At 60.5% G+C, this 56,113-nt stretch carries 57 protein-coding genes and 4 tRNA genes (2 of these 61 only partly in view); 49 read left to right on the plus strand and 12 right to left on the minus strand.

Features of this window, described 5'->3' with window-relative positions; all coding sequences use genetic code 11:
* The 6 genes from F1002_RS13945 to F1002_RS13970 all read left to right on the plus strand — a co-directional run.
* A protein-coding gene (locus F1002_RS13945) for a branched-chain amino acid ABC transporter substrate-binding protein (RefSeq protein ID WP_150429668.1) crosses the window boundary here: on the plus strand, positions 1-891 show its 3' portion. It extends 516 nt beyond the left edge of the window; the window shows 891 of its 1,407 coding nt (coding positions 517-1,407); the start codon falls outside the window, past its left edge; the stop codon is at positions 889-891.
* A gap of 76 nt (positions 892-967) precedes the next feature.
* Complete coding sequence (locus F1002_RS13950) at positions 968-1,891, plus strand: branched-chain amino acid ABC transporter permease (RefSeq protein WP_150429669.1); 924 nt, start codon at positions 968-970, stop codon at positions 1,889-1,891.
* Positions 1,888-2,961: an ABC transporter ATP-binding protein gene (locus F1002_RS13955; RefSeq protein WP_150429670.1), complete on the plus strand. Its 1,074-nt coding sequence runs from the start codon at positions 1,888-1,890 to the stop codon at positions 2,959-2,961. Before F1002_RS13950 ends, F1002_RS13955 begins: the two co-directional genes overlap by 4 nt.
* Positions 2,958-3,731: an ABC transporter ATP-binding protein gene (locus F1002_RS13960; RefSeq protein ID WP_223879612.1), complete on the plus strand. Its 774-nt coding sequence runs from the start codon at positions 2,958-2,960 to the stop codon at positions 3,729-3,731. Before F1002_RS13955 ends, F1002_RS13960 begins: the two co-directional genes overlap by 4 nt.
* Positions 3,724-4,428: an ABC transporter ATP-binding protein gene (locus tag F1002_RS13965; RefSeq protein WP_150429671.1), complete on the plus strand. Its 705-nt coding sequence runs from the start codon at positions 3,724-3,726 to the stop codon at positions 4,426-4,428. The genes F1002_RS13960 and F1002_RS13965 overlap by 8 nt, the downstream gene beginning before the upstream one ends.
* An 84-nt stretch (positions 4,429-4,512) precedes the next feature.
* Positions 4,513-5,169 (plus strand): COG3650 family protein, encoded by a 657-nt coding sequence (locus tag F1002_RS13970; protein ID WP_150429672.1) that lies wholly within the window; start codon positions 4,513-4,515, stop codon positions 5,167-5,169.
* A 27-nt stretch (positions 5,170-5,196) separates the two neighbouring features.
* Here the strand turns inward: F1002_RS13970 and F1002_RS13975 are convergent, their stop codons facing one another.
* Entirely contained in the window at positions 5,197-6,210 is a 1,014-nt protein-coding gene (locus F1002_RS13975; protein ID WP_150429673.1) for a CDP-6-deoxy-delta-3,4-glucoseen reductase, read from the minus strand.
* Positions 6,211-6,243: 33 nt separating this feature from the next.
* Here F1002_RS13975 and F1002_RS13980 point away from each other — a divergent pair, with 33 nt between their 5' ends.
* The 6 genes from F1002_RS13980 (at position 6,244) to F1002_RS14005 (ending at position 11,167) form a co-directional block, all read left to right on the plus strand.
* Positions 6,244-7,134: an NAD-dependent epimerase/dehydratase family protein gene (locus F1002_RS13980; protein WP_150429674.1), complete on the plus strand. Its 891-nt coding sequence runs from the start codon at positions 6,244-6,246 to the stop codon at positions 7,132-7,134.
* Positions 7,122-7,538: a CopD family protein gene (locus tag F1002_RS13985; RefSeq protein ID WP_150429675.1), complete on the plus strand. Its 417-nt coding sequence runs from the start codon at positions 7,122-7,124 to the stop codon at positions 7,536-7,538. Before F1002_RS13980 ends, F1002_RS13985 begins: the two co-directional genes overlap by 13 nt.
* A 1-nt stretch (position 7,539) precedes the next feature.
* Positions 7,540-8,700, plus strand: a complete 1,161-nt coding sequence (locus tag F1002_RS13990; protein WP_150429676.1) for a class I SAM-dependent RNA methyltransferase — start codon at positions 7,540-7,542, stop codon at positions 8,698-8,700.
* Positions 8,701-8,840: 140 nt separating this feature from the next.
* The gene (locus F1002_RS13995) at positions 8,841-10,136 is read left to right on the plus strand and encodes an acetyl-CoA hydrolase/transferase family protein (RefSeq protein WP_150429677.1); all 1,296 of its coding nucleotides are present in this window, start codon (positions 8,841-8,843) and stop codon (positions 10,134-10,136) included.
* Between the two features lie 113 nt (positions 10,137-10,249).
* Positions 10,250-10,615: a hypothetical protein gene (locus F1002_RS14000; RefSeq protein ID WP_150429678.1), complete on the plus strand. Its 366-nt coding sequence runs from the start codon at positions 10,250-10,252 to the stop codon at positions 10,613-10,615.
* 3 nt (positions 10,616-10,618) lie between these two features.
* Positions 10,619-11,167, plus strand: a complete 549-nt coding sequence (locus F1002_RS14005; RefSeq protein ID WP_223879613.1) for a YMGG-like glycine zipper-containing protein — start codon at positions 10,619-10,621, stop codon at positions 11,165-11,167.
* A gap of 108 nt (positions 11,168-11,275) precedes the next feature.
* Here the strand turns inward: F1002_RS14005 and F1002_RS14010 are convergent, their stop codons facing one another.
* The 8 genes from F1002_RS14010 to F1002_RS14045 all read right to left on the minus strand — a co-directional run bounded on the left by F1002_RS14010 (position 11,276) and on the right by F1002_RS14045 (position 20,012).
* Positions 11,276-12,031, minus strand: a complete 756-nt coding sequence (locus tag F1002_RS14010; protein WP_150429679.1) for a PEP-CTERM sorting domain-containing protein — start codon at positions 12,029-12,031, stop codon at positions 11,276-11,278.
* A 221-nt stretch (positions 12,032-12,252) separates the two neighbouring features.
* Complete coding sequence (gene prsT / locus F1002_RS14015; RefSeq protein WP_150429680.1) at positions 12,253-15,045, minus strand: XrtA/PEP-CTERM system TPR-repeat protein PrsT; 2,793 nt, start codon at positions 15,043-15,045, stop codon at positions 12,253-12,255.
* Positions 15,046-15,172: 127 nt separating this feature from the next.
* Entirely contained in the window at positions 15,173-16,165 is a 993-nt protein-coding gene (gene lipA / locus F1002_RS14020) for a lipoyl synthase (protein ID WP_150429681.1), read from the minus strand.
* The gene (gene lipB / locus F1002_RS14025) at positions 16,158-16,775 is read right to left on the minus strand and encodes a lipoyl(octanoyl) transferase LipB (protein WP_150429682.1); all 618 of its coding nucleotides are present in this window, start codon (positions 16,773-16,775) and stop codon (positions 16,158-16,160) included. The genes lipA and lipB overlap by 8 nt, the downstream gene beginning before the upstream one ends.
* 1 nt (position 16,776) lies before the next feature.
* Positions 16,777-17,046, minus strand: a complete 270-nt coding sequence (locus F1002_RS14030; RefSeq protein WP_121458068.1) for a YbeD family protein — start codon at positions 17,044-17,046, stop codon at positions 16,777-16,779.
* 1 nt (position 17,047) lies between these two features.
* Positions 17,048-17,923, minus strand: coding sequence for a D-amino acid aminotransferase (locus F1002_RS14035; protein WP_150429683.1), 876 nt, complete (start codon positions 17,921-17,923; stop codon positions 17,048-17,050).
* A gap of 4 nt (positions 17,924-17,927) precedes the next feature.
* Entirely contained in the window at positions 17,928-19,067 is a 1,140-nt protein-coding gene (locus F1002_RS14040) for a D-alanyl-D-alanine carboxypeptidase family protein (RefSeq protein ID WP_150429684.1), read from the minus strand.
* A gap of 36 nt (positions 19,068-19,103) precedes the next feature.
* Positions 19,104-20,012, minus strand: a complete 909-nt coding sequence (locus F1002_RS14045) for a LysR family transcriptional regulator (RefSeq protein ID WP_150429685.1) — start codon at positions 20,010-20,012, stop codon at positions 19,104-19,106.
* A gap of 104 nt (positions 20,013-20,116) precedes the next feature.
* Here F1002_RS14045 and htpX point away from each other — a divergent pair, with 104 nt between their 5' ends.
* The 6 genes from htpX to F1002_RS14075 all read left to right on the plus strand — a co-directional run bounded on the left by htpX (position 20,117) and on the right by F1002_RS14075 (position 27,872).
* Entirely contained in the window at positions 20,117-20,992 is an 876-nt protein-coding gene (gene htpX, locus F1002_RS14050) for a protease HtpX (protein WP_150429686.1), read from the plus strand.
* A gap of 18 nt (positions 20,993-21,010) precedes the next feature.
* On the plus strand, positions 21,011-22,249 hold the full coding sequence (locus F1002_RS14055; RefSeq protein ID WP_150429687.1) for a TolC family protein: 1,239 nt from the start codon (positions 21,011-21,013) through the stop codon (positions 22,247-22,249).
* Positions 22,246-23,385: an efflux RND transporter periplasmic adaptor subunit gene (locus tag F1002_RS14060; RefSeq protein WP_150429688.1), complete on the plus strand. Its 1,140-nt coding sequence runs from the start codon at positions 22,246-22,248 to the stop codon at positions 23,383-23,385. Before F1002_RS14055 ends, F1002_RS14060 begins: the two co-directional genes overlap by 4 nt.
* Entirely contained in the window at positions 23,382-26,492 is a 3,111-nt protein-coding gene (locus tag F1002_RS14065) for an efflux RND transporter permease subunit (RefSeq protein WP_150429689.1), read from the plus strand. The genes F1002_RS14060 and F1002_RS14065 overlap by 4 nt, the downstream gene beginning before the upstream one ends.
* Positions 26,489-26,833 carry a P-II family nitrogen regulator gene (locus tag F1002_RS14070; protein ID WP_150429690.1) on the plus strand — a complete coding sequence of 115 codons (345 nt, stop codon included), beginning with the start codon at positions 26,489-26,491 and terminating at the stop codon, positions 26,831-26,833. Before F1002_RS14065 ends, F1002_RS14070 begins: the two co-directional genes overlap by 4 nt.
* Positions 26,834-26,948: 115 nt before the next feature.
* Positions 26,949-27,872 (plus strand): PAS domain S-box protein, encoded by a 924-nt coding sequence (locus tag F1002_RS14075; RefSeq protein WP_150429691.1) that lies wholly within the window; start codon positions 26,949-26,951, stop codon positions 27,870-27,872.
* On the opposite strand, the gene F1002_RS14080 is transcribed toward F1002_RS14075, so the two are convergent.
* From F1002_RS14080 to lgt, 3 genes are read right to left on the minus strand one after another with little or no spacing between them, the layout of a single operon-like run.
* A complete protein-coding gene (locus F1002_RS14080) occupies positions 27,869-28,621 on the minus strand; it encodes a hypothetical protein (RefSeq protein WP_150429692.1) in 753 nt (250 codons plus the stop codon). The two genes, F1002_RS14075 and F1002_RS14080, sit on opposite strands and share 4 nt — an antisense overlap.
* Positions 28,622-28,627: 6 nt before the next feature.
* Positions 28,628-29,104 (minus strand): VOC family protein, encoded by a 477-nt coding sequence (locus tag F1002_RS14085; protein WP_150429693.1) that lies wholly within the window; start codon positions 29,102-29,104, stop codon positions 28,628-28,630.
* 40 nt (positions 29,105-29,144) lie between these two features.
* On the minus strand, positions 29,145-29,936 hold the full coding sequence (lgt, locus tag F1002_RS14090) for a prolipoprotein diacylglyceryl transferase (RefSeq protein WP_150429694.1): 792 nt from the start codon (positions 29,934-29,936) through the stop codon (positions 29,145-29,147).
* A gap of 88 nt (positions 29,937-30,024) precedes the next feature.
* Here lgt and ilvD point away from each other — a divergent pair, with 88 nt between their 5' ends.
* The 31 genes from ilvD to rpsQ form a co-directional block, all read left to right on the plus strand.
* The gene (ilvD, locus tag F1002_RS14095; RefSeq protein ID WP_150429695.1) at positions 30,025-31,881 is read left to right on the plus strand and encodes a dihydroxy-acid dehydratase; all 1,857 of its coding nucleotides are present in this window, start codon (positions 30,025-30,027) and stop codon (positions 31,879-31,881) included.
* The gene (rhtB, locus tag F1002_RS14100) at positions 31,878-32,498 is read left to right on the plus strand and encodes a homoserine/homoserine lactone efflux protein (protein ID WP_150429696.1); all 621 of its coding nucleotides are present in this window, start codon (positions 31,878-31,880) and stop codon (positions 32,496-32,498) included. Before ilvD ends, rhtB begins: the two co-directional genes overlap by 4 nt.
* 149 nt (positions 32,499-32,647) lie before the next feature.
* Positions 32,648-32,956 carry a c-type cytochrome gene (locus F1002_RS14105; protein WP_150429697.1) on the plus strand — a complete coding sequence of 103 codons (309 nt, stop codon included), beginning with the start codon at positions 32,648-32,650 and terminating at the stop codon, positions 32,954-32,956.
* A 98-nt stretch (positions 32,957-33,054) separates the two neighbouring features.
* Positions 33,055-33,139: transfer RNA gene (locus F1002_RS14110), tRNA-Tyr, on the plus strand.
* Positions 33,140-33,181: 42 nt separating this feature from the next.
* Positions 33,182-33,255: transfer RNA gene (locus F1002_RS14115), tRNA-Gly, on the plus strand.
* A 30-nt stretch (positions 33,256-33,285) separates the two neighbouring features.
* Positions 33,286-33,360 (plus strand) — tRNA-Thr (locus F1002_RS14120).
* Positions 33,361-33,412: 52 nt separating this feature from the next.
* Complete coding sequence (tuf, locus tag F1002_RS14125) at positions 33,413-34,603, plus strand: elongation factor Tu (protein ID WP_150429698.1); 1,191 nt, start codon at positions 33,413-33,415, stop codon at positions 34,601-34,603.
* 63 nt (positions 34,604-34,666) lie between these two features.
* Positions 34,667-34,742 (plus strand) — tRNA-Trp (locus F1002_RS14130).
* 24 nt (positions 34,743-34,766) lie between these two features.
* The gene (gene secE / locus F1002_RS14135; RefSeq protein ID WP_150429699.1) at positions 34,767-35,120 is read left to right on the plus strand and encodes a preprotein translocase subunit SecE; all 354 of its coding nucleotides are present in this window, start codon (positions 34,767-34,769) and stop codon (positions 35,118-35,120) included.
* On the plus strand, positions 35,117-35,650 hold the full coding sequence (nusG, locus tag F1002_RS14140; protein ID WP_150429700.1) for a transcription termination/antitermination protein NusG: 534 nt from the start codon (positions 35,117-35,119) through the stop codon (positions 35,648-35,650). The genes secE and nusG overlap by 4 nt, the downstream gene beginning before the upstream one ends.
* Before the next feature lie 106 nt (positions 35,651-35,756).
* Entirely contained in the window at positions 35,757-36,188 is a 432-nt protein-coding gene (gene rplK / locus F1002_RS14145; RefSeq protein ID WP_150429701.1) for a 50S ribosomal protein L11, read from the plus strand.
* A gap of 2 nt (positions 36,189-36,190) precedes the next feature.
* Positions 36,191-36,886, plus strand: coding sequence for a 50S ribosomal protein L1 (gene rplA / locus F1002_RS14150; protein ID WP_150429702.1), 696 nt, complete (start codon positions 36,191-36,193; stop codon positions 36,884-36,886).
* 222 nt (positions 36,887-37,108) lie between these two features.
* Entirely contained in the window at positions 37,109-37,606 is a 498-nt protein-coding gene (rplJ, locus tag F1002_RS14155) for a 50S ribosomal protein L10 (RefSeq protein ID WP_150429703.1), read from the plus strand.
* A 37-nt stretch (positions 37,607-37,643) separates the two neighbouring features.
* Positions 37,644-38,018 (plus strand): 50S ribosomal protein L7/L12, encoded by a 375-nt coding sequence (gene rplL, locus F1002_RS14160; protein WP_150429704.1) that lies wholly within the window; start codon positions 37,644-37,646, stop codon positions 38,016-38,018.
* Positions 38,019-38,228: 210 nt separating this feature from the next.
* Positions 38,229-42,512 carry a DNA-directed RNA polymerase subunit beta gene (rpoB, locus tag F1002_RS14165; protein ID WP_150429705.1) on the plus strand — a complete coding sequence of 1,428 codons (4,284 nt, stop codon included), beginning with the start codon at positions 38,229-38,231 and terminating at the stop codon, positions 42,510-42,512.
* Between the two features lie 22 nt (positions 42,513-42,534).
* Positions 42,535-46,746, plus strand: coding sequence for a DNA-directed RNA polymerase subunit beta' (gene rpoC / locus F1002_RS14170; RefSeq protein WP_150429706.1), 4,212 nt, complete (start codon positions 42,535-42,537; stop codon positions 46,744-46,746).
* Between the two features lie 157 nt (positions 46,747-46,903).
* Entirely contained in the window at positions 46,904-47,281 is a 378-nt protein-coding gene (rpsL, locus tag F1002_RS14175) for a 30S ribosomal protein S12 (protein WP_011286083.1), read from the plus strand.
* Positions 47,282-47,391: 110 nt separating this feature from the next.
* Entirely contained in the window at positions 47,392-47,862 is a 471-nt protein-coding gene (rpsG, locus tag F1002_RS14180; RefSeq protein ID WP_150429707.1) for a 30S ribosomal protein S7, read from the plus strand.
* A gap of 18 nt (positions 47,863-47,880) precedes the next feature.
* Positions 47,881-49,974: an elongation factor G gene (fusA, locus tag F1002_RS14185; RefSeq protein WP_150429708.1), complete on the plus strand. Its 2,094-nt coding sequence runs from the start codon at positions 47,881-47,883 to the stop codon at positions 49,972-49,974.
* A 21-nt stretch (positions 49,975-49,995) separates the two neighbouring features.
* Complete coding sequence (gene tuf / locus F1002_RS14190; RefSeq protein ID WP_150429698.1) at positions 49,996-51,186, plus strand: elongation factor Tu; 1,191 nt, start codon at positions 49,996-49,998, stop codon at positions 51,184-51,186.
* A gap of 62 nt (positions 51,187-51,248) precedes the next feature.
* Complete coding sequence (rpsJ, locus tag F1002_RS14195; RefSeq protein ID WP_027456678.1) at positions 51,249-51,560, plus strand: 30S ribosomal protein S10; 312 nt, start codon at positions 51,249-51,251, stop codon at positions 51,558-51,560.
* A gap of 110 nt (positions 51,561-51,670) precedes the next feature.
* Complete coding sequence (rplC, locus tag F1002_RS14200; protein ID WP_150429709.1) at positions 51,671-52,309, plus strand: 50S ribosomal protein L3; 639 nt, start codon at positions 51,671-51,673, stop codon at positions 52,307-52,309.
* A 9-nt stretch (positions 52,310-52,318) separates the two neighbouring features.
* Positions 52,319-52,942: a 50S ribosomal protein L4 gene (rplD, locus tag F1002_RS14205; RefSeq protein WP_150429710.1), complete on the plus strand. Its 624-nt coding sequence runs from the start codon at positions 52,319-52,321 to the stop codon at positions 52,940-52,942.
* Positions 52,939-53,241, plus strand: a complete 303-nt coding sequence (rplW, locus tag F1002_RS14210) for a 50S ribosomal protein L23 (RefSeq protein ID WP_150429711.1) — start codon at positions 52,939-52,941, stop codon at positions 53,239-53,241. Before rplD ends, rplW begins: the two co-directional genes overlap by 4 nt.
* Positions 53,241-54,068, plus strand: coding sequence for a 50S ribosomal protein L2 (gene rplB, locus F1002_RS14215; RefSeq protein WP_150429712.1), 828 nt, complete (start codon positions 53,241-53,243; stop codon positions 54,066-54,068). The genes rplW and rplB overlap by 1 nt, the downstream gene beginning before the upstream one ends.
* 10 nt (positions 54,069-54,078) lie before the next feature.
* Complete coding sequence (rpsS, locus tag F1002_RS14220) at positions 54,079-54,354, plus strand: 30S ribosomal protein S19 (RefSeq protein WP_076091637.1); 276 nt, start codon at positions 54,079-54,081, stop codon at positions 54,352-54,354.
* Positions 54,355-54,363: 9 nt separating this feature from the next.
* The gene (gene rplV / locus F1002_RS14225; RefSeq protein WP_150429713.1) at positions 54,364-54,693 is read left to right on the plus strand and encodes a 50S ribosomal protein L22; all 330 of its coding nucleotides are present in this window, start codon (positions 54,364-54,366) and stop codon (positions 54,691-54,693) included.
* 9 nt (positions 54,694-54,702) lie between these two features.
* Positions 54,703-55,488 carry a 30S ribosomal protein S3 gene (gene rpsC / locus F1002_RS14230; RefSeq protein ID WP_150429714.1) on the plus strand — a complete coding sequence of 262 codons (786 nt, stop codon included), beginning with the start codon at positions 54,703-54,705 and terminating at the stop codon, positions 55,486-55,488.
* The gene (rplP, locus tag F1002_RS14235; RefSeq protein ID WP_150429715.1) at positions 55,489-55,902 is read left to right on the plus strand and encodes a 50S ribosomal protein L16; all 414 of its coding nucleotides are present in this window, start codon (positions 55,489-55,491) and stop codon (positions 55,900-55,902) included.
* 2 nt (positions 55,903-55,904) lie between these two features.
* Complete coding sequence (rpmC, locus tag F1002_RS14240; protein ID WP_027456670.1) at positions 55,905-56,099, plus strand: 50S ribosomal protein L29; 195 nt, start codon at positions 55,905-55,907, stop codon at positions 56,097-56,099.
* On the plus strand, positions 56,096-56,113 hold the 5' portion of the coding sequence (gene rpsQ / locus F1002_RS14245) for a 30S ribosomal protein S17 (RefSeq protein ID WP_150429716.1). 249 nt of this gene lie beyond the right edge of the window; 18 of the gene's 267 nt are visible here — the first part of the coding sequence; the start codon lies at positions 56,096-56,098; its stop codon lies beyond the right edge, outside the window. Before rpmC ends, rpsQ begins: the two co-directional genes overlap by 4 nt.

Raw genomic sequence — 56,113 nt, forward strand, 5'->3', positions numbered from 1 at the left:
GGCGAATTCGCAGCCAAGCAGGGCATCAAGACTGTCGCCGTCGTCGATGACCGCACCGCCTATGGCCAGGGCCTGGCCGACGAATTCAAGAAGGCGGCCGAAGCGGCCGGCCTGAAGGTCGTCGCCACCGAGTACACCAACGACAAGGCGACCGATTTCAAAGCCATCCTGACCAAGATCAAGTCTACCAAGGCCGAACTGGTCTTCTACGGCGGCATGGACGCCCAGGGCGGTCCGATGGCCAAGCAGATGAAGGAACTGGGCATCAAGGCCAAGTTCCTCGGCGGAGACGGCGTCTGTACGCCGGAATTCATGAAGCTGGGCGGCGAGGCCGCCGAAGGCAACTACTGTTCGCTGCCGGGCATGCCGTTGGAGAAGCTGGCCAAGGGTCCGGAGTTCAAGGAGCGCTTCACCAAGAAGTTCAATGCCGATATCCAGCTCTATTCCCCGTATGTGTACGACGCGGTGATGGTCATGGCCGACGCCATGAAGCGCGCCGACTCGGTCGAGTCGGCCAAGTTCCTGCCGGCCATCGGCCAGACCAAATACGACGGCGTCACCGCGCTGATCGAGTTCGATGCCCAGGGCGACCTGAAGGGCGGTGCCATTTCCATTTACCAGTACAAGGGTGGCAAGCTGGAATACGTCGAGACGCTGGGCGGTACCCCGGTTGATGTGGCCAAGGCTGAGGTCAAGGAGGCGGTTGCCGAAGTGAAGGATGCCGCCAAGGCGGTGGCCGGCGCGGCGGCGGCAGTTGGCAAGGAGGTTGCTGCTGAAGCCAAGGATGTGGCCAAGAGTGCGACGGAAGCCGGCAAGGATGCCGTAAAGGCCGGTGCGGAGGCTGTCAAGAATGCGGCCGATGCAACCAAGGCTGCCGTCGAGAAAAAGTAGTAGACTGTTGTTCCGCAAAACGGAAACGGCACCGCAAGGTGCCGTTTCCTATTATGTATTCACAGAAATAGACTAAATGGATATTTTTCTCCAGCAGATAGTCAATGGACTGGTCCAGGGCAGTATCTACGCCCTGGTCGCACTGGGCTATACGATGGTCTATGGGATCATGGGGCTGATCAACTTCGCGCACGGCGAAGTGGTGATGATCGGTACGCTGGTCACCATTACCGTGGCCGGCTCCCTGATCAATGCCGGCATGCCGGTGGCGCTGGCCGGAATGGCCGGCCTTGGCGCATCGATGCTGATTTGCATGGCACTCGGCTGGGGCCTTGAGCGCATCGCCTATCGCCCGCTGCGCAACGCTCCGCGCCTGACGCCGTTGATTACGGCCATCGGCATGTCCATCGTGCTGCAGAACCTAGCCATGATGATATGGGGGCGAAATTACCTGACCTTCCCGCCACTGTTGCCCAAGGTCAATTTTGAACTGGCCGGGGCGCATTTCACGGCGATCCAGGTCTTCATCGTGGTCGTTTCCGGGGGCACGATGGCCGGCCTGCTGGCCCTGATCTACCGCACCAAACTGGGCATGGCCATGCGCGCCACGGCGCAGAACCCGGCGGTGGCCAGCCTGATGGGCGTCAATATCAACCGCGTCATCGCCGCTGCCTTCGTCATCGGTTCGGCGCTGGGCGCACTGGCCGGGGTCATGGTCGGCACCTATTATGAAATCGCCCATTACCAGATGGGTTTCATGCTCGGCCTCAAGGCCTTTACGGCGGCCGTGCTCGGCGGTATCGGCAATCTGGCCGGCGCCATGCTCGGCGGCGTGCTGCTCGGCATCATCGAGGCGCTGGGGGCGGGCTACATCGGCGACCTGACCGGCGGCTTCCTGGGCAGCCATTACCAGGACATTTTTGCCTTCGTCGTCCTGATTGTCGTCCTGATGTTCAAGCCGTCGGGGCTGTTCGGTGAAAAGACGGGAGACCGCGCATGAGCAAGTGGCTGAATCCCCGTTCCGCCTTTGGCATCACGCTGATCGCCGTCGCCCTGCTCGGCCTGCCCTTCGTGGCGGCGATGGGCGGCCAAGCCTGGGTGCGCATCCTCGACTTTGCCATCCTCTACGTCTTCCTGGCTCTCGGTCTGAACATCGTGGTCGGCTATGCCGGCCTTCTTGACCTTGGGTACATCGCTTTCTATGCGGTCGGCGCGTACACCTGGGCCTTGCTGGCCAGCCCGCACTTCGGCCTGCATTTGCCGATTTGGGCCATCCTTCCCATCGGCGCCGCCTTGGCCTGCCTTGCCGGGGTGTTGCTCGGTTCGCCGACGCTGAAGCTGCGCGGTGACTATCTGGCGATCGTGACGCTCGGCTTCGGTGAAATCGTCCGTATCTTCATGAACAACCTGAATGCCCCGGTGAATATCACCAACGGACCGCAGGGCATTACCCTGATCGATCCGGTGGCCTTCGGCGATTTCAAGTTTTCGGGCAATACCCAGCTTTTCGGCCTGACACTGAGCGGGCCGATGAAGTATTACTACCTGCTGGTCGCGCTGGCCATCCTGGTCGTCATCATCAACTTGCGCCTGCAGAACTCGCGTATCGGCCGTGCCTGGCAGGCCATCCGCGAAGATGAAATCGCCGCCAAGGCGGTCGGCATCAATACCCGCAACATCAAGCTGCTGGCTTTCGCCATGGGGGCCAGTTTCGGCGGCATCGCGGGCGGCGTGTTCGCCGCCATGCAGGGCTTCGTGTCGCCGGAGAGTTTTTCGCTGATGGAATCGATCATGATCCTGGCCATGGTCGTTCTCGGCGGCATGGGCCACATTCCGGGCGTCATTCTCGGCGCCGTGCTGCTCAGCATCCTGCCGGAAGCCTTGCGCTACGGTGTCGGGCCGATCCAGATGGCGCTCTTCGGCAAGATGATGGTCGACCCCGAGAGTCTGCGCATGCTCGTTTTTGGCCTGGCGCTGGTCCTTGTCATGCGCTTCAAGCCGGCCGGTCTGTGGCCGTCGCCGGAACGCAAGCGGGAGCTGAGCGAGAAGCGGACGGAGGGCAAGGCATGAGTACGAATCTGCCAACGCCGCTTCTCGAAGCGAAAGCGGTCGCCAAGCACTTTGGTGGTGTCAAGGCGCTGCGCGACGTGTCGCTGACCATTCGTCACGGTGAAATCTACGGTTTGATCGGTCCCAACGGCGCCGGCAAGACCACCTTCTTCAACTGCATGACCGGGCTGTACGTACCGGACGGCGGCGGCTTCACCTTTGACGGCGCACCGCTGGTCGCCGACGCGCCCCAGCATGCGGCGGCGCGGGGCATTGCCCGCACCTTCCAGAATATCCGCCTGTTCGGCAACATGACGGCGCTGGAAAATGTGATGGTCGGTCGCCACGTGCGTACCCGGGCCGGCGTCATCGGCGCCATGCTCAATACGTCGGCGACCCGCGCCGAGGAGGCCGCCATCCGCCAGCGCGCCATCGACCTGCTGCACTATGTGCGCATTGAGGACCGTGCCGGCGATCTGGCCAAGAACCTCTCCTACGGCGACCAGCGTCGCCTGGAAATCGCCCGCGCCCTGGCTACCGAACCCAAGCTGCTCTGCCTGGACGAGCCGGCCGCCGGCATGAATGCGACCGAGACGGAGGAACTGCGCGAACTGATCGAGGGCATCCGTGACGACGGCACGACCATCCTGCTCATCGAGCATGACGTCAAGCTGGTCATGGGGCTGTGCGACCGTGTCGCGGTACTGGATTACGGCGCGCTGGTCATCGAGGATGTGCCGGCTGTCGTGCAGAAAGATCAACGCGTTATCGAGGCTTACCTAGGTGCTTGAAGTAACCGGACTCCACGTCGCCTACGGCGGCATCCAGGCGGTGCGCAGCATCACCTTTCACGTCAACAAAGGCGAGACGGTCGCCCTGATCGGCGCCAACGGCGCCGGCAAGACCAGCACGCTGAAGGCTATTTCCCGTGTGCTCAATGCGGTGGGCGGCGATGTCCATTTCTGCGGCGAGAAAATCAGCAAGATCGCGCCGCACGACGTCATCCGCAAGGGCATCGCCCTGGTTCCCGAGGGGCGCGGTGTGTTCCCGCGGCTGAGCGTGCTCGAAAACCTGCGCATGGGTGCCTTCATTCGTGACGATACCTCGGCTATCGAGCAGGATTTGCAGAAGATTTTCGAGTATTTCCCGCGCCTCAAGGAGCGGGAGAGTCAGTTGGCCGGTACCTTGTCCGGGGGCGAGCAGCAGATGCTGGCCATCGGCCGCGCCCTGATGAGCCGCCCGAAAATGCTGCTGTTGGACGAGCCGTCGATGGGTTTGGCGCCGATCATGGTGCAGAAGATTTTTGAGGTTGTCCGTGCTGTCGCGGCGACCGGGATGACCATTCTGCTCATCGAGCAGAACGCCAAGCTGGCGCTGGAAAGCAGTCAGCGCGGCTATGTCATGGAGAGCGGGGAAATCACCCTGCACGGCGAATCTGCGCAGCTGCTCGATGATCCCAAGGTCCGCGCGGCGTATCTGGGCGAATAAGCCGCGTTTTTCAACTGCATCAAAATTTTCCCTACAGGCATCGGCAACAATAGCGTCTTGTCGATCCATCGCACACGAGCAGTCATGAAACTACGCCATATCGCCTGTATTGTTTCCTGGGCCCTGTTGAGCCTGCCTACCCTGGCTGACGAGGTGAATATCGCCGATCTGCCGGCCAGCAAGCCGGCGGATACCAAGCCGCGGCTGGCCTACGGCCAGGTCCTCAAATATGGCGACAAGCTGATGTTCGCCCCGTGTCGCGACCGTAGCTTCGTGTTCTTCGAGGATGTTTCGGCCGACGGCGAGGTCGGCAAGGCGCTCGATCTGATCGGCCTGGCAGCCGGCAAGAAACTGTATGTCGAACTGCTGGGTTTCGTTGAGCACGATCGCCTGAAGGCGTCGCAAGTCAATTTTGCCCAGACGGACGGGCGTTGCCAGGTGCCCGGCACGGCCGACGAGGCCTGGCGCGCTTCCGGCAACGAACCGGGCTGGATACTCGCGGCGGGTGGTGAGCGGGTTCAGTTCAAGCGGCAGGGGCGAGAGGAAGTCGTTCTGCCCTATGCGCCTGCGGTCCCGGAAAACGGTTTGGCCAATTACCGGGTTTTCGAAGGCGGGCATACCTTGACCCTCCGTTTCGAGCAGAAGCTGTGCCGCGATCAACAGGCCAATTCGGTATTCGGCTGGACGGCGAGCGTGACGCTTGATGGTGAAACGCTACACGGTTGCGCCTGGCAACGCTGATGTTCAGCGTCGCCAGGGCGGCGGCGGTCAGTTGCTCGAAAAGCTAAAGGCGTCGGCGAAGAATTCTTCTTCCGGAAGGCCTTGCGCCATGAAGTCCCGCTTGGCAGCCTCGATCATGGCCGGTGCGCCGCAGGCGTAGATCTGGTAACCCGACAGCTCTGGGAAGTCGGCCAGCACGGCCTGGTGGACCAGGCCGGTTCGGCCGGTCCAGGCGTCGCTGCTGGCAGGTTCCGAGAGGACCGGTACGTAGCGGATGTTGGCTTGCCCGGCCGCCCATTGTTCCGGCAGGGCGTTTTGATACAGGTCTACCTTGGCCCTGGCGCCCCAGTAGATGCTCATCGGACGTTGGCAGTTTTCGGCTATTGCGTGCTCGACGATCGCCTTGATCGGCGCGAAGCCGGTGCCGCCGGCGACGAGTATCATCGGCTTGGGTGAGTCCTCTCGCAGGTAGAAGCTGCCGTGCGGGCCGTTGAAGCGCAGGATGTCGCGCACCTTCATGGTCGAAAAAACCTGATCGGTGAACAAGCCGCCCGGAACGTGGCGGATATGCAGCTGGAGCAGCGCATCGTCATGAGGGGCGTTAGCCAGCGAGAAGCTGCGCTTTTTGCCATCCTTGAGCAGGATGTCGATGTATTGGCCGGCGAGGAATTGCAAGCGCTCGCTGGCCGGCAGGCGCAGGTGCAGTTCGATGACATCCGGGGCCAGTTTTTCAAGTTTTTCGATGCGTGAGGGCAGTGTCTTGGCCGGAATCTGATTGGCCGAGGTGATCTGCCGGCATTCGATGCTCAGGTCGGATTGGGCCTTGGCGCAGCAGTAGAGCGCCATGCCGGCGGCCTTTTCCGTATCCGTCAGGGCGTGCGTTTGGGCCTTTCCGTGGTCTACGAGGCCGGACTGGACGTGTCCCTTGCAAGCGCCACAGGCGCCATCCTTGCAGCCGTAGGGCATGGTCAAGCCCTGACGCAGTGCCGCGTCGAGCAGGGTTTCATCGGCTTCCGCAGTGAATTGGCGGCCGCTCGGCTGGACGGTGACTTGATAGCGCATCGGTTCCCCTCGTTGCTCGGCTAAAATGCCGACGTGCAAAAAATACTGATCGTTGGCAGCGGGGACGTCGCCCGCCGCATCCTGTCCCAACTTGCCCCGCGTGTCCGGGCGTATGCCCTGTTGCGCAATGCAGATCGCTCGGCTGAGTGGCGAAACGCCGGTGCCACACCGGTTCTGGCCGATCTGGACGACCGGGCCAGCCTTGCCCGCCTGGCCGGTCTGGCCGACTGCGTCCTGCATCTGGCGCCACCGCCGGCAACGGGCAAACGGGATACCCGCACCCGCAACCTGTTGGTCGCACTGAGCAAAGGCAAAAGTCTACCACGCAGCCTGATTTACGTAAGCACAACAGGGGTTTACGGGGATTGTGCCGGTGCTGTCATCGATGAAACCCGCAGGCTGAAGCCGGAAAGCGACCGAGCCGGCCGCCGTGTCGATGCCGAGCGTTGCTTGCGTGGTTGGGGCGCGCGCAACGGCGTGCGAGTCTCCATTCTGCGGGCGCCTGGCATTTATGCTGCTGACCGCCTGCCGGTCGAGCGACTGCAGAAAGGAGCGCCGGCGCTGGTCGATAGTGACGATGTCTTCACCAATCACATCCACGCCGACGACCTCGCCACGGCCTGCATTGCCGCGATGAGGCTGGGGCGTGCCAATCGTGCCTACAATGCGGTCGACGACACGGACCTGAAAATGGCCGCCTATTTCGATCGCGTTGCCGAGGCTTTCGCCTTGCCCAAGGCTCCTCGCTTGGCGCGCAGCGAAGCCGAAAAGGCGCTATCGCCGGTCCAGATGTCCTTCATGCGCGAGTCGCGCCGTATCGGAAACCGGCGCCTGAAAAACGAATTGAAGCTGCGCCTCGCCTTTCCGTCGGTGGACGACGGCATTGCAGATGCACTTGCCCGGAGAAAGACATGCTCGTCGTAAAGACACTCCATATCTGGATGGTTATTTCCTGGTTTGCCGGCCTTTTCTATCTGCCGCGCATATTCGTCAACCTGGCGATGGTGCCCGCCGACAGCGTAGCCGAGCGTGACCGCCTGCTACTGATGGCAGGGAAGCTGTATCGGTTCATGACGCCGCTGGGCGTACTGGCCATCCTGCTTGGCTTGTGGCTGTGGTTCGGCTTCGGCTTCAGTGGTGGCTGGCTGCATGCCAAAACGGCCCTGGTTGCCGTTCTCGCCGCCTATCATTGGCATTGTGGTCGGGTGCTGAAGGATTTCCAGGCGGGGGGCAATGCCCGTACCCATGTCTGGTTCCGCTTCTACAATGAACTGCCCGTTCTCATCCTCCTTGCCGTTCTTTTCCTTGTCGTCCTGAAACCCTTCTGACATGAACAAATATTTTGCGATCTGCCCACGCGGGCTTGAAGAACTGTTGCTTGAGGAATTGCGCGGTATCGGCGGTGAAGACCTCAAGGCGGTGCACGGCGGGGTGTTTTTCTCGGGCGAATGGACGGTCTGCTACCGCGCCAATCTGGAGTCACGTATCGCCACGCGTATCCTGTGGCATATCGTGAAGGGGCCGTACGTCAAGGAGGAGGACATCTACCGCCTGGCCGTGCGCCAGCTGTGGCCGAATCACTTTACGGTCTCCAACACCATGCGCGTGGTGACGACGGCGATCAAATGTCCGTTGAAGTCGCTCGATTTCGTGACTCTGCGCGTCAAGGACGCGGTTTGCGACCGTTTTCGGGAGGATCTCGGAGAACGGCCGAACATCGAAACGCGCAACCCCGATGTCAGTGTCCATGTCTTCCTGACCGAGAATGAATGCACCCTGTACCTCGATACGTCGGGCCAGCCCTTGTGGCAGCGCGGTTTCCGCAAGGCCAGCGTGGATGCGCCACTGAAGGAGAACCTGGCTGCCGGGATTTTGAAACTGACCGGTTGGCAACCCGGCATGCCGTTGATCGATCCGATGTGCGGCAGCGGTACTTTCCTGCTCGAGGCGATCCAGGTGGCGCTCGACCGTGCTCCCGGTCTGGATCGCACTTTCTCTTTCGAGCGCTTGAAGAGTTTCCAGGCTTTGAACTGGGCGAACCTCCGCGCCGCTGCCGAGGCCCGTGTGAAGCCCGCGGAACCCATGGACATCCGCGGCTACGACATCGATGACCGTGCCGTGCGTGCGACCCGGCGCAACCTGCAAGAGGCCGGTTTTGGCGGCGTGGTGACGGTCGACCATGGCGACATCCTCGAAACCCAGCCGCTGACCGATCATGGAATCCTGCTCGCCAACCCGCCCTATGGCGAGCGGATTGGCGAGCAGGACGAATTGGCCGCCTTCTATCCCCAGCTCGGCACGGCCCTGAAGCGTCACTGGGCCGGCTGGAACTGCTTTTTCTTCACGGCCGACCTGCGTCTACCCAAACTGGTCGGATTGAAGCCCAGCCGCAAGACGCCGTTGTTCAACGGGCCGCTTGAGTGCCGCTTGTTCGAGATCCGCATGGTGGCCGGTAGCAACCGAAAGGGTGGTACGCCGTCGCTGGATTGAAGTTCCCGGGCGCTTCTTGGCCGTACTGTGGCGTATGTTTTTGCAGTGCGGCAAGCTTCTGGAATTGATTTATGTCACTATTTTGGTCTGACCAAAATGGGAAGATTTAACTTTCATAACAAACGTAGAGGAGAACCAGAATGTCCGTACAGGCTGAATACCAACAAAAACGCATGACGGCGGCCGATGCAATTCACGTGGTCAAGAACGGCGACACCATCGTCGTCCCGACCGGGGTCGGCGAGCCGCCCGCCCTGCTGACGGCGCTGTCCGATGTCCGTACCCGCTTTCAGGATGTCAAGGTTTCGCAAATTCTGCCGCTGCGCAAGTACGGCTATATCGATCCGGAGACCACCCAGCACGTTCGCCACGTGGCTTACTTCTTTGGCGGTGTGACCCGTCCGGGCGGTCAGCAGGGCTGGGTGGACTTCCATCCCTCCTACTTCTCCGAAATGCCGATGCTGATCAACCGCGGCCTGATGCCGGCCGATGTGGTCTTCGCCATGGCCTCGCCCATGGATGAGCACGGTTATTTCTCTTTGTCGCTCGGTCCCGACTACACCATGGCCGCTATCGCCAGGGCCCGCGCCGTGGTGCTCGAAGTCAACCCGAACGTCCCGTTCGCCAACGGCGCCTGTCATATTCACATCTCGAAGGTCACTGCGCTGATCGAAAGCAACGACCCGCTGCTCGAGGTTGGCTTGCCGAAGATCGGGCCGGTTCAGGAAGCCATCGGCAAATACGTCGCCGACATGATTCCCAATGGCGCGACCCTGCAGATCGGCTATGGCGGCATTCCCGATGCCGTGGTGATGCAGCTGACGCACAAGCACGATCTGGGCATCCATACCGAAATGATCGGCGATGGCATCATGACGCTGGTCGAGGCGGGTGTCGTCAACAACAGCAAGAAGAACGTCAACAACGGCAAGATGCTGGCTACCTTCGCGCTCGGCTCGAACAAGCTTTACCGTTTCATGCACCGTAACCCGGCTCTGGAAATGCATCCGGTGGATGTCACCAACGATCCCTATCTGGCCGGTCAGAACGACAACCTGCATTGCATCAACGCGACGATGCAGATCGATTTCATGGGTCAGTGCGGTTCCGAAAGCCTGGGCGCAGTGCCTTATTCGGGTACCGGCGGACAGTCCGACTTCGTGCGCGCCGCCAACCGCTCCAACGGTGGCAAGGCCTTCATCGTTCTGCCGGCAACGGCCAAGGACGACACCATTTCCCGCATCGTCCCGACACTTTCCGCCGGAACCCATGTGTCGACCAGCAAGAACGACATCAATTACGTGGTGACGGAATTTGGCGTGGCCCAGCTGCGTGGCAAGACAGCAAGGCAACGCTGTGAAGCCCTGATCGGCATTGCCCATCCGAATTTCCGGGGTGAGCTGCGCGAGGCGGCGAAGAAGATGAAATTGCTCTGACCGTCCCCGCTTTTTCCCGGGATCGGCGCCTTACAATTTGTAGCAATTTCCCGTGACGGCTCAGCCGATAATCCGCTAAGGTGATAGTGGGTTATCGGCTTTCTCTTTATTCCATGAAAATTCGTAATTTCCTCTCCGTTTTGCTTGCGCTGCTGATGCTGGGCATCGGTACCGATGCCTTGGCGCACCGGACACGGGTCTATATCGGTGCCTCCATTGGCGGTCCGGTGTGGGGTTCCGGCTGGGGGCCGGGGTGGGGCCCTGTATGGTATCCGCCGCCTTATTACTATCCGCCGCAGGTCGTGGTGGTTCCGCCATCTCCGCCACCGGTTTATATCGAACAGGCAGAACCGGCTGCGCCGCAGCCTGCCCAGACCCAGCAGTACTGGTACTACTGCAAGAGTTCCAAGGGCTATTACCCTTACGTCAAGGAATGTTCTGAAGGCTGGCAGAAGGTACTGCCGCAACCGGAGAGATAAAGCATGTCGTCGCAATTCACGCATTTTCCCCGCTGGGCAATGCTCGGCTCGGTTGCCCTGCTGGGCGCCTGTACGGTCATGCCGACCGGACCATCGGTCATGGTTTTGCCGGGGACGGGGCAACCATTTGAGCGCTTCCGCGCTGACGATATCGACTGTCGGCAGTATGCGCACTATCAGATCGGCGGTAAGACAGCAGGTGATGCCGCAAAGGAGTCGGCGGTGACCAGTGCAGCCGTGGGTACGGCAGTCGGTGCGCTGGCAGGCGCGGCCATCGGCGGCAACAGCAAGGGTGCAGCCATCGGTGCCGGTGCCGGCCTCCTGCTGGGTAGCGCGACTGGATCGGATTCGTCCAGGGCTTCGACGGTTGGGACGCAAAGGCAATACGACAATGCCTACATTCAGTGTATGTACGCGAAAGGTCACCGCGTTCCGGTGCCAGCCAACATGAGTTATTCGCCGCCTGTGCGTTCGTCTGTACAGAGCCAGCCACAAGATCCGACTATTCCACCACCCCCGCCGGGTGCTCCGCCTCCGCCTCCGACGCGCTGAATTCTTCCTGAACTGTCTTTTGTGAGTGATTGAAACTAAGCTCTCGGAAGGGCAGAAATAAAAACGGCGGCTCGAAGCCGCCGTTTCTCATGTTGCGATTGGCTTATCTCAGGCCGACTTGCGACGACGCGAGAAGCCAACACCCAGAAGGCCGATACCAACCAGAGCCAGAGAAACAGGCTCCGGAACTTGCAGGCTGCCTTGGCGCAACGAAGCGTAGTGGATGGTGCCGCCCATGTTCAGGACTTCGCCCCAACCGTCACCCCAGAAAGTAACTTTTGCGAAAGTGGCAACGTCGTCGAAAGCGGCGACGAAGACACCTGCGCCACGATTGGTCAGGAAGCCGTCACCAAAAACGGTAGAGTGGCCAACCCGGATCGGGGCATTGTTATCGAAGGAGATATACAGGTCGGAAACTTGGCAGCAGGTAGCCCAGTCGCCCACTTCGAAACCGATGGCGTTCACGGATTTACCCTTGGCGCCGAAGTCAAGTACCAGACCACTACCCTTGGACGACGATCCATCGCCGGTGCCGTGACCCGTACCCGTGCCTGAGGGGTCAATGCTGACCATGTAGCCGGAGGTTTGGCGGCTGGGGGAGGAGTTGTAGAGCGTGTAGATGCTCGACGACATGCTCGAATTATTTGCACGATAGACCGTGTAGTCGCCGCGATCAACGACGGTACCGCTCAGCCGGGTGCTCCATACGTCATGCGTTGCGGTACTGCCAGCATTGGCCACCGTGGTGTTGAAATTGGCCAAGCCGCCGTCGAAGTCGTTGTAGACGGTGGCGATGGTTGCGTTGGCGGAGCCGGCGGCAACAGCAAGCGAGAGCAGTGCGAAAGCTTTCTTCAAATTGGTCATGTCATTTTCCCCAGATTAAGTGCATTTCATTGCTAAAACCCAAATGGATTCAGGTTTTTGAAGCTATTTAGCATGGAGCGTGCCAGTGATTTTCTTTTGAAGTTTATTTTCAATAAATCAATGCCTTATTTCTTCGTGAAAAGGCCGTTCTTGGCGAAGTGTAAAAGAAGTGTAAGAAATTCCGACGGTGCGCCTTCTAGAATTTTCTTGACTGGACCTCTTCAGATTTTGCTTTGTTCGCGCAGACGAAGCGCTGTTTCCTGTTCGTGCTGATTCAGCTGTGGTTCCTGAATTTTTTTGAGAATGTCGCTTGCCCCATTCTTGTCGCCAGACGAAAGGAGTGCTTCCGCCAAATGGAGTTTCAGTGTCGCCGCATCGGGGGCAAGATTGCTCGCAGCTCGCAGATAGGTGACCGCCGACTTGGAATTACCAGCCTGATGTAATGCTACTCCGTAAGTATCCAGAATTGCAGGGTTGGCGGGCTGCAGGCTGGCCGCCGTTTGCGCGTTGACTAGGGCCTCTGGTTGTTTCAATTGGATTTGAGCCCACGCGAGATCATTGAGAAGTGCAGGGTTGTGAGGGGCTAATGTGGAGGCTTTTTGCAAGTATTCGACAGCTTTGGTGGTGTTTCCCTGCCGGAGTTGTCGTTGCCCGATGAAGGCTAGTAATTGGGGATGGGTAGGGAATTTGCGCAAGGCATCCGTCAGTTCCTGATCGGCCGATGACTGCCGGCTCATCACATCGAGTAGTTGTGCCGCCGATATGGCAGCCTCCGGCATGGCTCCCGCTTTTGCCGCATTGGTGAACTGTTGTAGTGCGTCGTCTTTTTTGCCTGCCAGCAGCAGAACATCTCCTTCAAGCAGCATGGCAGTGCGCCTGTTGCTCTTCTTTTCTCCCAGTTGTCGGGCAATTGAGATTGCCTCCAGCAAATTGTCCCTGGCGGTCAGCTTGGCGAGCGCTATATACGAAGCAGGTTCGTAGGGTGTGTCGGTCATCAGGCTTCGGAGGATGGTGCGTGCTTCCTGCATGCGTCCTGCACGGACATTCAATTCGGCCAGTTTCAAGCGCCAATCCGTGCGTTGGGGATAATTGGCGGCGAGCTTGCGATAGACATCCATGGCTTGTTCGGACTTGCCGAGGCGCTCATATACGTTGGCGAGAAGTCCGATCGATTCGGCGTGGGCGTTCGCGATTGAGGCGCCTGACTGGGCACTCGATAGCGCTTCGTCGTATTTCCCGGCGCGGATTAGTTCATCAACGAGCATTGCCCGGATCGCCGTGATGTTTGGATTCCCCGAAACGCCATTTTCCAGCACCTGAATAACGCTGGGATCATCTCCGTTCGAGCGGCGTAGCAGGCGTAGGTATTCGATATAAGTCTCCGGAGTACTGGGCTTGGCAGCGACCGCGAGCTCGTAGTGGCGCAGCAGGTCACTTTGTTCACCGTTCGTACGAGAGAAGCTGGCCAGCGCATTCAATGCGGGTTGATAGTCAGCCTTGATTTCGAGCGCCTTGAGCGCAGCCTGGCGCGCTGCAGGAATATCTTTCTGGGTCTCCTTGAATGCGGCAAGAGTGAGGTAGGAGCCCGGCTCTTTTGGGCGGCTCTGTAGTGCGTGATCCACCAGTTGCCGCGCAAGCTCGAGGTGGCCGGAGTTCAGGGAAAGAACAATGCTGCGGTCGCGCAGGATGGGATCGTCCTGGACATGGGGAAGTGCTTCCTTGAGATAGGCTCCCGCTTCGGTGGTATTTTTTTCCATAATACCGAGCTCGGCCAGGCGCATCAGGCTCTGACCATCCTTTGGGTTCAGAGCGAGCAGTTTTTGAAGGGTTTTCCGCGCGCCGCCAATATCTTTCCTGAGCACTGCCAGGTCGGCACTGAGGGTGAGCAGACGACGATCGTCCGGAGATATGCGAAGCCCCCGTTCTATCGTTTCGGCTGCGGAGCCTTGATTTCCATTGCGCATTTGCGCAGTCGCATACATCTGGATTGCCGCAAGATTGCGTGGTTGGTCATGCAGGACTTTGCGGAGCCGTTCCTCGGCCATCGGTGCGTTGCCATTCTGAAGTTCTGCCGAAGCGACGATCAGATTGGAGCGAAGATGGGTCGGAGCGACCGCCAGTACCTTCAGACCGGCCGCATGGCTTCCTTCGATGTCACCCTTTTCGGCAAGGATGACGGCATCGAGATAGTGAGTCCAGTAGTGGTTCGGGGCTCGTTTTCTCAGGTTGTCGCGGACGGCCGCCGCATCGGCAAACTGGTTGGTGCCGACGAGCGCATCGCCATACTCTCCGGCAATGCCAACATGCCAGGGAGCAATTTCATAGGCGGCCTTGATTGCGCCAAGTGCTTTGACGGGGTCGCCTGCCGCTGCGTAGGTGCGATACAGTGCCCGATAGGCCCACCAGATAGCGGCATCATTTTTGTCAGTCAGCTTGATCGCTGCGTCAAGGCTCTCGATGGCTTGTGCCGTTTTGCCTTGCTGTGCGAAGAATTGGCCCTGCGCCAGCTTGCTCAGCGTTGTTTCAGCTGGGAGTGCCGCCAGCAACTCGGAAGCTTGCCTTGGGTGACCGAGGGCGGTCTCGGCCATGGACAGGACAGCCTTTAGATCGCTGTTGCCGGCTGCTGTATTGAGTGTGCGCTTCGAGAATTCGCTGATGATCTTGGCGTGTTCCCCTCGATCAAGCATCATCAGCGCGATTCTGGGGATCAGTTTCTCAGCATCTCCGCCATTGTCGAGCGCCTTTCGCAGGTGTTGCTCCGCTCCCACTGAATCAGGAACGCGCTCAAGTGCATTAGCCAATGCCAAGCGGGCTTCCAGAGACTGCGGATTATCCTGGACCGCATTCTTGAATTCGATCACCGCCCCGCTGATCTCTCCCTTCCCGAGTAATTCGATTCCCGAGGTCAGCGGGTCTTTGTTGCATGCGCTAAGCGCAGCGGCAATCATCAATGCGATGGTGATCTTGCTAAAACGCAGCGAGCAGCGGAAGGTTGACGGGCTGGTCGAGAGCATTGTGGCACTCCAATGAGATGGGATGAATATGATTAACCGATAATGAAAATAACATCGGCTCCACTCATTGGGTAGTGCATTACGCCACAGTCAGTGTTTTCCTCATGAAAAGACCGGGAGCGATCAATTAGCCGGAGGCAAGTCCTGCGCTATGCGCCTGCTGGTCGGCCCAGTAGCTCGAACGCACCATCGGGGCGCAGGCGGCGCCGGAGAAGCCCATCTTGATGGCTTCTTCCTCGAACATCTTGAAGGTATCCGGATGGACGTAGCGGCTGACCGGTAGGTGGTGGCCCGAGGGGGCGAGGTACTGGCCGATGGTCAGCATCTCGACGTCGTTGGCGCGCAGGTCGCGCATGACTTCGAGTATTTCCTCGTCGGTCTCGCCGAGGCCGACCATCAGGCCGGATTTGGTCTTGACCTGCGGATAGCGGGCCTTGAACTGCTTCATCAAGGTCAGCGAGTGGGCGTAATCGGCACCCGGGCGGGCCTGCTTGTAGAGGCGAGGCACGGTTTCCATGTTGTGGTTCAGCACGTCGGGCAGGGCGGCGCCGAGGATATCGATGGCAATGTCCATGCGGCCGCGGAAGTCGGGGACCAGGGTTTCGATGGTCGTCTTCGGCGAGGCTTCGCGCACGGCGCGCACGACATCGACGAAATGCTGGGCACCGCCATCGCGCAGGTCGTCGCGGTCGACGCTGGTGATCACCACGTACTGCAGCTTCAGCGAGGACACCGAATCGGCCAGCTCGGCCGGCTCGTTCGGGTTGGGCGGCAGCGGCTGGCCGTGGCCGACGTCGCAGAAAGGACAGCGGCGGGTGCAGATGTCGCCGAGGATCATGAAGGTCGCCGTACCGCGGCCGAAACATTCGCCGATGTTCGGGCAGGCAGCTTCCTCGCAGACGGTGTGCAGCTTCTTCTCACGCAGCATGGACTTGATTTCGCCGAAGCGTCCGGCGCTGTTGCCGGCCTTGACGCGTATCCACTCCGGTTTGCGCAGTGGTTGGTCCACGGGAACGATCTTGATCGGGATGCGGGCGGTCTTCAGCTCGCCTTTTTGCTTGACGCCTTTTTGCTTGACGCCTTTTTGCTTGGTTGCGCCTTCCGGTTTGGGTTCAGCCATGTTGTCTGTCCAATTGCTGCAGCAAGTGCTGCGATAGGTGCTCGCCGGCCTCTGTTACGGAAAGCGGAATATTCAGGTTCTTGGTTTGTATAACTTTCAGCCCGGCGTAGCCGCAGGGGTTGATCGCGTCGAACGGGGAGAGATCCATGTCCACGTTGAGTGAAACCCCATGATACGAGCAGCCGTTGCGGATGCGTAGCCCGAGGGCCGCAATTTTTGCTTCGCCGACGTAGACGCCGGGGGCACCGTCGCGCCGTGCGGCGGCAACGCCATAGGCGGCGAGGAGGTCGATGACGGCCTGCTCGATGGCAGTGACCAGTTCGCGCACCTTGATCTTCAGGCGCGGCAGGTCGAGCAGCAGATAGATCACCACTTGGCCGGGGCCGTGATAGGTCACCTGGCCGCCGCGGTCGATCTTTACCAGCGGGATGCCGACATCGCGCAGGATGTGCTCCGGTTTGCCGGCCTGGCCGAGGGTGTAGACCGGCGGGTGTTCGACGATCCAGAGCTCGTCGGCTGTATCGGGTGTCCGATTGGCCGTGAAATCCTGCATGGCCTGGAAGGTGGGTTCGTAGTCGACCCGGCCCAGGCGTTTGACGACGAGATTCACGTTACAGAACGACTTTCACCAGCGGATGGGACGTCAGTTCCATGTACAGCGCGTCGAGCTGTGGCTTGGAAGTGGCGACGACCGTACAGGTCAGGCTCAGGTAGTTGCCGCCGGAACTGGCGCGCATTTCCATCGTCGCGCCATCGAAATCGGGAGCGTGCTTGGTGACGATGGTGAGCACCGCCTGGGCGAGTTCGTCGTGCGCCTTGCCCATGATTTTCAGGGGGAAGTCGCAGGGGAATTCGAGGAGGGTGTCCTTGTAGGAAGCCATGTCAGCCTTTGCGCATTACGGTGTTCTTGAAGTCCTGGTACCACTGCCACATCTGTTCGCCGTAGGGGCCGGGTTGGCCGGTGCCGACCGGCTGACCGTCGAGCCGGGTGATGGCCAGAATTTCCTTGGTCGAGGACGTCATCCAGACCTCGTCGGCAGCGCGAAGTTCCGCTTCGCTGATTTCACGCACCTCGTGAGCCTGCCGATGCGTCTCGGCCAACTCCAGGATCACGTCGTAAGTGATGCCAGGGAGCATCAGGTGGGTCTTGGGCGGGGCGATCAGCACGCCGTCCTTGACGATGAAGATGTTGGAGGCGGCACCTTCCTTCATCAGCCCGTCGCGGATCAGCAGTGCTTCGGCACAGCCTTGCTCGACGGCCTGCTGGCGGGCGAGCACGTTCGCCAGCAGCGAGACAACCTTCAAATCGCAACGCGACCAGCGGAGGTCGGGCACGGTGATGGCCGCCACCCCTTTGGCGCGGATGTCGGCCGAGGTCGTGACCAAGGGCGAAGCGAAGGCGAAGGCTGTCGGCGTGACGCTGATTGGCGGGAAGGCGTGGTCACGCTTGTCGTCGGCGCCGCGGGTGACCTGCAGGTAGATCGACTGGTCTTCCCACGGAGCGCTCTCAACGAGCTTGAGAATGACGGTTTTCCAGGCCTCGGCCGTCAGCGGATTGGCGAGCTGGATGCCGTCCAGCGTCGCCTGCAGGCGATTGAGGTGTTCGTCGATGCGGAAGGTGCGACGCGAGTAAACCGGGATGACCTCATAGACGCCGTCCCCGTACAGGAAGCCGCGGTCGAGCGGCGAGATGCCCGCTTCCGCCAGGGGCAGGAAATGGCCATTCAGGTAAACGGGGTCGGCGACGTAGGGTGTCATGCGTTTAGTTGAACCACAGGCGGATGGTGTCGATCAGTCGAACGAAGATATTGCCGAGTTCCACTTTTTCAAGGGCGGTGACCGGGTATTCGCCGTACGGCTTGTCTTCGACCGTAACCTTGACGACGCCCAGTTTCTGGCCAATCTCGATCGGCGCGATCAGGCGCGGTTCGGCGACAAATTCGGATTTCACCTTGTCGGCGTAGCCCTTCGGGACGGCGATGCCCAGATCGTTCGGGAAGCGGGCCTTGATCTCGCTCTGTGCCCCCTTCCAGACGCGCAGCTTGGCGACTTCCTGATCCTTGGCGAAGAGCGCGACGGATTCGTAGGAAATGAAGCCCCAGTTGAGCAGCTTCTGCGATTCGCTGGCGCGGGCGTTGTCGGAGGCCGTGCCGAGCATCACCGAGAGCAGGCGGCGCTTGTCGCGCAAGGCCGAGGAAATCAGGCAATAGCCGGCGGCATCGGTATGGCCGGTCTTGACACCATCGACAGTGGGGTCGATGAAAAGCAGACGGTTGCGGTTCGGCTGGGTGATGTTGTTGTAGCGGAATTCCTTCATCGAGTAGTACTTGCCGTATTCGACCGGGAAGTCGCGGATCAGCGCCGAGGCGAGCAGCGACAGGTCGCGTGCCGTGGTGTAGTGATTGGGGTCGGGCAGGCCGGTCGAATTCATGAAGTTGCTGTTCTTCATGCCCAGGCGCTGCGCTTCGCGGTTCATCATTTGCGCGAAGTTCTCCTCGCTGCCGGCGATACCTTCGGCTAGCGTGACGCAGGCGTCGTTGCCGGATTGCACGATCATGCCCTTGATCAGGTCTTCGACTGGAACCTGGGTGTCGACGCGGATGAACATCTTCGATCCGCCGGTGCGCCAGGCCTTTTCGGAGACCGGGAGCGGTTGTTCGAGCGCCAGGGTCTTCTTGTGGATGGCGGCAAACGTCAGATAGGCCGTCATCAGCTTGGTCAGCGATGCCGGTTCGAGGCGGTCATCCGGCTTTTCGGCGGTCAGGACCTGATTGGAGCCGAGGTCGAGCAGTAGCCACGATTTGGCGGCCAGTGCAGGCGGTACGGGGAGTTGTTGGGCGAAGGCCGGGGCGGCGAGGGTGATACTGAGCAGAAGGACTGCCGTCTTGCGAAACAGCGACATAATTTTTTTCTTTGGGGATGCGTTGGGGGAGATCAATTATACCCTTGGCGCGGAGGTGTCCTGAGCCGCTGCCGCGCACAGGGCTTCGACGGCGGGATGGCGAATCCGGCGCTCGCTGGAAATGGCGTAGATTTGCTCGCTGACGCCTTGCATGGCACCCAGCGGTCGGGCATCGAGCTGCTGGGCGACTTGTTCGACGAGAGCGAGCGGTGCGGGAAAAATGCCCAGCCCGCCCCGGCCGAAGGTGTTGAGCAAGGCGCTGTCCTCAAATTCGCCGACGATTTTGGGGCGAATTCCGGCGATCTCCAGCCAGCGGTCGATGCGGCCACGCAAGGCATTGTGACGGGTAGGCAACAGCATCGGTGCGCCATCGAGCGAGGCCGGAAAATCCTTGCCGTAGCGTTCAACCAGGGCCGGGGTGCCGAACAGTCCGGTGGCAAATTCACCCAGTCGGGTGCTGAATACTTTCAGGTTGCCGCCTACCGGTGCGGCGCGGTCGGTGAGTACCACGTCCAGTCGATGCAGGGCGAGGTCGGCGAGCAGCGTTTCGAATTCTCCTTCGTCGCAGATCAGACGCACATCGGCTGGCATTTCGGTTACTGTGGATAGCAATCGGTAGGCAAGAAGCTTTGGAATGCCGTCGGAAATGCCGGCACGCAGGCGAAGGGTTGATTCGCTGTCGCTATGCTGGATTGCGTCGACCAGCGCGTCGCCAAGCTGAAAAATCTGGTCGGCGTAACCCAGTGCGACGCGGCCGGCGTCGCTGAGGACGAGACCGCGTCCCTGGCTGTTGAACAGTGCCTTGCCGAGTTGTCGTTCGAGCAGCGACAGTTGCCCGGAGATGGTCTGGATGGCGACGCCTAGGCGATCGGCGGCGCGGGTGATGCTGCCTTCCTGGGCAACAACCCAGAAGTAGTGCAAGTGTTTGAAATTGATTTGGCTCATGATTTCAACAGAAAAAATCGAAGTGATAGTTCATTTTGCTCCGGTTTTATTGATTGTTGCAATGCAATACCATCGAGGCCGTTTCTCTTTGGAGGATATAGTCTATGAAACGCATCGTTCTGTTCCTGCTGACCAACCTGGCCGTGATGCTGGTACTCAGCGTCGTGACCAGCCTGCTCGGCGTCAACAAATTCCTGACCGCCAACGGCCTCAATGTCGGCATGTTGTTCGTGTTTGCCGCCGTGATCGGCTTTGGTGGCGCCTTCATTTCGCTGCTCATGTCGAAGACCATGGCCAAGTGGAGTACCGGTGCGCAGGTCATCACGCACCCGAGTACGTCGACCGAAGTCTGGCTGGTCGATTCCGTTGCCAGGCTGAGCAAGAAAGCCGGCCTGCCGATGCCGGAAGTGGCGATCTATGATGGCGAGCCGAATGCCTTTGCCACCGGGGCGAGCAAGAACAGCTCGCTGGTCGCCGTCTCCACAGGCCTGCTGCAGAGCATGAGCCGTGAAGAAGCCGAAGCCGTATTGGCTCACGAGGTCGCACACATCGCCAACGGCGACATGGTGACGCTGACCTTGATCCAGGGGGTGGTGAACACCTTCGTCGTCTTCCTGTCGCGTATTGTCGGTTATGTCGTGGATAGTTTCCTGCGCCGCAATGACGAGGAGAGCAGCGGTCCGGGCATCGGCTACATGGTGACCAGCATCGTCTGCGAAATCGTCTTCGGCATCCTGGCCAGCATCATCGTTGCCTGGTTCTCCCGCCAGCGCGAATTCCGCGCCGATGCCGGTGCGGCCGGCCTGATGGGGACGCCGGTGCCGATGCAGAATGCCCTGCGTCGCCTGGGGAACCTTCACACCGAACCGTTGCCGCAGAACATGGCGGCTTCGGGTATTGCCGGTGGCAGCAGTATGATGGCCCTGTTCGCCTCGCATCCTCCGCTTGAAGAGCGGATTGCAGCCTTGGGCGGGCGCTGAATATCTGATCGCGTATCCATGAAGAAAATACTGAAATGCTGGATGGTGGTGCTTGGCCTGGGTAGCTCGTTGGCCAGCGCACAGACGGCCTACGACTTGCCGCGCCTCGAATCGCTGGCGCTGGAAAACAACCGTGCCGTGCAGGCAATGCGCGACCAGGTCAACGCGGCACGCGCTGCGGTAACGACGGCCGGCGCCTTCCCCAACCCGGAAGTGGAGTATCAGAGCGGGACGGCGCGCTCGCGCGGCGTCGGCGGCAACAGCGGCGATGCCCGGAGCGCGACGCTGACCCAGCCGCTCGACCTGCCCTGGATTCGCTCGGCGCGTATCAACGCGGCTGAAGCCGGGCTGGTCGTGGCCAGCACGGCGGCGCTGACGTTTGACGCCGACGTGGTGGCTCGCCTGCGTCTGCGCTATTTCGACGTGCTACGGCGCGAAGCCGAGTTGCGTAATGCACGTCTCGATACCGAACTGGTCGAGGGCATGCGCTCGCGCATCGCCGCGCGTGTCGAGACTGGCGAAGCGCCGCGTTTCGAACTGATCAAGGCCGAGGCCGAATCGCTGAATGCGAGCAAGGCCGTGCAGGCCGCCGGTTTTCGCGTGATGCAGGCGCGCGCCTTGTTGCGTCAGGCGGTTGGCGATGCCCTGCCGCAGGATTTCGCGCTCGCCGGCGGCTTGCCCGATGTGCCTGAGTTGGCGTCGCTGGAAGGCAGCCGTCGCCAGATGCAGGTGTCGAGCCCCGATCTGGCGCGCAGCCGGGCCGAATTGGCACGCGCTCAGCGCATGCTCGACTTGGAGCGCCGCAAGCGCTGGCCGACAGTGGCCCTGAAAGCCTCGCGCGACCAGGACCCGGATATGAATACCTCGCGTTTCGGCCTGACCGTCAGCATCCCGCTGTGGGATCGCCGCAGCGGCCCGATTGGCGAGGCCGAGGCGCAACTGGCGCGGGCCCGCAACGAACTCGAGGCCCAGGCTTTTGCGCTGGATCAGTCGCTGGATGCCGCCTACCAGGTGTATGACATTGCCCGTACCCAGGTCGGCGCGCTCGAGTCGGGCATCGTCAAGAAAGCGGAGGCGGCGCTGAAAGTCGCCGAGTCGGCGTATCGATTCGGTGAGCGCGGCTTCCTCGATGTGGTCGATGCCCAGCGCGTCTATCGCGCGGCACGGAGCGAATTGATTACGGCGCGCCACGAATTGGCCGCCGCCTGGGTGGAAATTGAACGACTGCGGGCTTTGCCCGGAGGAAAAGCTGAATGAAAAAAACGATGATTGCCCTGTTGTCCGCGGCCGTGCTGGCCGGGTGCGGGGAGGAGAAAAGCGCGCCGGCCAACCAGGCGGCCCACGATCCACTGTCAGTCAAGCCGGCACCGGAACTGGTCAGCCAATTGAAAACGGCGGTGGTCGGTACCGAGTCCGTCGCTGAAATGCTGCGTGTGGCCGGTAGTGTCGAGTTCGATGAGCAGCGTGTGGCGCGTATCGGTGCCTCGGTTACCGGGCGCGTTGTCGAAGTCGACGTCTTGCCCGGCCAAGTGGTGCAGAAAGGCGAATTGCTGGCGCGTCTGAACAGCAGCGAACTGGCCAGCCAGCAACTAGCCTATCTCAAGGCGCGCGCACAACTGGAACTCAACCGGCGCGCCGCCGAGCGCGCCAAGGCGCTGCTCGCCGCCGACGTGATCGGTTCGGCCGAATTGCAGCGGCGCGAAAGCGAATACCAGATATCGGTTGCCGAAACGCGTGCCGCCGCCGACCAGTTGCGTCTGCTCGGCTTCTCCGAGGCGGCGATCAATCGCCTCGGCGTGCAGGGCGCAGTCGATTCGGTGACGCCGGTGTCGGCCTCCCGCTCTGGGGTCGTCGTCGAGCGCCGCGTGGCGATGGGGCAGGTGGTGCAGCCTGCCGATACGCTGTTCGTCGTTGCCGATCTGTCGCGGGTGTGGGCCGTCGCCCAGGTGCCGGAGCAGCAGGTTGGCCAGGTTCGTGTCGGTCAGTCGGTGAGTATCGAGGTGCCGGCGCTGGGCAACGAAAGCCGCGTCGGCAAACTGATTTTCGTTGGCCAGACGGTCGACCCCGAGATGCGTACGGTGCTTGTTCGCACCGAGCTGGAGAATCGCGACGGTGCGCTCAAACCGGCCATGCTGACCTCGATGCTGATCGCTGCGCGGCCGAGCGAAAAGCTGGTGGTGCCGGCCAGCGCCGTGGTGCGCGAAGGCGACGACGAGAATGTGTTCGTCGCGGTCGAGGACGGCAGCTACCGCCTCGTCAAGGTCAAGCTGGCGCCCGAGCAGGGCGGCCGCCGGGTCGTGCTGTCCGGCCTCAAGGGCGGTGAGAAGCTGGTTATCGAGGGGGCTTTCCACCTCAATAACGAACGCAATCGCCAGGCGGCGGAGGGATCATGATCGAGTCGCTGGTTCGCTCGGCGCTTGCCCAGCGCCTGATCGTCGCGGTGATCGCGGCGATCTGTCTGGCTTTCGGGCTGGATGCGGCACGCAAGCTGTCGGTCGACGCTTTCCCTGACGTCACCAATATCCAGGTCCAGATCGCCACCGAGGCGCCGGGGCGTTCGCCGGAAGAAGTCGAGCGTTTCGCCACGGTGCCGCTGGAAGTGGCGATGACCGGCCTGCCCGGTCTGACCGAGATGCGTTCGCTGAACAAGCCTGGCCTGTCGCTGATCACGCTGGTGTTCACCGACCAGACCAACGTCTATTTCGCCCGCCAACTGGTCATGGAGCGCCTGCTCGAAGTCGGCACCCGCCTGCCGCAGGGCATCACGCCGGTGCTTGGGCCGGTGTCCACCGGTTTGGGCGAAGTCTTTCAATACACGCTGGAGCGCGCCGACGACGGCGAGCGGGCCTTGACCCAGGAGGAGCTGATGCAGCGCCGGGTGGCCCAGGACTGGGTGGTACGCCCGCTGTTGCGCTCGATTTCCGGCGTCGCCGAAATCAACTCGCAGGGCGGCTTCGCCAAGCAATACCAGGTTCAGGTCAACCCGGACAAGCTGCGCCACTATGGCATCAGCGTCGCCGAGGTTTACCAGGCGGTCGGCCGCAACAACGCCAATGCCGGCGGCGGCGTGCTGCCGCAGTATGCCGAGCAATACCTGATACGCGGTATCGGTCTGGTCCGCGATGTCGAGGACTTGAAGTTGATCGTGCTGCGCGAGCGCGGCGGCGTGCCGGTGTATCTGCGCGATGTCGCCGAGGTCGATATCGGCCACGAAGTCCGTCAGGGCGCGCTGGTCAAGAACGGTGTCACCGAATCGGTCGGCGGCATCGTCATGATGCTGGCCGGCGGCAATGCCAAGGAGGTGGTCGGCCGCATCAAGGCGCGCGTCGACGAGATCAACGCCAAGGGCATGCTGCCCGACGGCTTGAAGATCGTGCCGTATTACGACCGCTCCGAGCTGGTCGATGCCGCGCTGTGGACGGTGACCAAGGTGCTGCTCGAAGGCGTCGCTCTGGTCGTTGTTGTGCTCTTCCTCTTCCTCGGCGATGTGCGTTCGTCGCTGATCGTCGTCGCCACGCTGGTGTTGACTCCCCTGCTCACTTTCTTTGCGATGAACAAGCTGGGCATCTCAGCCAACCTGATGTCGCTCGGCGGCCTGGCCATCGCCATCGGCCTGATGGTGGACGGTTCGGTGGTCGTCGTCGAAAACGCCTTCGCCCAGCTCGGCCGTGCCGGGCAGGCCGGCGAGAACAAGGTGCGGGTGATCCTGCGCGCCGTCGTCGAGGTGGCGACGCCGGTGATCTTCGGCGTCGGCATCATCATCCTCGTTTTCCTGCCGCTGATGACGCTGGAGGGCATGGAAGGCAAGATGTTCGCGCCGCTGGCCTACACCATCGCCATCGCGCTGGCCATTTCGCTGGTGCTGTCGCTAACGCTGACGCCGGTCATGTCGAGCTACCTGCTCAAGGCGCCAGAACATGATGGTGACCACGATACTCGGCTGATCAAGGCGATCAAGCGCCCCTACGTCAAGTTGTTGCACTGGGCGCTGGGCAACGAGCGCAAGACGGTCGTCATTTCGATCGCCGTCTTCATCGCCTCGATCGCCGCGCTGCCGCTGCTCGGCACCGCCTTCATCCCGGAGATGAAGGAAGGCTCGATCGTGCCGGGCATCACGCGGGTGCCGAATATTTCCCTCGAAGAGTCGATCAAAATGGAAATGGAAGCGACGCGCCTGATGCGTGAGGTGCCGGGCGTCAAGTCGGTGGTTTCCGGTGTCGGCCGCGGCGAATCGCCGGCCGACCCACAGGGCCCGAACGAATCGTCGCCCATCGTCAGCCTGCTGCCGCGCGATGAATGGCCGGATGGCTGGGGCGAGGAAGACATCGCCAAGGCGCTGCGCGAGAAATTGAAGGTGCTGCCGGGCGTGCAGATCGTGATGTCGCAGCCGATTTCGGCGCGGGTGGCGGAAATGGTCACCGGCGTGCGTTCCGACATCGCGGTCAAGATTTTCGGCGACGATCTCGAACAGCTGCGCAAGGCCGCCGCCCAGATCGGCCGCATCGCGCAATCGCTGGACGGTGCCAACGACCTTCGCATCGAGCGGGTCAGCGGACAGCAGTACCTGACCATCGAAATCGACCGCCAGGCAATCGCCCGCCTCGGCATCAACGTCGCCGACGTCAACGATCTGATCGAGACCGCGGTGGGCGGCAAGGTAGCCAGCGAAATCTTCGAGGGCGAACGCCGCTTCCCGGCGGCCGTGCGTCTGCCGGAGCGCTTCCGCAACAACATCGAAGCCATCTCCAATATCCTGATCAAGTCGCCGGATGGTGCCACGGCCCGCTTGGCCGATGTCGCCAAAATCCGCGTCCAGGACGGTCCGGCGCAGATTTCGCGCGAACTCGGCAAGCGCCGCATTGTTGTCGGCGTCAACGTCAAGGAGCGCGATCTGGGCGGTTTCGTTGCCGAACTGCAACAAAAGGTCGATCAGCAGGTCAAACTTCCGGATGGCTACTACCTGGAGTGGGGCGGTCAGTTCCAGAACATGGAGCGGGCGCTCGGTCACCTCGGCGTGATCATCCCGATCACCATCGCGGCGATTTTCTTCCTGCTCTTCCTGCTCTTTAATTCGCTGCGCTATGCGACGCTGATCATTACCGTCCTGCCTTTCGCGTCGATCGGCGGTATCTTCGGCTTGCTCGTTTCCGGCGAATACCTGTCGGTACCGGCGTCGGTCGGCTTCATCGCGCTGTGGGGCATCGCCGTGCTCAACGGTGTTGTGCTCGTCTCCTACATCCGCAGTCTGCGCGACGAAGGGCGTAGCGTTCGGGAGGCCATTGTCGAGGGGGCAACCCTGCGCTTCCGGCCAGTCATGATGACGGCGACGGTTGCCATGCTTGGCTTGATCCCTTTCCTGTTTTCGACAGGACCCGGTTCGGAAGTGCAAAGGCCGCTGGCTATTGTCGTTATCGGTGGATTGATTACATCGACCTTACTCACCCTGGTGGTGCTGCCCACCATTTACCGCTGGTTTGACGAAGAGGGAGCCGAAGCATGAAGGAAATCAAAGCCATCATTCGACCTCACAAGTTGGCGGCGCTGCGCGATGCGCTAATGGCGCTGCCAGGTTTTCCTGGCATGACGGTCACGAAGGTGGACGGGTGCAGCGCTCCCGAACGCCACGTTCCGGCCAAGGTCAAAATCAAGGACGAACTGACTGAATACATGCCCAAGGTCCGTATCGAAATCGTTTCCCCGGACGAGGTGGCCGAAACGATTTTTCAGCGCATCATCGAAATAGCCCAGACCGGTCATTACGGCGACGGATTGGTCTGGATCGCCGACGTCGAAAAGGCAGCGTTCGTATTCAAGACGACGCAGGGTCAGGACGAGCGATAGTAAGGCCAGTATTACTTTCGCGAGGTGTGGAGGAATTCACAGGCATCTGACCGGGGTCGTCGTTAGCATTGAGACTGTCAAAACGCCCATAGGGCCAAAGCGCAGTCTCAGTAACATGGAAGCACAACTCAGCCTCGTCACACCCAACACCCTGATGTCTCCGGAAGACCTTCAGGAGGGCATTGCCAGCCTGTCGCGCGGCGCCTATTTCGCAGAAGCCGGTCTGGATATGATGCTCAGCATCCTGACCGAGTCGGCGGCCAATATTTGCGGTGTGGAGCGAGCCGGTATCTGGGCGCTGACAGACGACCGGCGTGAACTGCGCTGTCTTGGTCTGTTCGAACGCGCGAAACGGCTGCACAGCAGCGGTAACGTCATCGATGCCATCGGTCACCCGATCTTCTTTGCGGCGCTGCAAGAAGGTAGATGCATCGCAGTCGACGATGTCTATGTGCATCCGGTGACGGCAGAATTCGTCAGCTATTACCTGCCGCGCCACCGGGTTACCGCCATGCTCGTCACGCCCATCCATCTTCGTGGCGAACTGCAGGGTATTCTGTGCCTCGAGCAGGTGGGTTCGCGGCAGCCGTGGGCGGCCGCGCATCAGATTTTTGCCCAGGCCGTGGCCAATCTGGTGACGCTGGCGCTGGTCGACTATGAGGCGGGCGAAGCCCGGCTTGAAGCGTGCACGGCAGTAGAGCAGTTGCGGGCGGTTATCAATGCGTCGCAGGACGCCATGTTGCTTGCCGATGCGCAGAGCGGTGAAATACTCGATGTCAATCGTCAGGCTGAAGCGCTGACCGGCCGTTCACGTGAAGAATTGCTCGGGCGTCACCATGTCAGTCTTTATTCCGTCGAGCAACAGTCCGTTGTGACGGGAGAAGTCAGCCGCATGCTGGAAGGCCGCGCGACAGCGGGTCGCTTGGCAGCGGAGGTCCAGCGTAGCGACGGGCGCCGAGTTCAGGTTAGCGTGTCGGCCGAGAGAACGGACCTCAGCGACGGCCGTCGTTTGGCGCTCAGCATTCTGCGGGCGGCCTAAGCGGCCACTGCGTCAATCGTTTTTCCCAGTGTATCGATGAGCGCCAGGAGTTGTTCCCTGGCTGCAGTGCCGTCCAGCTCGTTGGCGTACCGCGTCACCGAGTCGGCAAACTGGCGGGCGAGGTGCATGACGCCCCATATCTCGAGTGATTCGGCATCCTGTGCCAGTTTGAGTGCTTCCGTGGTCAAGACATAGGCATCGGGCGGCAAGGCTGCCAGGGCATCGCGCAGCAACTCCAGTTGTTCGTGGGCCTCGCTCACGAACAGGCGGTCAAGGAGCAGCGATCGTTGGCTGGCGTCGTTGGCGCTGGCGGTCGTTTCGAGTCGCTCGGCAAAGTGTCGCGCGCGCTCGGCAAATGCCTCTTGCTCGAGGCCAAGCGGGTCGTCCAGGCACTCGATTGTGGCGGTCAGCGCAGCGATGAGGCGTGGTGACGGATTTCCTTCCTCGAGCCGATCGGCTGCTCCGGCCAGCGCTTCGCCAAGGCGGAGGCAATCGCTGTCGGCGGTTTCCAGGGCAATGCCATAGAGCTTGAATACGGCGGGTCGAACGTCGTCGGCGCTGGCGCCATGGCGCTGGGACCAGGCCTGTTCCAGCGTGGTGCTAGCCTCAACCCAGCGTTCATTCAGTTTTGGATCGAAGCGGGGCGGGCGGGATTTCTCCACCCAGGGCAGGAGGGCGGCAGTCGCGTCCAGTGTCGGTGCGAGCGCCGCCCGTGATTCCTCGAGATCGTCCTCGGGAATGTCGTCCATTTTTCCTTAGTTGCCGGCCAGCTTGGCGAATGCCGAAACGACTTCCGGCGGGGCCTGCACCAGTTCGATCAGCACGCCTTCGCCGCCGATCGGGAATTCCTCGTTACCCTTCGGGTGCAGGAAGGTGATGTCGAACCCGGCTGCGCCCTTGCGGATGCCGCCCGGCGCAAAGCGCACGCCGTTGGCCGACAGCCATTCGACGGCCTTGGGCAGGTCGTCGATCCACAGGCCGACGTGGTTGAGCGGCGTCGCGTGCACGGCCGGCTTCTTTTCCGGGTCGAGCGGCTGCATCAGGTCGACCTCGACCTTGAACGGGCCGGTGCCCATGGCGCAGATGTCCTCATCGACGTTTTCGCGTTCCGAGACGAAGGTGCTGGTGATTTCCAGGCCGAATTTTTCGACCCACAACGTGCGCAGCTTTTCCTTGGAAGGGCCACCGATGGCGATTTGCTGGATGCCGAGAACCTTGAACGGACGTGTCATGACTGGATTCCTGTCTGGTGTTGATGAACGTAATCCATAATTATAGAGGCTTCTTCCGGTAGGCAAAGACTAGCATGGCGACCCCGGTCAGAATCATCGGCAGCGATAGCCACTGCCCCATGCTGATTGTGTACGACTGTCCGAAAATCCCGTGATCGGGCTCGCGGAAAAACTCGGTGATGAAACGGAAGCTGCCGTAGCCGATCAGGAACACACCGGACACTGCCGCCCGAGGTCGCGGCTGGCGGCTGTACAGCCAGAGGATGGCGAACAGCGCCAGGCCTTCCAGTCCGACATGGTAGAGCTGGGAGGGGTGGCGCGGCTGCATGTCTCCGGATTGCGGAAAGATCATCGCCCACGGCAGGTTGGGGTCGGCGATGCGGCCCCACAGTTCGCCGTTGATGAAATTGCCGATGCGTCCTGCGGCCAGGCCGAGCGGGACCAGCGGGGCAACGAAATCCATCACATCGAACCAGTTCAGGGCGTACTTGCGCGTCCACAGGCCCATGGCCACCAGCACCCCGAGGAAGCCGCCATGGAAGCTCATGCCGCCCTTCCAGACAGCGAGGATTTCCAGCGGATTGGCCAGGTAGTAGCCGGGTTCGTAGAACAGCACCTGTCCCAGCCGGCCGCCGAGAATGACGCCGAGCATGCCGTAGAACAGCAGGTCGTCGAGTTGTTCGACGGTCAGGAAGCCGGGGCGGCTTTTGATGCGCAGTCGCCCGAGCAAAATAAATTGAACGAAGGCGAGCAGGTACATCAAACCGTACCAGCGTACGGAAAGCGGGCCGACGGAAAAGGCAACGGGGTCGAACTGCGGGTGTAGAAGCATTGCAGGCGCAGAGTGGGCTAGAATTAGCCGATTATAGTTCGCGCCCGTGACAACACCGTGGCGTTCAGTTTCAGACGGAGAGAGAGTCATGCCGCAATATCGTTCCCATACCTCCACCCACGGCCGCAACATGGCGGGTGCCCGCTCCTTGTGGCGCGCCACCGGCATGAAGGATGGCGACTTCGGCAAGCCGATCATTGCCGTGGTCAATAGCTTTACGCAATTCGTGCCCGGCCACGTCCACCTCAAGGATCTGGGGCAGATGGTGGCGCGCGAGATCGAAGCGGCAGGCGGCGTCGCCAAGGAGTTCAATACCATTGCCATCGACGACGGCATCGCCATGGGCCACAGCGGCATGCTCTATTCGCTGCCCAGCCGCGACCTGATCGCCGACTCGGTTGAATACATGGTTAACGCCCACTGCGCCGACGCCATGGTCTGTATCTCCAACTGCGACAAGATCACCCCGGGCATGCTGATGGCCGCCATGCGCCTCAATATTCCGGTTGTCTTTGTCTCCGGCGGGCCGATGGAAGCCGGCAAGGTCAAGTTGCAGGACAAGGTCGTACACCTTGATCTGGTCGATGCCATGGTCAAGGCGGCCGATGCATCCGTGTCGCAGGCAGATCTCGACGAAATCGAACGCTCCGCCTGTCCGACCTGCGGTTCGTGCTCCGGCATGTTCACCGCCAACTCGATGAACTGCCTGACCGAGGCACTCGGCCTGTCGCTGCCCGGCAACGGCACTGTCGTGGCCACACACGCCGACCGCCAGCAACTGTTCCTGCGCGCCGGTCGCCTCGCCGTCGAGCTGTGCAAGCGCTACTACGAACAGGACGATGCCTCGGTGTTGCCGCGCTCGATCGCCACCCGTGGTGCCTTCGAAAATGCCATGACTCTGGATGTGGCGATGGGCGGTTCGACCAATACCGTGCTGCACATCCTGGCTGCAGCGCAGGAAGCCGGTGTCGATTTCACCATGGCCGACATCGACCGCATTTCGCGTTCCGTGCCCTGCCTGTGCAAGGTGGCGCCGATGACCGACAAGTACCACATCGAGGACGTCCATCGTGCCGGCGGCATCATGGGTATCCTCGGTGAACTCGATCGTGCCGGCCTGCTTCATCGTGACGCGCCGACCGTCCATGCCAAGAACCTGGGCGAGGCGATCGACCGTTGGGACGTGGTGCGCGAACACGACGTCAAGGTGCATAACTTCTTCAAGGCAGCACCGGGTGGCGTGCCGACGCAAGTGGCCTTCTCGCAGGATCGCCGCTTCAACGAACTCGACCTCGATCGCACCCACGGCTGTATCCGTAACAAGGCCAACGCCTATTCCAAGGACGGTGGCCTGGCAGTGCTCTACGGCAACATCGCGCTCGATGGCTGTATCGTCAAGACGGCCGGTGTCGACGAGTCGATCTGGAAATTCACCGGCCGTGCCCGTGTCTTCGAGAGCCAGGATACGGCCGTCGAAGGCATCCTTGCCGGGCAGATTGTCGCCGGCGACGTGGTGGTCATCCGCTATGAAGGCCCGAAGGGCGGCCCGGGCATGCAGGAAATGCTCTATCCGACCTCCTACCTGAAGTCGATGGGTCTGGGCAAGGAGTGTGCCCTGCTCACCGATGGCCGCTTCTCCGGCGGCACCTCCGGTCTCTCCATTGGCCACGCCTCGCCGGAAGCGGCCGACGGCGGCGCTATCGGCCTGGTGGAAGAGGGTGACACCATCGAGATCGATATCCCGAATCGCCGCATCCATCTGGCCGTTTCCGACGACACGCTGGCCCAGCGGCGCGCTGCCATGGATGCCAAGGGAGATGCCGCCTGGCAGCCGATCAGCCGTGAGCGCACGGTTTCCGCTGCCCTGCAGGCCTATGCCCTGATGGCCACTTCGGCCGACAAGGGCGCGGTGCGCGACGTCACGCAAATCCAGCGCCGCAAATGACGCTCCCCGTCTGGCTCGGGTTTTTGCTGGCGGCGATTGTGATCGCCGTCACGCCCGGGCCGGGCGCCGTGATCAGCATGAGCACCGGCATCCGCCACGGCTATTGGGCGGCCTTAACCGCCATTCTGGGGCTGCAGGCGGCGCTGCTCATCCAGCTCTTCGGTGTGGCACTCGGCCTCGGGGCCGTGTTGGCGGCATCCGAAGCGGCGTTCTCGGTAATCAAATTTCTGGGGGCGGGCTACCTGCTCTGGCTGGGTATTCGGAAGTGGTTTTCACCCGTCGTTCCGGTGGATGCTGATGCGCCGCCGATGTATCGAAAGGGGCTCTTTCTGCAGGGTCTGCTGGTCAACCTGACGAACCCCAAGGCCGTCATTTTTATCGGCGCCTTGGTGCCCCAGTTTGTCGATCCATTGCAGCCTCAGGTGCCTCAATATGCCGTCATTTCCGCGACCTTGTGCGTGATCGACACGCTGGTGATGTCCGGCTATGCATTGATGGCTGCGCGCTTGGGCCGTTGGATGCACGATCCGCGCAGCATACGGTTGCAGAACAGGTTGTTCGGCGGGCTGTTCGTTTCGGCTGGGGCCTTGTTGGCCATTTCCGGTCGTCCTTCCTGAGACGGCAGGTCAACCCTGGAGGGCTCCGGGGCGTTATATGCCTGCGGATGCCAGGAAGCCAGGGCGCCCTCCTGTTTGCCAGGGGCCGAAAAGGGTTTTATCATCCGATTCTGTTGTTTCCACCAACCCGATGAACGGAGCGAGAGAGAATGAAAGCTGTTTACATTGCCATGATGGCTGCGGCAGGTATCGTGATGGCCGGTCAGGCGAACGCCGACGAAGCACTGGCCAAGGCCAAGAACTGCATGTCCTGCCATGCCATCGACAAGAAGCTGGTTGGCCCGGCCTATAAGGATGTTGCGGCCAAGTACAAGGGTGATGCCAAGGCTCCGGCTGCTCTGGCTGCCAAGATCAAGGCGGGTGGCAAGGGTGCCTGGGGCGAAATCCCGATGCCGCCAAACAACGTTACCGAAGACGAAGCCAAGAAGCTGGCTGCCTGGGTTCTGTCTCAGAAGTAATTTTGCTTCAAATCCGCGAAAAGCCGGCTATATGCCGGCTTTTCTGTTTTTGGGTGTTGACAGGGTGTGAAGTCGTCTGGATAATCTCGGGTTCTTCCGGAGGGATACCCAAGCGGTCAACGGGAACAGACTGTAAATCTGTCGGCTCAGCCTTCGAAGGTTCGAATCCTTCTCCCTCCACCAGATTGAATGCTGTAGCGGCCTGTGCTGCGGGCGTAGGGTTTTGCGGGTGTAGCTCAATGGTAGAGCTGAAGCCTTCCAAGCTTAAGACGAGGGTTCGATTCCCTTCACCCGCTCCACGACACGGTACGGCTGGAGTTTTAAGGTAGGCCCATGTGGCTCAGTGGTAGAGCACTCCCTTGGTAAGGGAGAGGTCGGCAGTTCGATCCTGCCCATGGGCACCACCGATTAGCTTGGATTCTGGATTTTTATTTATCTGATTATTGAGGAACTGGAATGGCTAAGGAAAAATTCGAGCGTACGAAACCGCACGTAAACGTTGGCACGATTGGTCACGTTGACCACGGCAAGACCACGCTGACCGCTGCGATCACGACGGTGCTGTCGGCCAAGTTCGGCGGTGCTGCCAAGAAGTACGATGAAATCGACGCTGCGCCGGAAGAAAAGGCTCGCGGTATCACGATCAATACCGCCCACGTCGAATACGAAACCGCCAACCGTCACTACGCCCACGTTGACTGCCCGGGCCACGCCGACTACGTCAAGAACATGATTACCGGTGCCGCCCAGATGGACGGTGCGATTCTGGTCTGTTCCGCCGCTGACGGCCCGATGCCGCAAACCCGCGAACACATCCTGCTCGCCCGCCAGGTTGGCGTGCCGTACGTTCTCGTTTTCATGAACAAGTGCGACATGGTTGACGACGCCGAGCTGCTCGAACTGGTCGAAATGGAACTGCGCGAGCTGCTCTCCAAGTACGACTTCCCGGGCGACGACACCCCGATCATCCACGGCTCCGCACTCAAGGCCCTGGAAGGCGACCAGTCCGAAATCGGCGAACCCGCCATCTTCCGCCTGGCTGACGCCCTGGACTCCTACATCCCGACCCCGGAGCGCGCTGTCGACATGCCGTTCCTGATGCCGGTCGAAGACGTCTTCTCCATCTCCGGTCGCGGTACCGTTGTCACCGGTCGTGTTGAGCGCGGCATCGTCAAGGTCGGCGAAGAAATCGAAATCGTCGGTATCCGTCCGACCCAGAAGACCACCTGTACCGGTGTCGAAATGTTCCGCAAGCTGCTCGACCAAGGTCAAGCCGGCGACAACATCGGCGCCCTGCTGCGTGGCACCAAGCGTGAAGACGTCGAGCGTGGTCAAGTCCTGTGCAAGCCGGGCTCCATCACCCCGCACACCCACTTCACGGGCGAAGTGTATGTTCTGTCCAAGGACGAAGGTGGTCGTCACACCCCGTTCTTCAACAACTACCGTCCGCAGTTCTACTTCCGTACGACCGACGTGACCGGCGCCATCTCGCTGCCGGAAGGCGTTGAAATGGTCATGCCGGGTGACAACATCCAGATGACGGTCAAGCTGATCGCCCCGATCGCCATGGAAGAAGGTCTGCGCTTCGCTATCCGCGAAGGCGGTCGTACCGTCGGCGCCGGCGTTGTCGCCAAGATCATCGAGTAATCGATCGTAGTAAAAGTTGCAAAAGCGCTCCGGGTGACCGGGGCGCTTTAGTGTCTCTGCAGCAGGGGTGTAGCTCAATTGGTAGAGCGCCGGTTTCCAAAACCGAAGGTCGGGGGTTCGATTCCCTCCGCCCCTGCCACTCTCTTTAAAGATCGCGAACGTCATGGCTGACAAGATCAAGTTTGCGCTGGCGCTGGTTATTCTGGCTGCTGGCGTGGCTGGCTTCTACCTGCTCTCCGAGCAGGCAATGATTTTGCGCGTCCTGGCGGTCCTCGTTGGGTTGGCGCTGGCAATTGTCGTGGCTTGGAAGACCGAGCCGGGGCAACGCTTCTTCGTTTTTGGTAACGAGGCGGTGGTCGAGGCCAAAAAGGTCGTCTGGCCGACCCGCAAGGAAACCATGCAAACCACCGGAGCGGTATTCGCTTTTGTTGTGGTCATGGCGATCTTCCTGTATCTGACTGACAAGAGCCTTGAAGTGGTCCTTTACGACTGGGTGCTGGGCTGGAAGAAATCATGAGCAAACGCTGGTACGTCGTACACGCCTACTCCGGCTTCGAAAAGAGTGTAATGCGCGCCATTCAGGAGCGCATTACCCGTTTGGGCATGCAGGAAAAATTCGGCCGGATTCTCGTTCCGGTTGAAGAAGTGGTTGAAATGAAGGGTGGCCAGAAGGCCATTTCGGAGCGCAAGTTCTTTCCGGGCTATGTGCTGTGCGAAATGGAAATGGATGACGATTCCTGGCATCTGGTGAAGAACACTCCGAAGGTTACGGGCTTCGTTGGCGGTACCGCCACCAAGCCAACCCCGATTTCCCAGAAGGAAGTCGACAAGATCATGCAGCAGATGCAGGAAGGGGTCGAAAAGCCCCGGCCCAAGGTGCTGTTCGAAGTGGGCGAAGTCGTTCGCGTCAAGGAAGGTCCGTTCACCGACTTCCATGGCTCGGTCGAGGACGTCAACTACGAAAAGAATCGCCTGCGTGTGTCGGTGACCATTTTCGGTCGCGCCACGCCGGTCGAACTGGAATTCGGTCAGGTCGAAAAAGCCTGATTTTGGTTTTAGGGTCTGCCGGAAGCCCCAATTCCGGCAAGAGGAGCGTCAGTAGTCGGCAGTTCTGCGATCAAAGCGCGCTACCACTCATAACTTAGGAGCAATCATGGCCAAGAAAATTGTAGGCTATATCAAGCTGCAAGTGCCGGCCGGCAAGGCGAATCCGTCGCCCCCGATCGGTCCCGCGCTGGGTCAGCGCGGTCTGAACATCATGGAATTCTGCAAGGCGTTCAACGCCCAGACCCAAGGCGTCGAGCCGGGCCTGCCGATTCCGGTTGTCATTACCGCCTACGCGGACAAGTCTTTCACCTTCGTGATGAAGACCCCGCCGGCAACCATCCTGATCAAGAAGGCTGCTGGTATCAAGTCCGGTTCGGCCAAGCCGCATACCGATAAGGTTGGCAAGATCACCCGCGCCCAGTGCGAAGAGATCGCCAAGACCAAGATGCCTGACCTGACCGCTGCCGATATGGAGGCAGCTATTCGCACCATCGCCGGCTCCGCCCGCTCGATGGGTATCACGGTGGAGGGTCTGTAATCATGGCCAAGCTCACGAAGAAACAAAAGGCTCTGGCCGAGAAGGTTGTCGCCCAGAAGCTGTACCCGCTGCAGGAAGCCCTGACCCTGGCCAAGGAAACCGCCACCGCCAAGTTTGACGAGTCGATCGACGTCGCCGTCAACCTCGGTGTTGATGCACGTAAATCCGACCAGGTCGTTCGCGGCTCCGTCGTTCTGCCGGCTGGTACCGGCAAATCCGTTCGCGTTGCCGTGTTCGCCCAGGGCGACAAGGCTGAAGCCGCCAAGGCCGCAGGCGCCGAAGTCGTCGGTTTTGACGACCTGGCTGCTGAAGTCAAGGCCGGCAACCTGAACTTTGACGTCGTCATCGCGACGCCGGACGCTATGAAGGTCGTTGGCCAGCTGGGCCAGATCCTCGGTCCGCGCGGCCTGATGCCGAACCCGAAGGTTGGTACCGTGACCATGGATGTCGCTACCGCCGTCAAGAACGCCAAGGCCGGTCAGGTTCAGTACCGTACCGACAAGGCCGGCATCGTTCACGCCACCATCGGCCGCGCTTCCTTCTCTGTCGAGAATCTGGAGACCAACCTGAAGGCGTTGATCGAAGCATTGCAAAAGGCCAAGCCGGCTTCTTCCAAGGGTCAGTACCTGAAGAAGATCGCCGTCTCCGCCACGATGGGCCCCGGCGTTCGCGTCGATCAGGCTTCGCTGGCTGGCTAAAAGTACTTTGGGTCATGGCGGATACTCCAGTGTTCGCCATGGATCGTCAAAGACCGCAGGCGCCTCGGTAACGGGGCTTAATCGCGAAAGCACCCTGCGCAGACGGTGTCCCCGAACAAGATTTTCTGCTGACCGGCAACGGGCAGCATAGCTTCTGGTTCAGGTCGCCGTAAGGGCGATGGAATTTTCCATCGTGTTATGACTTGAAAGGAGGAAAGACCTGTGGGTCTCAATCTGAACGACAAAAAAGCGGTTGTAGCTGAGGTGTCGGCACAAGTGGCCAACGCTCAGACCATCGTGGTCGCCGAATATCGTGGCATCGAGGTTACCGACCTCACCGTGCTGCGCAAGAAGGCCCGCGAGTCTGGCGTTTACCTGCGTGTGTTGAAGAACACCCTGGTGCGTCGCGCGGTCGCGGGCACCGAGTTCGCCGGCCTGGCTGACCAAATGGTCGGACCGCTGATTTACAGCGTTTCCGCCGACCCGGTGGCCGCTGCGAAGGTCCTCGCTGATTTCGCAAAAACCAACGACAAGCTCGTCCTGAAGGCCGGTTCCTACGCCGGCAAGGTGCTCGACAAGGCTGGCGTGCAAGCGCTCGCTTCCGTCCCGAGCCGCGAAGAGCTGCTCTCCAAGCTGCTGTACGTCATGCAGGCTCCGGTTGCCGGCTTCGTCCGCGGCCTGGCTGCACTGGCTACCCAGCGCGAAGAAGCTGCCGCTTAACCGTACCGCTTACGAACTGATTTAGGAGTTATTTGAAATGGCAATTAGCAAAGAAGACATCCTGGAAGCCGTTGGCTCCCTGACCGTTATGGAACTGAATGACCTGGTCAAGGCATTCGAAGAGAAGTTCGGCGTTTCCGCCGCTGCCGTCGCCGTTGCCGGCCCGGCTGGTGGTGGCGCTGCCGCTGCTGCTGAAGAGCAGACCGAATTCACCGTCGTCCTGACTGGTGCCGGTGACAAGAAGGTTGAAGTCATCAAGGTCGTCCGTGCCGCTACCGGCCTGGGTCTGAAGGAAGCCAAGGATCTGGTCGACGGTGCTCCGAAGCCGGTCAAGGAAGGCATTGCCAAGGCTGACGCCGAAGCTCTCAAGAAGCAACTGGAAGACGCTGGCGCCAAGGTCGAAATCAAGTAATCGACTTTTGCCCTGTGGGCTGGCGGTTTTTGCCGCCAGCCCTTTTGTGTTTTGTAAAACAGCTTAGACCGACCTACTGAAAATAAGCTTGAGTACCGCCAGCCGGCAAACGCAAACCGAACTTTTCTCTTTCTGTGAAGAGAGAGGAGTCCGTTTGCGTTTGCCTGTTTCCACAGGTTTCATGTTTGATTTCATCCTCACGGAGTTACCATGACTTACTCCTTCACCGAGAAGAAACGCATCCGCAAGAGCTTCGCCAAGCGCGCCAGTGTCTTGGACGTTCCTTACTTGTTGGCGACCCAACTGCAGTCTTTCAAGGACTTCCTGCAAGACGAAGTGGCGCCGGAGAAGCGGAAAAACGAAGGCCTGCAGGCAGCGTTTACCTCGATTTTCCCGATCGTTTCGCATTCCGGCAACGCGCGCCTGGAATTCGTCAGCTACATGCTCGGCGAGCCGGCTTTCGATGTGACCGAGTGCCACCAGCGTGGCCTGACCTTCGCGTCGTCGCTGCGCGCCAAGGTCCGTCTGGTCATCATGGACCGCGAAGCCCCGGATACCGTGAAGGAAGTCAAGGAGCAGGAAGTCTACATGGGTGAAATCCCCCTGATGACGACCAACGGTTCCTTCGTGATCAACGGCACCGAGCGGGTTATCGTTTCCCAGTTGCACCGCTCGCCGGGCGTGTTCTTCGAGCATGACCGCGGCAAGACCCACAGCTCGGGCAAGCTGCTCTTCTCGGCACGCGTCATTCCCTACCGCGGTTCCTGGCTGGACTTCGAGTTCGACCCGAAGGACACCCTGTTCTTCCGTGTCGACCGTCGTCGCAAGATGCCGGTCACCACGTTGCTCAAGGCCATCGGCATGTCGTCCGAGGAAATCCTGGCCCAGTTCTTCGAATTCGACACCTTCCTGCTGGGTAAGGACAAGGTCGAGTTCACCCTGGTTCCGGAACGCCTGCGTGGCGAAGTGGCCCGTTTCGATTTCGTTGGTCCGGACGGCAAGCTGATCGTCGCCAAGGACAAGCGCATCACCGCCAAGCATATCCGCGAGATCGGCGCTGCCGGCATCAAGCAGATCGCCGTGCCGGACGAGTTCCTGGTTGGCCGTGTTGTCGCCAAGAACATCATCGACACCGTGACCGGCGAAGTCGTGGCCAACGCCAACGACGAAATCACCGAGACCCTGCTCGCCAAGCTGCGCGAAGCCGATATTCTGACCGTCGAGACCCTGTACACCAACGATCTTGACCGTGGCGCCTTCATCTCCAACACCCTGCGTGCCGATGAAACCGCCACCCGCCAGGCGGCGCGTATTGCCATCTACCGCATGATGCGTCCGGGCGAGCCGCCGACGGAAGAGGCGGTCGAAATCCTGTTCAACGGCCTGTTCTACTCCGACGAGCGCTACGATCTGTCGGGCGTCGGTCGCATGAAGTTCAACCGTCGCCTGTCGCGTCAGGACGTCATCGAATACAAGGTGATGGTCAAGGGCCTCGCCTCCAAGGCCGAAGCTGCCCTGAAGAACCTGGCTGAAGCCTCCGGCTTTGCCCTGTCAGCCATTCAGGATCTGGTCAGCCTGCTGCCCTTCGGTGCTCGTGCCATGATCGAGAACTCGACGCAAGTCGAAGCCGAGGCGCTGGCCGCCAAGCTGAAGCCGCTGGGGGCCAACATCGAAGTTCGCGAACAGCTGACCCTGTCGCCGCGCGACATCGTCGACGTGATCCGTATCCTGGTCGAGCTGCGCAACGGCCGCGGCGAAATCGACGACATCGACCACCTCGGCAACCGTCGCGTGCGTTCGGTCGGCGAACTGGCCGAAAACCAGTTCCGTGCCGGTCTGGTGCGCGTCGAGCGCGCCGTCAAGGAGCGCCTGTCGCAAGCCGAATCCGACAATCTGATGCCGCACGACCTGATCAACGCCAAGCCGATCAGTGCCGCGATCAAGGAATTCTTCGGCTCCAGCCAGCTGTCGCAGTTCATGGACCAGACCAACCCGCTGTCGGAAATCACCCACAAGCGCCGTGTTTCGGCTCTTGGCCCGGGCGGTCTGACCCGCGAACGCGCCGGCTTCGAAGTGCGCGACGTGCACCCGACCCACTATGGCCGCGTCTGCCCGATCGAAACGCCGGAAGGTCCGAACATCGGTCTGATCAACTCGCTGGCCTTGTTTGCCCGCGTGAACAGCTACGGCTTCATTGAAACCGCCTACCGCAAGGTTGCCGACGGCAAGGTCACCAACGACATCGAGTACCTGTCGGCCATCGAAGAAGGCAACTATGTCGTCGCCCAGGCCAACGCCGCGCTCGACGCCAATGGTTGCCTTGCCGACGATCTCGTCACCTGTCGCGAGAAGGGCGAAACCATCCTCGCCGAACCGTCGCGCGTCCAGTACATGGACGTGGCCCCGGGCCAGATCGTTTCCGTTGCCGCCTCGCTGATTCCGTTCCTCGAGCACGACGACGCGAACCGTGCGCTGATGGGCGCCAACATGCAACGTCAGGCCGTTCCCTGTCTGCGTCCGGAAAAGCCGCTGGTCGGTACCGGCATCGAGCGTACCGTCGCGGTCGACTCGGGTACTGCTGTCGTCGCCCTGCGCGGCGGCAAGGTCGATTACGTTGATGCCGGCCGCGTCGTGGTCCGCGTGAACGACAATGAAACCGTAGCCGGTGAAGTTGGCGTCGACATCTACAATCTGGTCAAGTACACCCGTTCCAACCAGAACACCAACATCAACCAGCGTCCGATGGTCAAGGTTGGTGACGTGATCGCCAAGGGTGACGTGGTGGCCGACGGTGCCTCCACCGACAAGGGCGAACTCGCCCTCGGCCAGAACATGCTGATCGCGTTCATGCCGTGGAACGGCTACAACTTCGAAGACTCGATCCTGATCTCCGAGCGCGTCGTTGCCGAAGACCGTTACACCTCGATCCACATCGAGGAACTGACGGTCGTCGCCCGCGATACCAAGCTCGGCCCTGAAGAAATCACCCGCGACATCGCCTCCCTCGGCGAAGCCCAGCTGTCCCGCCTCGACGATTCCGGCATCGTGTACATCGGTGCCGAAGTCGAAGCCGGCGACGTGCTGGTCGGCAAGGTAACGCCCAAGGGCGAAACCCAGCTGACGCCGGAAGAGAAGCTGCTGCGCGCCATCTTCGGCGAGAAGGCTTCCGACGTTAAGGACACCTCGCTGCGTGTGCCGTCGGGCATCGCCGGTACCGTCATCGACGTCCAGGTGTTCACCCGCGAAGGCATCGAGCGCGACAAGCGTGCCCAGTCGATCATCGACGAGCACCTGCGTCATTACAAGCTGGACCTCGCCGACCAGATGCGTATCGTCGAACGCGACGCTTTCGAGCGCGTCGGTCGTCTGATCCTCGGCAAGAAGGCCAATGGCGGCCCGAAGAAGCTGGCCAAGGGCTCGGTCATCGAGCAGTCCTATCTGGACGGCATGGACCCGCACCACTGGTTCGACATCCGTCTGTCCGACGACGAAGCTGCCCAGCAGCTTGAGCAGGTCAAGGACGGTCTGGAGCAGGCCCGCAAGGACTTCGACATCGCTTTCGAAGCCAAGCGCAAGAAGCTGACCCAGGGCGACGAACTGCCGCCGGGCGTGCAGAAGATGGTCAAGGTCTACGTGGCCGTCAAGCGTCGCCTGCAGCCGGGCGACAAGATGGCCGGTCGTCACGGTAACAAGGGTGTCGTCTCGCGCATCCTGCCGGTCGAGGACATGCCGCACATGGAAGACGGCAGCCCGGTCGATATCGTGCTGAACCCGCTCGGCGTGCCGTCCCGGATGAACGTCGGTCAGATTCTCGAAGTCCACCTCGGCCTCGCCGCCAAGGGCCTCGGTCACAAGATCGGCGCCATGCTGCGTGCCCAGTCCAGCGTCAAGGAAGTCCGTGGCTTCCTCGACAAGGTCTATAACTCGAACGGCAAGTCCGAGGATCTCGACCAGCTGAACGATGCCGAAGTCATGGAAATGGCCGGCAACCTGACCACCGGTGTGCCGTTCGCCACCCCGGTGTTCGACGGTGCCAAGGAAGAGGAAATCAAGGCCATGCTGGCGCTCGCCGGCATGCCGTCCTCCGGTCAGATGACCCTGTTCGACGGCCGCACCGGCGAAGCATTCGAGCGTCAGGTCACGGTCGGCTACATGCATTACCTGAAGCTGCATCACTTGGTTGATGACAAGATGCACGCCCGTTCGACCGGCCCGTACTCGCTGGTCACCCAGCAGCCGCTGGGCGGCAAGGCGCAGTTCGGCGGCCAGCGCTTCGGCGAAATGGAAGTGTGGGCGCTCGAAGCCTACGGCGCTTCCTACGTGCTGCAGGAAATGTTGACCGTCAAGTCCGACGACGTGAACGGCCGTACCAAGGTGTACGAAAACATCGTCAAGGGCGAGCACAAGATCGATGCCGGCATGCCGGAATCCTTCAACGTGCTGGTCAAGGAAATCCGTTCGCTGGCGATCGACATCGATCTGGAACGTTACTGATTCAGGGCTTAGGAGTTAAACGATGAAAGCATTGCTCGATCTGTTCAAGCAGGTAACCGCCGAGGAGGAATTCGACGCGATTACCATTGGCCTCGCCTCGCCCGAGAAGATCCGTTCCTGGTCCTACGGTGAAGTCAAGAAGCCGGAAACCATCAACTACCGTACCTTCAAGCCGGAGCGCGATGGCCTGTTCTGCGCCAAGATTTTTGGCCCGATCAAGGACTACGAGTGCCTGTGCGGCAAGTACAAGCGCCTCAAGCACCGTGGCGTCATCTGTGAAAAGTGCGGCGTCGAAGTGACGCTGGCCAAGGTTCGTCGTGACCGCATGGGTCACATCGAACTGGCCTCGCCGACGGCCCACATCTGGTTCCTGAAGTCCCTGCCGTCCCGTCTCGGCATGGTGCTCGACATGACGCTGCGCGATATCGAGCGCGTCCTGTACTTCGAAGCCTATGTGGTCACCGACCCGGGCATGGTCTCAAATCTGCAGCGTAGCCAGCTGCTGACCGAAGACCAGTACCTTGAAATGGTCGAGGAACATGGCGACGACTTCCAGGCCCTGATGGGCGCCGAGGGTATCCGCGAACTGCTGCGCAACCTCGAGCTGAACAGCGAGGTTGAATCCTTGCGCGCCGAACTGGAAGTCACCGGTTCCGAAGCCAAGAACAAGAAGCTGGCCAAGCGTCTGAAGATTCTCGAAGGTTTCCAGAAGTCGGGCATCAAGCCGGACTGGATGATCCTTGAGGTGCTGCCCGTGCTGCCGCCGGACCTGCGTCCGCTGGTGCCGCTGGACGGCGGCCGTTTCGCGACCTCCGATCTGAACGATCTCTATCGTCGCGTCATCAACCGTAACAATCGTCTGAAGCGCCTGCTCGAGCTGAAGGCCCCGGAAATCATCGTGCGCAACGAAAAGCGCATGCTGCAGGAAGCCGTCGACTCGCTGCTCGACAACGGCCGCCGCGGCAAGGCGATGACCGGCGCCAACAAGCGTCCGCTGAAGTCGCTGGCCGACATGATCAAGGGCAAGGGCGGTCGTTTCCGTCAGAACCTGCTGGGTAAGCGCGTCGACTACTCCGGCCGTTCGGTCATCGTGGTCGGCCCGCAGCTCAAGCTGCACCAGTGCGGCCTGCCCAAGCTGATGGCGCTGGAACTCTTCAAACCCTTCATCTTCCACAAGCTGGAAGTGCTCGGCTACGCCACCACCATCAAGCAAGCCAAGAAGATGGTCGAAGGTCAGGAGCCGGTGGTGTGGGACATCCTCGAAGACGTCATCCGCGAACACCCGGTCATGTTGAACCGTGCGCCGACCCTGCACCGTCTGGGTATCCAGGCTTTCGAGCCGACCCTGATCGAAGGCAAGGCCATCCAGCTGCACCCGCTCGTCTGTGCCGCGTTCAACGCCGACTTCGACGGTGACCAGATGGCTGTCCACGTCCCGCTGTCGCTGGAAGCCCAGATGGAAGCCCGCACCCTGATGCTGGCCTCCAACAACGTGCTGTCTCCCGCCAACGGCGCACCGATCATCGTGCCGTCGCAGGATATCGTTTTGGGTCTGTACTACGCGACCCGCGAAAAGATCAACGGCAAGGGCGAAGGCATGTATTTCGCCGACGTCGCCGAAGTGGAACGTGCCTTGGCATCCAAGGAAGTCGATATCCACTCGCGTATTTCGGTTCGCCTGCCTCAGTACGAAGCCGGTGCTGTTGAAGGCGAATGGATCGAGAAGATCGTTCGTATCGAAACCACCGTCGGTCGTTCCATTCTGGCCAAGATCCTGCCGAAGGGCCTGCCTTTCAAGGTCATCGACAAGGCGCTGAAGAAGAAGGAAATCTCCAAGCTGATCGACGAATCGTTCCGTCGCTGCGGCCTCAAGGAAACCGTTGTCTTCGCCGACAAGCTGATGCAGAACGGCTACGCGCTGGCTACCCGTGCCGGTATTTCTTTCTGTTCGGACGACATGCGCGTTCCGGCCAAGAAGTATGAAATCATCGCCGAGGCCGAAGCCGAGGTGAAGGAAATCGAGACCCAGTACACCAACGGTCTGGTTACCCAGGGCGAGCGTTACAACAAGGTCGTCGATATCTGGGGCCGCACCGGTGATCAGGTCGCCAAGGTCATGATGGACGAACTCGGCCACGAGGAAGTCGTCGACCGCCATGGCAAGAAGGTCAAGCAGGACTCCTTCAACTCCATCTACATGATGGCCGATTCCGGCGCCCGTGGCTCTGCCGCCCAGATTCGTCAGCTGGCCGGTATGCGCGGCCTGATGGCGAAGCCGGACGGCTCGATTATCGAAACGCCGATCACGACCAACTTCCGCGAAGGTCTGAACGTTCTCCAGTACTTCATCTCGACTCACGGTGCCCGTAAGGGTCTGGCCGATACCGCGCTGAAGACTGCGAACTCCGGTTACCTGACTCGCCGTCTGGTCGACGTCACCCAGGATCTGGTCATCACCGAAGACGACTGCGGCACCAAGAACGGCTTTGCCGTCAAGGCGCTGGTCGAAGGCGGTGAAGTCATCGAGCCGCTGCGCGAGCGTATCCTCGGTCGCGTCACCGTCGACGATCTGGTCGATCCGGAAACCCAGGAAACCGTCATCTTCGCCGGTACCATGCTGGATGAAGATCTGGTCGACCTGATCGACAAGCTGGGCATCGACGAAGTCAAGGTCCGCACTCCGCTGACCTGCGACACGCGCTACGGCCTGTGCGCCAAGTGCTATGGTCGTGACCTCGGTCGCGGCACCATGGTCAATGCCGGCGAATCGGTCGGCGTCATCGCCGCCCAGTCGATCGGCGAACCGGGTACCCAGCTGACCATGCGTACCTTCCACGTTGGTGGTGCCGCTTCGCGTGCCGCCGTCGCCGACAAGGTCGAAGGCAAGTCGGCCGGTACGGTCCGCTACACCTCGAACATGCGCTATGTCACCAGCGCCAAGGGCGAGAAGGTTGTCATCTCCCGCTCCGGCGAGGTGCTGATTACCGACGATCACGGGCGCGAGCGCGAACGCCACAAGGTGCCGTACGGCGCCATCCTGTCTGCCGACGAAGGAAAGGCCGTCAAGGCCGGCGCCAAGCTGGCAACTTGGGATCCGCACACCCGCCCGATCATTACCGAATACGCCGGTACCGTGCGTTTCGAGAACGTCGAGGAAGGCGTCACCGTCGCCAAGCAGGTCGACGATGTGACCGGCCTGTCCACGCTGGTCGTTATTGACCACAAGCGCGGTGGCAAGGCCGCGACCAAGGGTGTTCGCCCGGTCGTCAAGCTGCTCGACGAAAGCGGTCAGGAAGTGAAAATCCACGGTAGCGACCATGCGGTTTCGATCGCCTTCCAGGTTGGCTCGATCATTTCCGTGGTCGATGGACAGCAGGTTGGTGTCGGTGACGTATTGGCCCGTATGCCGCAGGAATCTGCGAAGACCCGCGACATTACCGGCGGTCTGCCGCGTGTTGCCGAATTGTTCGAAGCCCGTACGCCGAAGGATGCTTCCGTGCTGGCCGAAGTCACCGGCACCATCAGCTTCGGCAAGGACACCAAGGGCAAGCAGCGTCTGGTCATCACCGATCTCGACGGCAATGTCCACGAGTTCCTGATCTCCAAGGACAAGCATGTTCTGGTGCACGACGGCCAGGTGGTGAACAAGGGCGAAAAGATCGTCGAAGGCGAACCGGATCCGCACGATATCCTGCGCCTGCAGGGCGTCGAGTCGCTGGCCCGCTACATCACCGACGAGGTTCAGGACGTCTACCGTCTGCAGGGCGTGAAGATCAACGACAAGCATATTGAAGTGATCGTCCGTCAGATGCTGCGCCGGATCACCATCGTCGAAGCTGGCGACACCAAGTTCATCAAGTCCGAACAGGTCGAGCGTGCCGAGTTGCTGGCCGAAAACGATCGCGTGATTGCCGAAGGCAAGCTGCCGGCGACGTTCGATCACATGCTGCTGGGTATTACCAAGGCTTCGTTGTCGACCGATTCGTTCATCTCGGCGGCTTCCTTCCAGGAAACCACCCGTGTTCTGACCGAAGCCGCCATCATGGGCAAGCGTGACGAACTGCGCGGTCTCAAGGAAAACGTCATCGTCGGCCGTCTCATCCCGGCCGGTACCGGTCTGGCTTACCACCGCAGCCGCAAGGCACAGGCGGCTGGCGAAGACCAGGCAGCGAATCGTCCGATCGAAGACGCTGCTGTCGAAAACGCAACGCAGGAAGCAGATCAGGGCCTGTAAATCGTTGGGCAACCCCCGGGTCACGTTGACACGGGGGTTGATCGGCCATAAAATTTATGGTCTTTGTCGGCGGAGGCTAATCATTGTCTCCGCTTTGGATAACAAAATTGCCGTCGTGCACCCCGTTTCGGTGCCCGGCCGTTGAAGGAAGTTTGATATGCCGACCATCAACCAGCTCGTGCGCAAGCCGCGCGTCGCGGAAAAGGCCAAGAGCAAGGTTCCTGCTCTGGAAAAGTGCCCGCAGAAGCGTGGCGTTTGCACCCGCGTTTACACCACTACCCCGAAAAAGCCGAACTCCGCTCTCCGTAAGGTTTGCAAGGTTCGTCTGACGAATGGCTTCGAAGTCATTTCGTACATCGGCGGTGAGGGCCACAACCTGCAGGAACACTCCGTGGTTCTGATCCGCGGTGGTCGTGTCAAGGACTTGCCGGGTGTGCGTTACCACACCGTGCGTGGTTCCCTGGATACGCAAGGCGTCAAAGATCGTAAGCAGTCCCGTTCCAAGTACGGGGCCAAGCGTCCGAAGGCTGCTTGATTCATTAAGTGGCTTGAGTAAGTGGTCGTTCTTTTGGGCGGCCGAGAGAGCCGGGTGGGTGAAAACCCCTTCCCGGCTTTTCAACTGAATCGTGTTTATCAGAGGTTAATATGCCCCGTCGTCGCGAAGTACCCAAGCGTGACATTCTGCCGGATCCGAAGTTCGGCAATGTCGAAGTCTCCAAGTTCATCAACGCCATCATGCAAAGCGGCAAGAAGTCCGTCGCCGAGCGCATCGTTTATGGCGCCTTTGACATCATCTCCACCAAGTCCGGCAAGGATCCGCTCGAAGTCTTCGGTTCTGCCATGGGCAACGTCAAGCCGATGGTCGAAGTGAAGTCCCGTCGCGTCGGCGGTGCCAACTACCAGGTGCCGGTTGAAGTGCGTCCGGCTCGTCGCGCCGCGCTGGCCATGCGCTGGCTGCGTGAGTCCGCCCGCAAGCGTTCGGAAAAGTCCATGGGTCAGCGTCTGGCTGCCGAAATGCTGGAAGCCTCCGAGAATCGCGGTGGTGCCGTCAAGAAGCGTGACGAAGTTCATCGCATGGCCGAAGCCAACAAGGCCTTCGCTCACTTCCGCTTCTAATTCGAAAAGGGCTTTAACGTGGCACGTAAAACTCCCATCGAGCGCTACCGCAATATCGGTATCAGTGCTCACATCGACGCCGGCAAGACCACCACGACCGAGCGCATCCTGTACTACACCGGTGTCAATCACAAGATCGGTGAAGTGCACGACGGTGCCGCTACCATGGACTGGATGGAGCAGGAGCAGGAGCGTGGTATCACCATCACCTCCGCGGCGACGACCTGTTTCTGGAAGGGTATGGATAATTCCTTCCCGGAGCATCGTTTCAACATCATCGACACCCCGGGACACGTTGACTTCACGATCGAAGTCGAGCGCTCGATGCGTGTTCTCGACGGTGCCTGCATGGTTTACTGCGCGGTCGGTGGCGTACAGCCGCAGTCTGAGACCGTCTGGCGTCAGGCGACCAAGTACAAGGTGCCGCGTCTGGCCTTCGTGAACAAGATGGACCGCTCCGGCGCCAACTTCTTCAAGGTCGTCGAGCAGATGAAGACCCGCCTGAAGGCGAATCCGGTGCCCATCGTGATTCCCATCGGTGCTGAAGACAGCTTCGCTGGCGTGGTCGATCTGCTCAAGATGAAGGCCATTATTTGGGACGAAGCCTCCCAGGGTATGAAGTTTGAATACCAGGACGTGCCGGCAGATTTGCAGGAAACGGCCCAAACCTGGCGCGAACAGATGATTGAGGCGGCTGCCGAAGCCTCCGAAGATCTGATGAACGAATACCTCGAGAATGGCGAACTGTCCGAAGCCAAGATCAAGGAAGGTCTGCGTCTGCGCACCCTGGCGTGCGAAATCCAGCCGATGCTGTGCGGTACCGCGTTCAAGAACAAGGGTGTGCAGCGCATGCTGGACGCCGTGGTCGAGTTGCTGCCGTCGCCGGTCGATATCCCGCCGGTTTCCGGCGTCGACGAGCGCGAACAGCCGGCTTCCCGCAAGGCTGACGATGCTGAGAAGTTCTCGGCGCTGGCCTTCAAGCTGATGACCGATCCGTTCGTCGGCCAGCTGACCTTCATCCGCGTTTACTCGGGTGTGCTGGCTTCCGGCGCCACCGTTTACAACTCGGTCAAGGGCAAGAAGGAGCGCGTCGGCCGTATTCTGCAGATGCACGCCAACAACCGCGAAGAAATCAAGGAAGTTCTGGCGGGCGACATCGCCGCTTGCGTTGGCATGAAGGACGTCACCACGGGTGAAACCCTGTGTGATCCGGATGCCCCGATCATCCTCGAGCGCATGGTCTTCCCGGACCCGGTTATTCACGTTGCTGTCGAGCCGAAAACCAAGGCTGACCAGGAAAAGATGGGTATCGCGCTGGGTCGTCTGGCTGCAGAAGATCCGTCCTTCCGGGTGCGTACCGACGAAGAGTCGGGTCAAACCATCATCTCCGGTATGGGCGAACTGCACCTCGACATCATCGTCGACCGTATGCGTCGCGAATTCAACGTTGAAGCTGCTGTCGGTGCCCCGCAGGTTGCCTATCGCGAATGCATCAAGAAGGCTGTCGAACAGGAAGGCAAGTTCGTCAAGCAGTCCGGTGGTCGCGGTCAATTCGGCCACGTCTGGCTCAAGATCGAGCCGAACGAGCCGGGTGCTGGTTATACCTTTGTCGATGCCATCAAGGGCGGCGTCGTTCCGCGCGAATTCATCCCGGCGGTCGACAAGGGTCTGCAGGATGCCATCGGTAGTGGCGTGCTCGCCGGCTTCCCGGTTGTGGACATCAAGTTCACGCTGTTCGATGGTTCCTATCACGACGTTGACTCCAACGAAAACGCCTTCCGCATGGCGGCTTCCATGGCCTTCAAGGAAGGCATGAAGAAGGCCAGCCCGACGCTGCTCGAGCCGATGATGGCCGTTGAAGTCGAGACCCCGGAAGACTACATGGGTAACGTGATGGGCGACCTGTCCTCCCGCCGTGGCATCGTCCAGGGTATGGAAGACCAGGCTGGCGGCATCAAGGTGGTCAAGGCTGAAGTGCCGCTGTCCGAAATGTTCGGCTACGCCACCTCGCTGCGCTCCCTGTCGCAAGGTCGTGCTACCTACTCGATGGAATTCAAGCACTACACGGAAGCGCCGAAGAACGTCGCTGACGCTGTCATCAACAAAAAGTAACACCTTATTGGAGAACCGATAATGGCTAAGGAAAAATTCGAGCGTACGAAACCGCACGTAAACGTTGGCACGATTGGTCACGTTGACCACGGCAAGACCACGCTGACCGCTGCGATCACGACGGTGCTGTCGGCCAAGTTCGGCGGTGCTGCCAAGAAGTACGATGAAATCGACGCTGCGCCGGAAGAAAAGGCTCGCGGTATCACGATCAATACCGCCCACGTCGAATACGAAACCGCCAACCGTCACTACGCCCACGTTGACTGCCCGGGCCACGCCGACTACGTCAAGAACATGATTACCGGTGCCGCCCAGATGGACGGTGCGATTCTGGTCTGTTCCGCCGCTGACGGCCCGATGCCGCAAACCCGCGAACACATCCTGCTCGCCCGCCAGGTTGGCGTGCCGTACGTTCTCGTTTTCATGAACAAGTGCGACATGGTTGACGACGCCGAGCTGCTCGAACTGGTCGAAATGGAACTGCGCGAGCTGCTCTCCAAGTACGACTTCCCGGGCGACGACACCCCGATCATCCACGGCTCCGCACTCAAGGCCCTGGAAGGCGACCAGTCCGAAATCGGCGAACCCGCCATCTTCCGCCTGGCTGACGCCCTGGACTCCTACATCCCGACCCCGGAGCGCGCTGTCGACATGCCGTTCCTGATGCCGGTCGAAGACGTCTTCTCCATCTCCGGTCGCGGTACCGTTGTCACCGGTCGTGTTGAGCGCGGCATCGTCAAGGTCGGCGAAGAAATCGAAATCGTCGGTATCCGTCCGACCCAGAAGACCACCTGTACCGGTGTCGAAATGTTCCGCAAGCTGCTCGACCAAGGTCAAGCCGGCGACAACATCGGCGCCCTGCTGCGTGGCACCAAGCGTGAAGACGTCGAGCGTGGTCAAGTCCTGTGCAAGCCGGGCTCCATCACCCCGCACACCCACTTCACGGGCGAAGTGTATGTTCTGTCCAAGGACGAAGGTGGTCGTCACACCCCGTTCTTCAACAACTACCGTCCGCAGTTCTACTTCCGTACGACCGACGTGACCGGCGCCATCTCGCTGCCGGAAGGCGTTGAAATGGTCATGCCGGGTGACAACATCCAGATGACGGTCAAGCTGATCGCCCCGATCGCCATGGAAGAAGGTCTGCGCTTCGCTATCCGCGAAGGCGGCCGTACCGTCGGCGCCGGCGTTGTTGCTAAGATCATCGAGTAATCGTTCTTTTTGAAAATCGGGGTGGGTAACCCTCGCCCCATCGTTCTTTGGAAGCCAAGAAAATGCAAAACCAAAAAATCCGTATCCGTCTGAAGGCCTTCGACTATCGCCTGATCGATCAATCCGCCCAGGAAATCGTCGAGACCGCCAAGCGTACCGGTGCTGTCGTTCGTGGTCCCGTTCCGCTGCCGACCCGCAAGCAGCGTTTCGACATCCTGCGTTCGCCGCACGTGAACAAGGCTTCCCGCGATCAGCTCGAGATCCGTACCCATCTGCGTCTGATGGATATTGTCGATCCGACCGACAAGACTGTTGATGCCCTGATGAAGCTGGATCTCCCGGCTGGCGTCGACGTCGAGATCAAGTTGCAGTAATTGTAGTTTTGCGGATATAATTCGCGCCTTTCGGGGGTGGCCGGCGACGGCTGCCCATTTGTTGTTTTACATCGACCGGCCAATCGCAGCCGGCGATGAGGAGAATAACCATGAGTCTAGGCCTTGTTGGTCGCAAGGTTGGCATGACTCGCATTTTTGCTGAGGATGGCGCGTCCATCCCGGTGACTGTGCTTGACGTGTCCAATAACCGCGTGACCCAAGTCAAAACGCCGGAGATCGATGGCTACGCAGCCATTCAGGTCGCATTCGGCAAGCGCCGTGCCTCGCGTGTTTCCAAGCCCCTCGCTGGCCATCTGGCCAAGGCGGGCGTGGAAGCCGGGCATGTGCTCAAGGAATTCCAGATCGAAGCTGATCAGTTGGCCAATTTCAAGGCTGGCGATCAGGTCGCTGTCACCATCTTTGCCGAAGGGCAAAAGGTCGATGTGACCGGTACCTCGATCGGTAAGGGTTTCCAGGGTGGTATCAAGCGCCACAACTTCAGCTCCAACCGTGCTTCCCACGGTAACTCGGTGTCGCACAATGCGCCGGGTTCCATTGGTATGGCGCAGGATCCGGGGCGTGTTTTCCCGGGTAAGCGCATGGCCGGCCATCTGGGTGACGTGCAGTCGACCCTGCAGAGTCTGACCATTGTTCGCGTTGACGCTGAGCGTCAGCTGCTGCTGGTCAAGGGCGCTGTGCCGGGTGCCAAGGGTTCTGACGTCGTCGTGCGTCCGGCAGTCAAGGCTTAAGGGGGCGACATGGAACTGAAGGTTATTAACGAACAAGGTCAGGAAGCGGCCAAGCTGCAGGCTTCCGACGTGCTGTTCGGTCGCGAATTCAATGAAGCGCTGGTGCATCAGATCGTCGTCGCCTATCAGGCGAATGCTCGTTCCGGTGACAGTAAGCAGAAGGATCGCTCCGAAGTCCGTCACACCACCACCAAGCCGTGGCGTCAGAAGGGCACTGGTCGTGCCCGCGCTGGTTCGAACGGCAGCCCGCTGTGGCGTGGAGGCGGTCGGATTTTCCCGAACTCCCCGGATCAAAACTATTCCCAGAAGGTTAACAAGAAGATGTTCCGCGCCGGTATGGCTGCGATCCTCTCCGAGTTGGCCCGTCAGGATCGCCTGGTCGTTGTTGACGATCTGTCGATCGATGCGCCGAAAACCAAGCTGTTTGCCCAGAAGTTGAAGGGCATGGGCCTGGAAGGCAATCTTCTGGTTGTGACCGACGAGCTGAATGAGAACCTCTATCTGTCGTCGCGCAACCTGCCCAACGTTCTGGTTCTGGAAGCCCAGGAAGCTGATCCGGTTTCTCTGGTTCGCTTCAACAAGGTTCTGGTGACCAAGAACGCCGTGGCCAAGTTCGAGGAGATGTGGGGATGAATCAAGAGCGTCTGATGCAGGTACTGCTGGCACCGCAAATCTCCGAGAAGGCGACCTATGTTGCCGACAAGCATGAGCAAGTGGTTTTCCGTGTCGCATCCGATGCGACCAAGCCGGAGATCAAGGCTGCTGTCGAGCTTCTGTTCAAGGTTGAGGTTGAGGCTGTTCAAGTCGCCAACGTCAAGGGCAAGGTCAAGCGCTTCAAGGGCGCAACTGGCCGTCGCAAGGGCTGGAAAAAGGCCTATGTGAGCCTGAAGCCGGGTCAGGAAATCAATTTCGTTGAAGGGGGCAATGCATAATGGCTCTCGTTAAAGTCAAACCGACCTCCCCGGGTCGTCGTGGCGTTGTTCAGGTCGTCAATGCCGATCTGCACAAGGGTAAGCCGTTTGCCGGTCTGGTTGAGTCCCAGTCCAAGAACGCTGGCCGCAACAACAATGGTCGTATCACCGTTCGCCATCAGGGCGGTGGTCACAAGCAGGCTTACCGTCTCGTTGATTTCAAGCGCAACAAGGACGGTATTCCGGCCAAGGTTGAACGTCTGGAATACGATCCGAATCGTACGGCGAACATCGCCCTGGTTTGCTACGCCGACGGCGAGCGCCGTTACATCATCGCCAACAAGGGTATGGTGGTTGGTCAGCAGATCATGAGCGGCTCGGAAGCGCCGATCAAGTCCGGTAATGCTTTGCCGATTCGCAACATTCCGGTCGGTACGACCATCTGCTGTGTCGAGATGATGCCGGGTAAGGGTGCTCAAATCGCCCGCTCCGCCGGTACCTCGGTTCAGCTGCTGGCCCGCGAAGGCAGCTACGCCCAGATTCGTCTGCGCTCCGGCGAAGTTCGTCGTGTGCACGTCGAGTGCCGCGCAACGGTTGGTGAAGTCGGTAACGAAGAAAACAACCTGCGCAAGATCGGCAAGGCCGGTGCTCAGCGTTGGCGTGGTATTCGTCCGACCGTCCGCGGTACTGCGATGAACCCGATCGACCACCCGCACGGTGGTGGTGAAGGTAAGACCGGCGAAGGTCGTGTTCCGGTTAACCCGTGGGGTCAGCCCACCAAGGGTTACCGTACCCGCAGCAACAAGCGCACGAACAGCATGATCGTTCAGCGCCGTCATAAGCGTTAAGGGGTAGGAAATGGGACGTTCTCTCAAAAAGGGCCCGTTTATTGATGCGCACCTGATCGACAAGGTCGAAGCAGTTCGCGCCACCAATGACAAGCGCCCGATCAAGACCTGGTCGCGTCGTTCGACGATCCTCCCCGAGTTCATCGGCCTGACGATCGCGGTCCACAATGGCAAGCAGCATATTCCGGTGTTCGTCACCGAGAATATGGTCGGTCACAAGCTCGGCGAGTTTTCGCTGACCCGTACGTTCAAGGGTCACACCGCCGGCAAGAAGGCCAAGAAGTAAGGAGCTGACATGGAAACTCGTGCAAGTCTGCGGGGCGTACGCCTCTCTGCGCAAAAAGGCCGCCTGGTGGCGGATCTCGTGCGCGGCAAGCCGGTTGGTCAGGCTCTCAATATCCTGGCCTTTAGCCCGACCAAGGGTGCCGGTATCATCAAGAAGGTGCTGGAGTCGGCTATCGCCAACGCCGAGCACAACGACGGCGCCGATATCGACGAACTGAAGGTCAAGGTCATCTACGTCGAAAAAGGTATGGTGCTGAAGCGCTTCACGGCGCGCGCCAAGGGTCGTGGCAATCGGATCAGCAAGCCGACCTGCCATATTTATCTGACCGTTGGTAACTAAGGAAGAGCCATGGGACAGAAAATTCATCCGACTGGCTTCCGTCTGGCCGTCACCAAGAACTGGAGTTCGCGCTGGTACGCTAACAGCAAGGACTTTCCGGGCATGCTGCAAGAAGACGTCAAGGTACGCGAGTACCTGAAGCGTAAACTGGCGCACGCCTCCGTTGGTCGCGTCCTGATCGAGCGTCCGGCCAAGAACGCCCGCGTCACCGTTTACTCCGCTCGTCCGGGCGTGGTCATCGGCAAGAAGGGCGAGGATATCGAACAACTGCGTACGGATCTTCAGCGCATCATGGGCGTTCCCGTCCATGTTTCGATTGAAGAAATCCGCAAGCCGGAAATCGACGCCCAGCTGATCGCCGATTCGATCGCCCAGCAGCTCGAGAAGCGCATCATGTTCCGTCGTGCCATGAAGCGCGCGATGCAGAACGCCATGCGCCTCGGTGCCCAGGGTATCAAGGTGATGAGTGCCGGTCGTCTGAACGGTGCAGAAATCGCCCGTAGCGAATGGTATCGTGAAGGTCGTGTGCCGCTGCACACCCTGCGCGCCGACATCGACTACGCAACTTCCGAAGCGCTGACCACCTACGGCATCATCGGTATCAAGGTCTGGGTTTACAAGGGCGATATGCTCGACCGTAATGCCCAGCCGGTCGCCGAAGAGCCGGCAGCCGAAGAGCGCCGTCCGCGTCGCGCCCCGGGCAAGCCGGAAGGCGACAAGCCGCGTACCCGCACTGTCAAGAAGGCTGATGGCGATGCTGGTGCAAAGCGCGGTGTCAGAAAGGCAGGTGCCTAAATGTTGCAACCTAATCGTCGCAAGTTCCGCAAGGAGCACAAGGGCCGCAATGAAGGTCTGGCGACTCGCGGTACGAAGGTTTCCTTCGGTGAGTGGGGCCTTAAGGCGATCGGTCGCGGTCGTTTGACGGCTCGTCAGATCGAAGCCGCCCGTCGCGCCATGACTCGTCATATCAAGCGCGGTGGCCGTATCTGGATCCGTATCTTCCCGGACAAGCCGATTTCCAAGAAGCCGGCCGAAGTTCGTATGGGTAACGGTAAGGGTAACCCGGAGTACTGGGTCGCCGAAATCCAGCCGGGCAAGGTGCTTTATGAAATGGATGGTGTCAACGAAGCGCTGGCTCGCGAGGCGTTTGCTCTCGCCGCTGCCAAGCTGCCGATTGCCACCACCTTCGTGACTCGTCATCTGGGGTAATCATGAAAGCTAGTGAATTGAGAACCAAGAGCGTGGACGAGCTCAACAAGGAATTGCTGGACCTCTTGAAGGCCCAGTTCGGTCTGCGTATGCAGCTTGCTACCCAGCAGCTGTCCAATACCAGCCAAATGTCCAAGGTGCGTCGCGATATCGCTCGCGTTCGCACGCTTATCCGTGAAAAGGCGGTGCAGCAATGAGCGAAACCACCAGC

Source organism: Dechloromonas sp. CZR5 (genome assembly GCF_008711155.1).
In the GTDB taxonomy this organism is placed as follows: Bacteria; Pseudomonadota; Gammaproteobacteria; order Burkholderiales; family Rhodocyclaceae; genus Azonexus.

Bases quoted from the DNA above. Each gene is read 5' to 3' on its own strand.
- F1002_RS13950 (WP_150429669.1), top strand. From the start codon at position 968: ATGGATATTTTTCTCCAGCAGATAGTCAATGGACTGGTCCAGGGCAGT.
- F1002_RS13955 (WP_150429670.1), top strand. From the start codon at position 1,888: ATGAGCAAGTGGCTGAATCCCCGTTCCGCCTTTGGCATCACGCTGATC.
- F1002_RS13960 (WP_223879612.1), top strand. From the start codon at position 2,958: ATGAGTACGAATCTGCCAACGCCGCTTCTCGAAGCGAAAGCGGTCGCC.
- F1002_RS13970 (WP_150429672.1), top strand. From the start codon at position 4,513: ATGAAACTACGCCATATCGCCTGTATTGTTTCCTGGGCCCTGTTGAGC.
- F1002_RS13975 (WP_150429673.1), bottom strand. From the start codon at position 6,210: ATGCGCTATCAAGTCACCGTCCAGCCGAGCGGCCGCCAATTCACTGCG.
- F1002_RS13985 (WP_150429675.1), top strand. From the start codon at position 7,122: ATGCTCGTCGTAAAGACACTCCATATCTGGATGGTTATTTCCTGGTTT.
- F1002_RS13990 (WP_150429676.1), top strand. From the start codon at position 7,540: ATGAACAAATATTTTGCGATCTGCCCACGCGGGCTTGAAGAACTGTTG.
- F1002_RS13995 (WP_150429677.1), top strand. From the start codon at position 8,841: ATGTCCGTACAGGCTGAATACCAACAAAAACGCATGACGGCGGCCGAT.
- F1002_RS14000 (WP_150429678.1), top strand. From the start codon at position 10,250: ATGAAAATTCGTAATTTCCTCTCCGTTTTGCTTGCGCTGCTGATGCTG.
- F1002_RS14005 (WP_223879613.1), top strand. From the start codon at position 10,619: ATGTCGTCGCAATTCACGCATTTTCCCCGCTGGGCAATGCTCGGCTCG.
- F1002_RS14010 (WP_150429679.1), bottom strand. From the start codon at position 12,031: ATGACCAATTTGAAGAAAGCTTTCGCACTGCTCTCGCTTGCTGTTGCC.
- prsT (WP_150429680.1), bottom strand. From the start codon at position 15,045: ATGCTCTCGACCAGCCCGTCAACCTTCCGCTGCTCGCTGCGTTTTAGC.
- lipA (WP_150429681.1), bottom strand. From the start codon at position 16,165: ATGGCTGAACCCAAACCGGAAGGCGCAACCAAGCAAAAAGGCGTCAAG.
- F1002_RS14030 (WP_121458068.1), bottom strand. From the start codon at position 17,046: ATGGCTTCCTACAAGGACACCCTCCTCGAATTCCCCTGCGACTTCCCC.
- F1002_RS14035 (WP_150429683.1), bottom strand. From the start codon at position 17,923: ATGACACCCTACGTCGCCGACCCCGTTTACCTGAATGGCCATTTCCTG.
- F1002_RS14040 (WP_150429684.1), bottom strand. From the start codon at position 19,067: ATGTCGCTGTTTCGCAAGACGGCAGTCCTTCTGCTCAGTATCACCCTC.
- F1002_RS14045 (WP_150429685.1), bottom strand. From the start codon at position 20,012: ATGAGCCAAATCAATTTCAAACACTTGCACTACTTCTGGGTTGTTGCC.
- htpX (WP_150429686.1), top strand. From the start codon at position 20,117: ATGAAACGCATCGTTCTGTTCCTGCTGACCAACCTGGCCGTGATGCTG.
- F1002_RS14055 (WP_150429687.1), top strand. From the start codon at position 21,011: ATGAAGAAAATACTGAAATGCTGGATGGTGGTGCTTGGCCTGGGTAGC.
- F1002_RS14060 (WP_150429688.1), top strand. From the start codon at position 22,246: ATGAAAAAAACGATGATTGCCCTGTTGTCCGCGGCCGTGCTGGCCGGG.
- F1002_RS14065 (WP_150429689.1), top strand. From the start codon at position 23,382: ATGATCGAGTCGCTGGTTCGCTCGGCGCTTGCCCAGCGCCTGATCGTC.
- F1002_RS14070 (WP_150429690.1), top strand. From the start codon at position 26,489: ATGAAGGAAATCAAAGCCATCATTCGACCTCACAAGTTGGCGGCGCTG.
- F1002_RS14075 (WP_150429691.1), top strand. From the start codon at position 26,949: ATGGAAGCACAACTCAGCCTCGTCACACCCAACACCCTGATGTCTCCG.
- F1002_RS14080 (WP_150429692.1), bottom strand. From the start codon at position 28,621: ATGGACGACATTCCCGAGGACGATCTCGAGGAATCACGGGCGGCGCTC.
- F1002_RS14085 (WP_150429693.1), bottom strand. From the start codon at position 29,104: ATGACACGTCCGTTCAAGGTTCTCGGCATCCAGCAAATCGCCATCGGT.
- lgt (WP_150429694.1), bottom strand. From the start codon at position 29,936: ATGCTTCTACACCCGCAGTTCGACCCCGTTGCCTTTTCCGTCGGCCCG.
- ilvD (WP_150429695.1), top strand. From the start codon at position 30,025: ATGCCGCAATATCGTTCCCATACCTCCACCCACGGCCGCAACATGGCG.
- rhtB (WP_150429696.1), top strand. From the start codon at position 31,878: ATGACGCTCCCCGTCTGGCTCGGGTTTTTGCTGGCGGCGATTGTGATC.
- F1002_RS14105 (WP_150429697.1), top strand. From the start codon at position 32,648: ATGAAAGCTGTTTACATTGCCATGATGGCTGCGGCAGGTATCGTGATG.
- tuf (WP_150429698.1), top strand. From the start codon at position 33,413: ATGGCTAAGGAAAAATTCGAGCGTACGAAACCGCACGTAAACGTTGGC.
- secE (WP_150429699.1), top strand. From the start codon at position 34,767: ATGGCTGACAAGATCAAGTTTGCGCTGGCGCTGGTTATTCTGGCTGCT.
- nusG (WP_150429700.1), top strand. From the start codon at position 35,117: ATGAGCAAACGCTGGTACGTCGTACACGCCTACTCCGGCTTCGAAAAG.
- rplK (WP_150429701.1), top strand. From the start codon at position 35,757: ATGGCCAAGAAAATTGTAGGCTATATCAAGCTGCAAGTGCCGGCCGGC.
- rplA (WP_150429702.1), top strand. From the start codon at position 36,191: ATGGCCAAGCTCACGAAGAAACAAAAGGCTCTGGCCGAGAAGGTTGTC.
- rplL (WP_150429704.1), top strand. From the start codon at position 37,644: ATGGCAATTAGCAAAGAAGACATCCTGGAAGCCGTTGGCTCCCTGACC.
- rpoB (WP_150429705.1), top strand. From the start codon at position 38,229: ATGACTTACTCCTTCACCGAGAAGAAACGCATCCGCAAGAGCTTCGCC.
- rpoC (WP_150429706.1), top strand. From the start codon at position 42,535: ATGAAAGCATTGCTCGATCTGTTCAAGCAGGTAACCGCCGAGGAGGAA.
- rpsL (WP_011286083.1), top strand. From the start codon at position 46,904: ATGCCGACCATCAACCAGCTCGTGCGCAAGCCGCGCGTCGCGGAAAAG.
- rpsG (WP_150429707.1), top strand. From the start codon at position 47,392: ATGCCCCGTCGTCGCGAAGTACCCAAGCGTGACATTCTGCCGGATCCG.
- tuf (WP_150429698.1), top strand. From the start codon at position 49,996: ATGGCTAAGGAAAAATTCGAGCGTACGAAACCGCACGTAAACGTTGGC.
- rpsJ (WP_027456678.1), top strand. From the start codon at position 51,249: ATGCAAAACCAAAAAATCCGTATCCGTCTGAAGGCCTTCGACTATCGC.
- rplC (WP_150429709.1), top strand. From the start codon at position 51,671: ATGAGTCTAGGCCTTGTTGGTCGCAAGGTTGGCATGACTCGCATTTTT.
- rplD (WP_150429710.1), top strand. From the start codon at position 52,319: ATGGAACTGAAGGTTATTAACGAACAAGGTCAGGAAGCGGCCAAGCTG.
- rplW (WP_150429711.1), top strand. From the start codon at position 52,939: ATGAATCAAGAGCGTCTGATGCAGGTACTGCTGGCACCGCAAATCTCC.
- rplB (WP_150429712.1), top strand. From the start codon at position 53,241: ATGGCTCTCGTTAAAGTCAAACCGACCTCCCCGGGTCGTCGTGGCGTT.
- rpsS (WP_076091637.1), top strand. From the start codon at position 54,079: ATGGGACGTTCTCTCAAAAAGGGCCCGTTTATTGATGCGCACCTGATC.
- rplV (WP_150429713.1), top strand. From the start codon at position 54,364: ATGGAAACTCGTGCAAGTCTGCGGGGCGTACGCCTCTCTGCGCAAAAA.
- rpsC (WP_150429714.1), top strand. From the start codon at position 54,703: ATGGGACAGAAAATTCATCCGACTGGCTTCCGTCTGGCCGTCACCAAG.
- rplP (WP_150429715.1), top strand. From the start codon at position 55,489: ATGTTGCAACCTAATCGTCGCAAGTTCCGCAAGGAGCACAAGGGCCGC.
- rpmC (WP_027456670.1), top strand. From the start codon at position 55,905: ATGAAAGCTAGTGAATTGAGAACCAAGAGCGTGGACGAGCTCAACAAG.